This window comes from Curtobacterium sp. MEB011 (assembly GCF_030209655.1).
Classification (GTDB): domain Bacteria; phylum Actinomycetota; class Actinomycetes; order Actinomycetales; family Microbacteriaceae; genus Curtobacterium; species Curtobacterium poinsettiae.
The window spans coordinates 113729-167910 of the sequence record NZ_JARVRN010000007.1; the positions used below are offsets into that span (position 1 = coordinate 113729).

The following is a 54182-nucleotide window of genomic DNA, read 5'->3' on the forward strand; positions in this document are numbered from 1 at the left end:
AGGCCTTCTGCACGGCGTCGTCCTGGAACAGCTCCGCCAGCTCGAGGTAGGTCTTGTTGCCCTTGTCCTCGTCGCGGACGGCGAACACGTTCACGTACGGGGCAGCGGTTGCGCTCGAGGGGTCGTCCTGGTAGATCGCGTCCGAGATCGGCAGGCCGGCCGCGGTGGCGAAGTTGTTGTTCACGACGGCGGCGGCGACGGAGCCCTGCTGCAGCGCGTTCGCGGTCTGCGAGGCGTCGAGGGGCTGGACGTCGACCTTCTTCGTCTCGATGTCGTCCGCGGTGGAGAACGCCGAGCCACCGTCCTTGAGCGTGATCAGGTCCGCCGCCTGCAGGATCAGGAGCGCACGGGCCTGGTTGATCGAGTCGTTCGGGATCGCGACCTTCGCGTTCGCGGGCAGCTCGGACGGCTTGTCGTACTTCGTCGCGTAGAGCGGCAGCGGGTACACGGCGGTGGAGCCGATGGGCTGCAGGTCGTCGTCGGACGTGACGTTGTAGTCCGCCAGGTACTGGATGTGCTGGAACTGGTTGATGTCCAGCTGGCCGTCCTTGAGCGCGGGGTTCGGCAGCGAGTAGTCCGAGAAGTTCGTCAGCTTGACCGTGACGTTGAGCTTCTCCTTCGCCAGCTTCGTGTACGTGCTCCAGTAGCCGAGCGACTTGTCCGAGACACCGATCGTGACGGTCTTCGGCGCGGCGTCGCCGGCGGCACCGGCACCGTCGCTGCCGGAGCGCAGGGCTCCGACGACCACGGCGACGACGATGGCCACGACGACGATCGCGGCGGCGACGATCCAGCCGATCGGACGCTTGCCCTTCGGCTTCTCGGGCAGTGCTGGGGCTGCGGACATGCTGGTGCTCCTCGTGGGCCGTGCGTGCGGGGGAGCCGCGGTGGTCCGCGGCGTGGAGACGAGTGTGACCTGCGCCCCACCGCCGGAGCGAGTTCCGTTCCGTCGTGTTACGCAGCACTCGACCCGTGCCGCGTGCGTCGCAGGACGCGTCCCGACACGACTTGGTTGACTCGGACCGTGCGCAGCATCGAACTCGTCCTCGGCCCGGAGTCGGACGCCGCCGTGCGGTCGGCCTGGCAGGCCCTGATCGACGCCGACCTGCCGAGCCTGGGACGACACCCGTCCCCGTCGAACGCGCCGCACGTCACCCTGGCCGCCGGGGAGACGCTGCCCGTGCCCGCCGGGTTCCGCACCTCGGTCCCGACGTCGATCCGGCTGGGCGGGCTGCTGCTCTTCCCCGCGGGCGCCGGCCGTTCGGTGCTCGTGCGCGCGGTGGTCCTCGACACGGCGCTCACCACCTTCCACGACGAGGTGCACGCGGTCGCCCCCGGCGGCGTCGAGACGTCGGTGCCCGGGCACTGGTCGCCGCACGTCACGCTGGCGCGCCGGGTGCGCGACGAGGACCTGCCACGGGCGGTCGCGGCACTGCGTGCCGTGCCGCTGCCGGAGACGCTGGACGTGGGCGGTGTTCGGCACTGGGACGGTGAGACGCGGACGATCACGCCGCTCGCGTTCACGTCGATCTGACCTCCGGCGGGGCGACGGCAGCACTGCCCGGCACTGCGTGGCACTGCGCGGCACTGCGCTGCGCGGCCTGGAGGCCCGGGTCAGGTCCCGAGCACCCGCTCGCCGAATGCGGATGCGAACGTCCGACCCGGGTCGGCTCGGGCGACCAGGTCGCGGAAGTCCGCCAGCCGCGGGTACAGCGCGGCGATCGCCGCGTGGTCGAGCGAGCTCATCTTGCCCCAGTGCGGGCGGCCGTCGAAGGGCGCGAGCCGGGCCTCCAGGTCGGGCAGGAGCGCGGCGACCTCGGCCGGGTGCTTCTGCCAGGTGAACGCGATGCAGAGGACGTCCTCGCCCTGGGTCGGGCTGAGCCAGAGGTCGTCCGCGGCCATCGTCCGGAGTTCGCAGACGTGCAGGTGCGGCTGGATCCGGTCCGCCAGCTCTCGGAGCGCGTCGAGGGCTGCAGCGGCGTGCCGGAGCGGGACGAAGTGCTCGCTCTGCACCTCGGATCCGTGGCTCGGGACCGACCCGATCGGGAAGTGCGGCAGCCGGTCCCACCAAGGGCCGACCGAGCCGTCGCGCGCGGTCCGGTGGTCGTCGCCGGGGGTGCCGGGCAGGCGGGGTGCCCCGGCCAGTACGTCCGGAACCGGCACGTCCTCGGCGCCGTCGGGCACGCGCGACTTCACCAGGACCTCGGTGATCGCGTCACCGAACACCGTGTACGCGCACACCGAGTACGCGGCGGCGTGCACCTCGGCGACGTTCGCCGTGAAGGTGCCCCAGGGGATCGCGCCGTAGACGTCCTGACGCATCCGGTAGGTGGGCTCGACGTCGAGGGTCACCCGGGTCACGATGCCGAGCAGGCCGAGGTGCAGCACCGCACCGTCGAACCCCGGGTCCGTCCGGTCGATCGTCCGGGCGGAGCCGTCCGGACCGAGCACCTCGAACGCGCGCACGGCGGTGGCGAGTGACCCCAGCGCCGTGCCGGAGCCGTGGGTACCGGTCGCGACCGCGCCCCCGACGGAGATGTGCGGCAGTGATCCGGTGTTGTGCAGGGCGAACCCGGCGCGGTCGATGTCGGACGCGACGTCGCCGTACCGGGTGCCGGCACCGAGCGTCACCGAGCGGTGCTCGGCGTCGACGACCAGGTCGGTGGGGATCCCGGTCAGGTCGAGCAGGACGCCCGGGGAGTCGGCGACGTCGTTGAAGGAGTGCCGGGTGCCGAGTCCGTGCGCCCGTTCGGCGTCCGCCACGACCTGGGCGGCCTCGTCGATCGACGACGGACGGACGACCCGTTCGGCCGTGTACGTGACCGTGCCGGACCAGTTGAGCTCGCTCGTCGTCGACCGCATGGCGCCCACCCTGCCACGCAGTCCGGCGCCCGGCGCGAGCCGGGTGTGAGCCGGGCGCCGGTCCCCGTCACGGGGTCGGCGCCCGGCGGGGTCCGTCGGTCAGTGCGCGGGCGGGGGCGTCGGCGCGCCCTCGGGCACCTCGGGTCGGCGGACGAACACCGACGCCAGGATGCCGAACAGCGAGATGATCGCACCGACCATGAAGGCGGTACCGACGCCCGACGCGGTGGCCACCTGGACCCCACGGGCACCGGAGCCCTCGACGGCGGTGGCCGCACCGATCGTCAGCAGCGTGACGAACAGGGCGGTGCCCGCTGCACCGGCGAGCTGCTGCGCCGTGCCGAGCACCGCGCTGCCGTGCGAGTACAGCTTCGGGGGCAGCCCGCCGAGCGCCGCGGTGAACAGCGGCGTGAAGGTCAGGGCCAGCCCGATGCTCAGCACCACGTGCGCACCGAGGACGAACCACACGCTCGTGTCGACGCCGACGGTGGAGAGCGCCCAGAGCACGGCGCTGACGATGATCGATCCGGGGATGAGCAGCACGCGCGGGCCGCGGCGGTCGTAGATGCGACCGACGATGGGGGAGAGCAGGCCCATCAGCAGACCACCGGGGAGCAGCAGCAGGCCGACCTGCAGGACCTCGAGCCCGAGGACGCGCTCCAGGTAGATGGGCAGCAGGATGAGCGTGCCGAACATCGCCATGAAGCTCAGACCCATCGCGACGATCGGCACCGTGAAGCCGCGGGTGCGGAACGTGCGCAGGTCGAGCAGGGCGCTGTCGGTGCGCTGCAGGCGCGTCTGCCGGACGATGAACACCGCGAGGGCGACGGCGCCGACGACCAGGGCGGTCACCGGGACGAGCGGACCGGTCGCGCCGGCTTCACCGATGCTGGACAGGCCGTAGACGATGCCGCCGAACGCGAAGGCGGAGAGCACCACCGAGACGACGTCGATCGGCGCCTTGCGCGGCGTCGAGACGTTCTGCACCTTGACCATGCCGAGGATGAGCGCCGCGATCGCGATGGGCAGCACGAAGCCGAACAGCCAGCGCCACGAGAAGGCGTTGAGGATCAGGCCGGAGATCGTCGGGCCGATCGCCGGTGCGACCGAGATGACGATGGAGATGTTGCCCATGATGCGGCCACGGTGCGCGGGGTCGACGAGGGTCAGGACCGTCGTCATGAGCAGCGGCATCATGATCGCGGTGCCGCTGGCCTGCACGATGCGGCCGATGAGCAGCACCGTGAACCCGGGGGCGAGCAGGGCGATCAGCGTGCCGACCGAGAACAGGCCCATGGCCCAGACGAACACCGGGCGGGTGTTGAACCGCTGCAGCAGGAACCCGGTGATCGGGATGACGACCGCCATGGTGAGCAGGAAGCCGGTGGTCAGCCACTGACCGGTCGCGGCGCTGATGTCGAGGTCGTCCATGAGCCGGGGCAGCGCCACGCCCATGATCGTCTCGTTGAGGATGACGACGAACGCGGAGACGAGCAGCAGCCCGATCACGAGTCGGGTCTCGGCAGCGGACGGCTGCGAGACGCTTCCCGTGCGGGGGGCGGAATCGACGGCCTGGGTCATGCGGGTGCTCCTGGTGGGTCACGACGGGTGGAACGGGTGTGGCGCAGGGCGCGCAGACAGGCCAACTCCCTGAGTGGATGCGATTATTCCGCTTCGCTGGCGACGTCCGCAGGTGGACGATCGGCGCCGCCCCCGACGTGCCCGTGCGACGTCGGGCGTGTCCGCTCAGTGCAGGATCGCGAACCCGTCGGCGTCCCCGTGCGGCACGACCGACCGCAGGGAGACGTCGGTCACGGTCGCCGACGGCGGCCCGGTGCGCAGGCACGCCATCAGCGAGTCGACCGCGACCGAGGGGCCCTCGGCCTCGACCTCGACCGTGCCGTCCCAGAGGTTCCTCGCGTAGCCGACCAGGTCGAGCCCGTCGGCCTTCCGAGCGGTCCAGTACCGGAAGCCGACCCCCTGGACGGTCCCCGACACCACGGCATGCACCCTCGTCACCGTCGTCATGCCCTCCACGCTAACCGCGGCGTGCTCCCGGGAGTTTTCGGCCCCGTGACGATCTGTTTCCGGCTCGTGACGAGCGCGCACCGTCGGCAGTGATAGTGTCATCCCAACCCGAACACTTCGAGTCAGATTGACACTATCTCCCTCATGGACGAACCAGGCATCCGCGTCGCGGTCTCCACCGTGATCGTGGCGCTGCGCCCGCACCCCGACACCGGTGCGCCGGCGCTGTGGATGCCACTCGTGCGTCGCGTCGCCGAACCGTTCGAGGGATCCTGGGCGCTCCCCGGCGGCTGGGTCGGCGACGACGAGGGGCTCGAGGACTCGGCGGCCGCCCGACTGCGCGAGACGACGAACGTCCAGCCGCGCTACCTCGAGCAGCTCTACGCGTTCGGCGACGTCGGACGCTCCCCGAGCCGGGTCGTGTCGATCGTGTACTGGGCGCTCGTGCACCCGGACGAGGCGAACGTCGTGCCCGACGACTGGAACGTCCGGTGGTTCCTGGCCGATGAGCACCCGCCGCTCGCCTTCGACCACGACCGCATCGTCGAGTACGCCCTGTGGCGGCTGCGCAACAAGATGTCGTACTCGCGGATCGCGCAGGCGTTCCTCGGTGACCGGTTCACCCTCGCCGAACTCCGCGGCGTGTACGAGGCGGTGCTCGGCCGAGCACTCGACCCCGCGAACTTCCGTCGGCAGGTCGAGAAGACCGACGCGGTCCTGCCGACCGACGAGACCACGAGCGGGGGCCGGCACCGTCCGGCTCGGCTGTACCGCTCGAACCCCGACCTGGCCTACGCGGACAACGGCCCGCTGCAGACCGGGGCCGATCAGCACCAGCAGCGGAACCGATAGGAAACCCCGTGTCCATCGCCACGACGATCGAGCTCATCTCCAACGGCAAGGCCGGCGGCAGCACCTGCACGCCCGACCTCGCGATGCCGACGTGGGACTTCGACTCCCGCCCCGGGTACGGCCCGGGATCGTCGATGTCCGACGTCATCCCGACGAGTGCCCCGCGCCAGGGCGTCCTGCCCGACGAGTACAAGACGGCCCCGACCGACGAGCTCCACGAGCGCATCGAGCGGGCGAAGGCCACCCTCGGCGACCGGGTCGTCGTCCTCGGGCACTTCTACCAGCGCGACGAGGTCGTCCGGCACGCGGACTTCCTCGGTGACTCGTTCCAGCTCGCGAACGCCGCCCTGACCAAGCCCGACGCCGAGGCGATCGTGTTCTGCGGCGTGCACTTCATGGCCGAGACCGCCGACATCCTGGCGCGCGACGACCAGCGCGTGATCCTGCCGAACCTGGCCGCCGGCTGCTCGATGGCGGACATGGCCGACATCGACAGCGTCGAGGCCGCGTGGGCCGAGCTCACCGCCGTGTACGGCACCGAGCCCGACGCCGACGGCCGCGTGCCCGTGATCCCGGTCACCTACATGAACTCCGCCGCCGACCTCAAGGCCTTCTGCGGGCGCAACGGCGGCATCGTCTGCACCTCGTCGAACGCAGCGACGGTGCTCGAGTGGGCCTTCGAGCGCGGGCAGCGCGTCCTGTTCTTCCCCGACCAGCACCTCGGCCGCAACACCGCGAAGGCGATGGGCATCAGCACCGACCTGATGCCGATGTGGAACCCCCGGAAGCCCCTCGGCGGCAACGAGACGAGTGACCTCGAAGCGGCGAAGGTCATCCTCTGGCACGGCTTCTGCTCGGTGCACCGTCGCTTCACGGTCGACCAGATCGACCAGGCCCGCCGCGAGCACCCGGGCGTGCGGGTCATCGTGCACCCGGAGTGCCCGATGGCCGTCGTCGACGCCGCCGACCATGCCGGCAGCACCGACCTGATCCGGAAGACCGTCGCTGCCGCCACCGAACCGACCACCTTCGCGATCGGCACCGAGATCAACATGGTCAACCGGCTCGCCGCCGAGTACCCGCAGCACACGATCTTCTGCCTCGACCCGGTCGTCTGTCCCTGCTCGACGATGTACCGGATCCACCCGGGCTACCTCGCCTGGGTGCTCGAGGCACTCGTCCGCGGCGAGGTCCTCAACGAGATCGTCGTCCCCGCCGACGTGCAGGCCGACGCCAAGGTCGCGCTCGAGCGCATGCTCGCGGCGAAGCCCCGCGGCTGACACACGAGTCCGACCGAACGAGGGAGACCACCGTGCACGTCGTCATCGTCGGCTCCGGCATCGCCGGGCTGACCGCAGCGATCCGCGCCAGTGCCCTGCACGACGTCACACTCGTGACGAAGGGGGCGCTCGCCGACAGTGCCACCGCGTACGCCCAGGGCGGCATCGCGGTGGCGCTCGGTGCCGACGACTCCGCGGCACTGCACCAGGCAGACACCCACGTCGCCGCAGCCGGCAGCGCCGACGCGCGTGCCGTCGAGGTCCTGTGCAACGACGGCCCGGCCCGCGTCCGCGACCTGCTCGCCCTCGGGGTGCCCTTCGACCGGTCGTCGGACCCGGCGACCCTCGACCGGTACGGCGACGACCTGGCCCGCGGTCGTGAAGCCGCGCACGGCCGGTGGCGCGTCGTGCACGCCGACGGTGACGCGACCGGGGCCGCCGTCGAGCGCACCCTCATCGCGGCACTGCACCGACGGCACGTCACGATCCTGGAGCGCACCAGCCTGACCGACCTCGTCGTCCGTGACGGGGCAGTCGTCGGCGTCGACGTCCTGGACCTGCTCGGAGAACCCCGCCGGCTCGACGCGGACGCCGTCGTCATCGCGTCCGGGGGAGCGGGGCACCTGTACCGCGAGACGACGAACCCCCTGGTGGCGACGGGCGACGGGGTCGCCGCCGCCTGGCGAGCCGGCGCCGTCCTCGCCGACCTGGAGTTCGTCCAGTTCCACCCGACGCGGCTGGCGGTCCCCGGCGGCGGCCTGGTGTCCGAAGCCGTCCGCGGTGAAGGTGCCGTCCTCCGCGACGCCGCCGGACACCGCTTCATGACGGACGTGCACCCGGACGCCGAGCTCGCCCCGCGTGACGTCGTCGCCCGCGGGATCGCCGCCGCGGTGCGCGACCAGGGCGGCGCACCCGTGCTCCTCGACGCCACCGGCCTCGACGCCGGGTTCCTGGTCGCCCGGTTCCCCGGACTCACCCGGGCCACCCGCGCCGCCGGGTTCGACTGGACCCGCGAGGGCGTCCCGGTCGCACCGGCCGCGCACTACTCGATGGGCGGCATCGCCACCGACGCCGAGGGCCGCACCAGCCTGCCCGGACTCCTCGCCGTCGGTGAAGCCGCCTGCACCGGGGTCCACGGCGCCAACCGGCTCGCCTCGAACTCCCTGCTCGAGGGGCTCGTCTTCGCGGTCCGCGCAGCGGACGCGGTCACCGCACCGCGACCCGGCCTGCTCCGCCTGCGCGGGGACGCCGGTCTCCACGTCACCAGCGTGCCCCGAGCGGCCGACGCGACCCCTTCCTCCCCCCACCTGCTCGGCCGTCACGCCGCTCCGCAGGCTCCGCAGCGCGCCGGAACCGGCAGGCGTGGGCCCAGTCCGACCCGGCCTGGAGGCGCGACCCACCTCGACGACGCCGGTGCCGTCCGGCAGGCGGTCCAGTCCGTCATGACGGACCGCGTCGGCCTGCTCCGTGACGCCGTCGGGCTGGCGAGCGCGCGCCGCGACCTCGACGCGCTGACCGCGCCGACCGGCGGCGGCGGCGTGCGTGAGCACGAGGACCGTGCGCTCCTCGACCTGGCCCGACTCGTCGCGCTCGCCGCCGAGGCCCGCACCGAGTCCCGCGGGGCGCACGCCCGCACCGACCACCCCGACACCGACCCCACCGCCCCGGCCTCGTACGCCTGGGTCGCCGACCGCACCGACGCCGGTCCCGACCAGCACGCCCACGAACGCGCCGACGGCTCCGCAGTCGCCCCGCAGGAGGTACCCGCATGACCACCGACCCCGGCACCATCCCGCCGCACGCGCTCCGTCGGGTGATCGAGACCGCGCTCGAGGAGGACGCGCCCTGGGGCGACGTCACCAGCGAGACCCTGATCCCCGCGGAGGCGACCGCGACCGCCACCCTCGGCGCGCGCGAGTCCGGCGTACTGAGCGGCGGGTCGGTGTTCGTCGCCGTGATGCACGCCGTCGACCCGTCGATCCAGGCTGTGGTGCACGTCGCCGACGGCACGCGCTTCGCGGCGGGCGACGTCCTCGCGACCGTGACCGGGTCAGCGCGGGCCGTGCTGCGGGCCGAACGGGTCGCCCTCAACCTGGTGCAGCGGATGTCGGGCATCGCCACGGTCACCGCGGCCCACGTCGCCGCCGCCGCGGGCACGTCCGCGCGGATCGTCGACACCCGGAAGACGACGCCGGGCCTCCGAGCACTCGAGCGGTACGCCGTCCGGTGTGGTGGCGGACACAACCACCGCACCTCGCTCTCCGACGCCGTGCTCGCCAAGGACAACCACCTGGCGGTGCTCCTGGCCGGCGGGATCGGCATCGGCGACGCGATCGCCCAGGCCCGACAGCGGCTCGGGCACACCGTGCACGTGGAGGTCGAGGTGGACCGCATCGACCAGATCGAAGCAGTCGTCGCGGCCGGGGTCGACACGGTCATGCTCGACAACTTCACCCCCGACGACCTGGTGACCGGGGTCGGGATCGTCGCCGGGCGCGCGCTCGTCGAGGCCTCGGGAGGCGTGTCGCTCGACACCATCGCGGCGATCGCGGCCACCGGCGTCGACGTCATCTCGGTCGGGGCGCTGACCCACTCGGCGCGGGCGCTCGACCTGGGGCTCGACATCGACGTCGCGGTGCCCGAGCACGTCGCGGTGCCCGTGCAGGACTAGTCGTGTTCTACCTGGACCGCGCGGCCACCACCCCGGTCCGCCGCGAGGTGCTCGAGGCGATGTGGCCCTACCTGACGGGGGTGTTCGGCAACCCCTCGTCGACGCACGGGGTCGGGGACGAGGCCGCGCGAGGACTCACCGCCGCACGGACCGCCGTCGCCGCGGTGCTCGGGTGCCGGCCCGCCGAGGTCGTCTTCACCACCGGCGGCACCGAGGGGGCGAACACCGCGATCAAGGGGATCGCCCTCGCCGCGCCCCGCGGTCGGCACGTGGTCACGAGCGCCATCGAGCACGAGGCCGTGCTCGAGAGCTGCGCCTACCTCGCCCGCTTCCACGACTTCGACGTCACCGTGCTGCCCGTCGGGCCGGACGGCCGCGTCGACCCGGCGGTGCTGCGCGCGGCGCTCCGCCCGGACACCACACTCGTCTCGATCGCGCACGCCGACAACGAGATCGGCACCGTGCAGGACGTCCCCGTGCTCGCCGCGGTGGCGCACGAGGTCGGGGCGCGGTTCCACACCGACGCCGTGCAGTCCGCGCCCTGGCTGCCGATCGGCCTCGGGACCCTGGGCGTCGACGCGCTGTCGTTGTCCGGGCACAAGCTCGGTGCTCCGAAGGGCACCGGCGTGCTCGCCGTGGGTTCCGGCGTCCCGCTCGAGCCGCTGCTGCACGGCGGTGGTCAGGAACGGGGACGGCGGTCCGGCACCGAGGACGTGGCCGGAGCGGTGGCGGTGGCCACGGCGCTCGGGCTGGCGGCGGAGTCGGTGCGGTCGGGGGCGGGCACGGCGACCACGGTGCGCGACGCGGTGCTCGACGGCGTGCTCGCCGCCGTCCCCGGTGCGTTCGTCTCCGGGTCGCGGGAGCACCGGCTGCCCGGGCACGCGTCGTTCTGCTTCCCGGGCGTCAACGGCGAGACCGTCCTGCTCGAGCTCGAGCAGCGCGACGTCGTGTCGTCGTCGGGCAGCGCCTGCGCAGCGGGCAGCACGGAAGCCTCGCACGTGCTCACGGCGCTCGGGATCCCCGAGGACGTGGCCCGGACCGGGCTCCGTCTGACGTTCGACGCGACGCTCACGGCCGGCGATGTCCCGTTCGTCGTGGGGGCCGTGGCCGACGCCGTGGCGACCGTCCGCGCCCTCGGCTGAGGTGTACTAGACGTTCTACTCCATCTCTGGGTACGTGTCCCCTCTTCTGCGGACAACCGATCTGCGTCAGAGTGTCGTCATGGCGAACGTGATGGTGGCCCGGACACGACGGGACGACCGCTTCCGAGCGGTGCAGCTCCTGCCGGCGCCGGCCACCCTCGTCGCGCTCGCCCTGGCAGCGCAGCACGACCTCGGCACGGCCCCGCTCGGGCTCATCGCCGTGGTCGGAGCGCTCGCGACCGCCGGGAGTGCCCTGCTCCCGATGGTCCGGCCAGCCGCCGCCCACCGGTCGATGCCTGCACCGACCGAGACGGACCGGTACCGAGAGGACACCGAACACCCTTGAGGTCCACCACCGTGCGGTTCCCCTGAACCGAGCCGCGCGGTGGACCCAGACCGGATGTCGACCCCCTGATCGGCGTCCGGCGCGGGGCGCGACGTTCCCCTGTCGTCGTGTCCCGCGGTACACCGCGATCCCGCCGTGGGTCGACGTCCGCACCTCTCCAGCGGCGTCGGTTCCCCTGCAGCCCACGGCGGGTTCCGGTTCCCCGGTAGCGTCGGTGCATGCCCTCGTACCGCGTGACCCTGGCGATCGGTGCCCTCGCGTCCGGCACGGCCCCGGACGCCGTCCTGCCCGCCGCAGCATCCCTGGTGCGCGAACACGCCGTGGTCGAGGCCGAGGACGTCCGACTGCTCCGCGGTGTGCCGTGCGCCGTCGTGCGCTTCGAGGCCGAGGACGACCGGGCCGCCGCAGCCGTGCGGGACGCCACCGTCGACGGGCTGCGCGACGTCGTCGAGATCCGCTCCGACGTGGTCACCCGGCGCGAGGGCGGCCGCTGGATCCCGGTCGCCTGACGGTCTGGCGGTCGCCTGACCCTCAGACGGGGTGCGTCGCCGTCTCGGGGGTCCCCGGCCAGACGTAGTCCAGGTCGTCCGGCACGTCGGGGAACAGCTCCCGGTAGTGCTCGGGCGCCTTCTGCACGAGCTTCGAGCGGTGTGAGACGTGCAGGGCCTCGTCGTCGTTCCACGGCGGGATCGGCACGTCGCCGCGCTCGTACGCCGCCAGGTCCTCCGGGATCCGGCCCAGGTCGAGCAGGGTCTTCTCGAGACACGTGTCGGCGTACCCGCGCTCGGCCCAGACACGGCACGTGGCCTCCTGGTACGCCATCAGCGCCGGACGGTACCCACGCCACATCGCCGTCACCGGGTGGTGCTGCCAGCCGTAGTCGGGGAGCGTCAGTGCGCGCATCACCTGCAGTGTCTCGACCCGCTGCTTGCCGAGCCGCCGGTCGTCGAGGACCTCGGCGGATGCCCGGAAGTCGGCGTACGGCAGGAAGGTCTGCATGGCGCGGACGCTACCCCGACCGACTGGCACCCGACACATGTCGTCACGAACGTGCCGCCCGCCCCGGCAGCGTGTGAGCATCGACCGCATGAGCGGAGAACTGGTCGTCGGCGTCAGTGGCAGCCCATCGGACCCCTCGCGGACCTCGACCCTGGTCGCGGCGACGGTGGCCCGGTTGGCCGAGGAGATCGACGGCGCCCGGACCGAGACGATCGAGATCGGCCCGCTGCTGGCCGACCTCGGCGCGGCCTCGGGTCGCGAGACGATGTCCGACCGCACCCGCCGGGCCCTCGAGACGGTGGAGGCCGCGGACGTGCTCGTCGTCGGCAGCCCGGCCTTCCGCGCGGCCTACTCCGGCGCCTTCAAGCTGTTCTTCGACTGGGTCGGCCAGTACGACCTCGTCGACACCCCGGTGCTCCTCACTGCCACCGGTGGCAGCGACCGGCACGCCCTGCTCGTCGAGCACCAGATGCGCCCGTTGTTCGGCTTCTTCCAGTCCACGACGCTGCCGCTCGGGGTGTTCGGCAACGAGCGGGACTTCACCAAGCGCGAGGGTGGCTACGACATCGCGAGCGTCGACCTCGAGCTCCGCATCGACCAGGCCGTGCGCCGCGCCGTACCGCTGATCCGTGGCGGCTTCGCCACCGCAGGCCTCACCGACGTGCGGCGTCCCGCCGACTTCTGATCCGCGCGCGTGCGCCCCGTCCTTCCGGGCGTACCCGGTGCTTCCGGGTGTCCCTGGTCGGAAGTTCCCATCAGGGACGCCCGGAACCACCTGGCATCGCGCGTGTGATGGGAAGGAACGGGCGCGACCCGGCGTGAGCAGCAGGCGGACGGGAGGCCCGTGGCGGCGCCGCCACGGGCCTCCCGGTCTTCTGTGGGTCAGGCGAGCAGGGACGCGACGTGCGCGACCGCCAGTCGGTAGCCGTCGGCACCCGCGCCGGCGATGACCGCCGTCGCGGCGGTGGCGACGTGGTCGACGTGGCGGAACGGCTCGCGCTTCCACGTGTTCGACAGGTGCACCTCGACGACGGGGACCCACAGGGCCTCCACCGCGTCGTGCAGTGCGACCGAGGTGTGCGCGTACGCGGCGGGGTTGATCACGACCGCGGCGAAGTCGTCGAGCGCCTCGTGCAGCCACTCCACCAGCTCGCCCTCGCGGTTGGTCTGGCGGAAGTCGGCCTCGAGCCCGTGCACCGCTGCCTCGGTGTGCACGATCGCCTCGATCTCGGCGAGCGTCACGGTGCCGTACTGCTCCGGGTCGCGGCGCCCGAGGATGTCGAGGTTCGGGCCGTTGAGGACGAGGATGCGCGACGCGTCGGTCATGGGCCGAGCGTAGCGAACGGGGGGAGCGATGCGCGGCGCGGACGATGCATGCGCGGGCTATGTGAACGGTCACAAACCGGTGTAACGTCTTCGTCCGGGTCGGCAGAGTTGTCGACTGCAACACACTGACGTGGAGATGTGAATGGTTCTCGCTGCAGCGAACGAAGGGATCCGGCTCGACTTGGGCTGGGTCGACTACCTGATGATCATCGTGTACTTCGCGGTCGTCATCGGGATCGGGTTCACCGCCCGCAAGCAGGTCCGGACGAGCATGGACTTCTTCCTGTCCGGCCGCTCGATGCCGGCGTGGATCACGGGCCTGGCGTTCGTGTCCGCGAACCTCGGTGCCACCGAGATCCTCGGCATGGCGGCGAACGGTGCCCAGATCGGCATGGCCACCCTGCACTACTACCTCGTCGGCGCCGTGCCCGCGATGGTGTTCCTCGGCCTCGTGATGATGCCGTTCTACTACGGCTCGAAGGTCCGCTCGGTGCCGGAGTTCATGCTGCGCCGCTTCGGCAAGGCGCCGCACCTGGTGAACGCGATCGCGTTCGCGGTGTCGAACGTGCTCATCGCGGGCATCAACCTGTACGCGATGGCCATCGTCATCGAGGCCATGCTCGGCTGGCCGGAGTGGCTGGCGATCATCGTCTCCGCGGGCTTCGTGCTCGTCTACATCACCCTCGGCGGACTCTCGAGCGCGATCTACAACGAGGTCATGCAGTTCTTCGTGATCATCGCCGGACTCATCCCGCTGACGATCGTCGGTCTGCACCGCGTCGGCGGGTGGGACGGCCTGTCGAAGGCCATCACCGAGACCCAGGGCGTGCAGCACCTGCAGGCCTGGGCCGGCACCGGCTTCGGTGACGTCACCAACCCCATCGGCGCCAACTGGCTCGCCATCGTGCTCGGCCTGGGCTTCGTGCTCGGGTTCGGCTACTGGACCACGAACTTCACCGAGGTGCAGCGCGCCTTCTCGGCGAAGAACATGTCCGCGGCCCGCCGCACCCCGCTCATCGCCGCGATCCCGAAGCTCTTCATCCCGGCCATCGTCGTCATCCCCGGCCTCATCGCCGCGGCCGTCGTGGGCAACCAGTTCGCCGACGGCACGCTCACCTACAACGACGCGATCCCGAAGCTCATCCAGATGTACCTGCCGACCGGTGTGCTCGGCATCGCGGTGACCGGTCTGCTGGCATCGTTCATGGCCGGCATGGCGGCGAACGTCTCGTCGTTCAACACCGTCTTCACCTACGACATCTGGCAGCGCTACATCCGCCCGAACATGCCCGACCTGCACTACCTGAAGACGGGCCGCTGGGTCACCGTCGTCGGCGTCGTGGTCGGCATCGCGACCGCGTTCATCGCGGCCCAGGCGTCGAACATCATGACCTACATGCAGACGCTGTTCTCGTTCTTCAACGCACCGCTGTTCGCCGTGTTCATCCTCGGCCTGCTGTGGAAGCGCATGACGACGCAGGGTGCGCTGTGGGGCTACGTCCTCGGCATCGTGACCCCGACGATCACCTGGATCGCGTACCTGGTGAACCCCGACCTGTTCGCCACGGCCACCGCGGAGACCCTGTACGGCGCGATCATCTCGTTCGTCACCGTGATGGTCGTCGGCTTCGTCGTCTCGATGCTGACCAAGCCGAAGGACGAGAAGGAACTCGGCGGGCTCGTCTACGGCATCGGCAAGATCGACCTGCACGGCGACTCGGTCGCGACGGACACCGCCTGGTACCGCTCGCCCGCGCTGCTCGGCACCGTCGCGCTCGTGCTGTGCGTCGTCCTGTACCTCCCGTTCCTCTGATCCGCGAAGGAGACCACTGCTCATGAGTGAAACCACCACCCCCGGCGCGATGACCGAGGAGCAGAAGGCTGCCCTGGTCCGCTCCACCCGCCGGCTCGACCTGCGCCGCATCCTCGGCGGCCTGTTCGTCCTGTACGGCGTGATCACCACCATCGTCGGGATCGTGCACTGGAACACCGACCCCGAGAAGACCGGCGGGATCCACATCAACCTGTGGGTCGGGATCTCGCTGCTCGTCGGCGGCGGGCTGTTCTTCCTCTGGGACCGCCTGAACCCCGTGCCCGCCGAGGACATCATCGGCCAGGCCGAGGCCGAGGCACACCAGCGTGCCGCGGGCGAGGGGCGCGAGCTGGCCTGAGCCCGTCTGGCTCGGGCATCCCCGGCCTGACGCAGAACGACGAAGTCGCTGTCGCACGACAGCGACTTCGTCGTTTCCGCCCTCATCGTCGGACTCCCGTACCGGTTGGTTCCCCCACGAAACGGTTGCGCGCTGATCCAGCTGGGTCCAGGTTGAGCGGAACGAAAGGAACCGCCATGGAAACGATGGTCTTCATCAACCTGCCCGTCACCGACCTCGAGCGCTCGAAGACGTTCTACGAGGCGCTCGGGTACTCGATCAACCCGGCGTTCAGCGACGACACCGCAGCGTGCGTGGTGGTGAGCGACACGATCTCCGTCATGATCCTGACGACGGCGAAGTTCGCGGACTTCACCGACAAGACGATCGCCGGTCCGGACACGATCGAGGTCATCAACTCGCTCAGCGCACCGTCGAAGGAGGACGTCCACCGTGTCGTCGACGCCGCGGTGGCAGCCGGCGGCACCGAGGACCGCCCGGAGATGGACCTCGGCTTCATGTACCAGCGGAGCTTCACCGACCCGGACGGACACCGCTGGGAGTACGTGTGGATGGACGAGCAGGCGACGCAGGACGGTCCGCCCGCCGAGTGAGTCCCGGGGTGTCGGCGGCGCCCGCCAGGATGGTCGCATGAGCACCGAGCCCGTCGCCGTCCCGCCCGTGCCCGACCTCGTCACCGGTGACGACGGCCTGGCCCGGCCCGTCTGGGCGTCGTCGGACGACCTGCTTCGCGCCTACTACGACACCGAGTGGGGCATGCCCGTGCGCGATGAACGCGGGGTGTTCGAGCGGCTGTCGCTCGAGGCGTTCCAGTCCGGTCTGTCGTGGCGCACGATCCTGGCGAAGCGACCGGCGTTCCGGGCAGCCTTCGCCGACTTCGACCCCGACACCGTCGCAGCCTTCGGCGAGGACGACGTCGCACGGCTGATGGCCGACGCGGGGATCGTCCGGAACCGCGCGAAGATCCTCGCGACGATCACCAACGCGGACGCCACGACCGCCCTGCGGCAGGACGGCGGGCTCGCCGAGTTCGTGTGGTCGTTCCGGCCGACGACCACGCCCGAGCCGCGGTCCTCCGCCGAGGTCCCGACGAAGTCGGATGAGTCCCTCGCCCTGTCGAAGGCGCTGCGGAAGCGCGGCTTCGCCTTCGTCGGGCCGACGACGATGTACGCCCTGATGGAAGCGCTCGGCATCGTCGACACCCACCTGGTCGGCAGCCACCGGCGCGGAACCTCGGGCGTCTGGAACTGACGGCCGAGCCCACGAGCACGAGAACGAGAGCGCCGGGACTATGGTCACGACATGGCCGACGAGATCCGGATCGCGTTCCTGCTGTTCCCGCACCTGACCCAGCTGGACCTGACCGGTCCGGCCCAGGTGCTCAGCCGCGTGCCCGGCGCGCGCGTCGAGTACGTCGCGGCGACGCTCGACCCCGTGCCGAGCGACTGCGGCCTCGAGCTCGTCCCCACCGTGACGATCCAGGATGCAGGCGCCGCGGACGTGCTGGTCGTCCCCGGCGGTGACGGTGCCTTCGACGCGATGCTCGACCCGGACGTCGTGGCCTTCGTCCGGCGCCAGGCCGAGGACGCCACGTGGATGACGTCGGTGTGCACCGGGGCCTTCGTGCTCGGCGCCGCCGGGCTGCTCGCCGGCCGTCGCGCGACGACCCACTGGGCCTCGAAGCCGATGCTCGAGGCCTTCGGTGCGCAGCCGGTCGACGCCCGGATCGCTCGGGACGGCGCCGTCGTCACCGCCGCCGGGGTGAGCGCGGGCATCGACATGGCGCTGTGGCTCGCGGCCGAGCTCGCCGGACGCCCCGCGGCCGAGGCGATCCAGCTGCAGATCGAGTACGACCCGCAGCCACCGTTCGACCACGGATCAGCCGAGCGCGCCGACGCCGTCGTCATCGCCCGGGCCCGTGCAGCAGCCGAGGAATCGCGCGGCGACCGGGTGACCCGCGCCGCCGCAGCCGTCCTGCGCTGACGCGGACCTCCACACGGTCACGAATCCCCGCTGGTCTCCGCCGAGTGGTCACGACACGTCGTTCCGGGCGCGGCCAGCCGACACTTCGTGACCGCTCGGGGCCATGCAGGCGGGGTGTTGTGACCGGCGCCGCGCCCGCGGCCGTCCTGCGCTAGCGCAGCGGCTTCCGCATCTGCGCCGACGTCACCTGGTACCCGAGGGCCGCGTACAGCTCCTGCGCTCCCGTGTTGTAGCCGAACACGTTCAGCCCGATGCTCGTCGCACCGCGTTCGGCAGCGGCGCGGTGCCCGAGCTCGAGCGCGCGACGGGCGTGCCCGCGACGCCGGTGCGCCTCGTCGATCTCGACGTCGAACACCCACCAGTCGGTGCTGCCCGTCGTGAACGGCCCGATCCAGAGCGACCCGACGACGGTGTCGTCCTGGTCGAGGACCTCCCACACCAGGTGGCCGTCAGCGGGGGAGCCGTCCGGGAACCAGCGGTCCCGCGACTGCTGCTCGTTCGCCTCGGCCTGCTCGCGGCTCTCGCCCGCCTGCATCCGCGACTCGACGTACTCGGCCATCGTGCGGTGGAGCCAGGCCGGGAGGCGCGTGGCCGGCATCGCGACGAGCCGCGTGTCGGTCATCGGTTGCCCTTGGAACCCCGGCTCGGCTTGCCGCGCATCTTGCCGCGTCCGGGCGTGGGCCCCTTGCCGGTGTTGGACTTCTTGCCGGCGCCGGACTTGCCGCTGCCGGGTGACTTCGCCTTGGCCTTGCCGCCGGAGCCGCCGGCGCCCTTGGACCCCGACGCACCCGACCCGCCGGACCCACCCGACGCGCCCTTGGCACCCGAGCCGGCCTTGGCGCCGCCACGAGCCGGACGCGAGTCGTCGTCGCCGTCGCGATCCGGGCCTCCTGGCTGGCGCGAGCTGTTGGCGGTCCGCCCGCGCACCACGCCGATGAACTCCTCGGTGGTCTCGGTGGCGTCCTCGTCCCGCCAGACCAGCGCGATGCGCGTGCCCTCGGCGTCCATGAGCGGACGACCGACCAGGTCCTTTCGGCTGGCGGCGCGGAACAGCGACTGGGGGAGCACCACGACGCCGACGTTCGCCTCGACCAGGTCGAGCGATCCGTCGATGTCGGCGGGCACCGGGCCCGCGTCGATCACGTGGACCTCGGCGTCGGCGAGGTCGACCTCGGCGAGTTCGGCGAGGGGGGAGTCCTTGGGCATCGCGACGACGGCCGTCTCGGTCCAGAGCGGGATGGCGTTGTGCCGCTCGGACACGGGCATGCGCGCGAAGACCATGTCAGCCTCGCCCGCCAGCGTGTCGTCGACGTCGTCGGCACCGATCGGCCGCAGCCGGAGCTCGATGGAGGGGAAGCGATCCCGCCAGACACGGGCCCACTTTGCGGGGGAGACCCCCGGCACGAAGGCGATGGTGAGAGCCGCGGTCATGCAGACGAGCATAGGGGCCGTACCCTTGTCCTCATGGCGCAGGAACAGACCATGAAGCCCGAGACGGCTGCGAAGAAGCTCGGCATCTTGCTGACGGCCGCTCCGGAGTCCTTCCAGAGCGCTCCCCTCACGCGGACCGCCTTCGACGAGCTCCGGACCGAACCCCCGACCTGGCTCGAGGACCTCCGACGCGACGGCCCGCACCCGCGACCCGTCGTGGCGCAGAAGCTCGGCATCTCGATCTCGGGTCTGAGCCGCGCCGGGATTGACGACGCGCTGACGACGGCGGACATCAAGACGCTGCTCGAGCAGAAGCCCGAGTGGCTCGTCCGCGAGCGTGCGACGCAGGCCGCCGTGCACGCCGAGAACGCCCGCGTGAAGCAGGAGCGCGCCGCCAAGGCCGCTGCCCGCGCCGAGGACTGACCCCACTCCGCCGCACCGAGGACGCCCCACGTGCACGAGACCGTCGCCGACGCCATGCTGGTCGTGCCGCAGTTCGCGTCCGTGTGCTGCATCGTCGGTGACCGCTACCGGCCGCGTCCGGGCGTGATCGTGCCGGCGGGCGTGATGCTCGTCGCGATGCTCATGCCCGTCGTCGACGCCGGCGCCGTGTGGACCCTGTTCGCCGCCACCCTGCTGCTGTTGCTCGCACCGCTGCCCGTCATGCGTCGACGCCGCGCCGACGGCCGCCGTGCGGAGCCGATGGACGTGCACCGCGCGCTCTCCGCCGTCGTGATGGCGGGGATGCTGCTGATGGGCCACGCCTCGGGCGTCGCCGGTGACCACGCCGGGCACGGCATCGCGCTGTCCGCGGTGCTCGGTGCCGGCGTGATCGGCTACTGCGCCTTCAGTGGCTGGCTGCTCCGGTACGAGTGGGGGCGCGAGGACCGGCGAGCCGTCCGCAGCGGCGAGGTCTTCGCGATGACCGTCGCCGTGGTCGGCATGACCCTGGCGATGTAGCCCAGCCCAGCCCGCGCTGGCAGCAGCGGCTGCGCCGGCAGCGACGGCGGGAGCGGGGCGTCAGTCGCGCGCGGCGCTGTCCGCCGGGGCGTCCGCCGCGTGCGTCACCCGCTGCTTGGCCGCCCGGATCGTGTCCTTCGGCACCGGCGGTACCCCGCGCCGGATCCCGCGCAGGCCGACGACGAACAGGATCGCGGTGACGATCGCGAACGCCGCGAACGTGATCCCGGTCGCCGCCCACAGCGGCAGGGCCAGGGCCAACAGCGCCACCGCGAAGCCCGCCAGTGCGACCAGGGTCGTCAGGGCGAACCCGACGGCCACCCCGGTGAGCACCAGCCCGGTCTTCGCACCGCTGGCGCGCTCGCCGATCTCCCGCCGCGCCGAGGCGACCTCCTCACGTACCGCGCGCAGCACCGGCTCGAGGGCCTTCTGCACGAGTCCGGCGGTCACGGTGTCGCGGAACGACGGCCGGCCGGGTGCGGTGGTGTCGTCGTGATCGGTGCTGCTCATGAGAGTCTCCTGTCCGGGCGCGGCGGTCCGCGTCCCCTGACAGGACGCGACCGACCCGATGATCGTCACGCCGCCGCGCGTGCGTGCGGTGCGTTCCCAGGTTGTGCAACGGACGCGGAGGCCCGCCCCGCGTCGACGACGCAGGACGGGCCTGGCGGGGTGGCCGGGTCCACCGCGCTACTCGGTGACCTCCTCGAGGTCGTCGATCCCGCGGGCGGCGGCCGCTGCGCGGCGGGCACGCATCGACGGGGCGACGAGTGCTGCGAGCACGGCCACGACCGCGACCCCGGTGCACGCCCAGAACCCGATCGTGAAGGCGTCGTCGGTCGGCAGACCCTGCGGCGTGCTGTGCGAGGTGATGAGCGCGGCGATGACGGCGGTGCCGACGCTCGAGCCGATGGTGCGGACGACCGTGTTGGCGCTGATGGCCTCGCCGGTCTGGTTCGCGGGGACGCTCTCGATGATCGCGTTCGAGCAGGCGGCCAGGGCCATGCCGATGCCGATGCCGGTCAGGACGCCGGAGGCCACCACCTGCCACAGCTCGGCGTGTGCGATGGCTGGCAGCACGAACGCGGCGACGATGGCGAACCCGCCGATGAGCATCGGTGGCTTCGGGCCGACCTTGCGCACCAGGACGCCGGCGATCGGCCCGGCGACCACCATCATCACGACGGTCGGCAGCAGGAAGAGCCCGGCCTGGGTGACGTCCTTGCCGAAGCCGTAGCCGAGCGCCGTCGGGAGCTGCAGGAGCGTCGGGACGAGGACGAAGGTGCCGAACATCGCGAACCCGAAGACCAGTGCGACGACGTGGGCCGTCCAGACGCCGCGGACGGCGAAGAGCCGCACGTCGATGAGCGGCTCGGCGACCCGCAGCTCGACGAGGACGAACACGACCAGTGCGACGGCGCCGAGGACCAGCAGGCCCATCGTCTTGGCGTCGCCCCAGCCCCAGGTCTCGCCCTCGCTGACGGCGAGCAGGATCGCGACGAGCGACACCGCCAGGACGAACGTGCCGGCCATGTCGAGGCGTCCGGGCTTCCGCACCGGGGACTCCGGCATGCCGAAGACCGCCCCGAGCAGCGCGATGACGACGAGCACGGCGGGGAGCCAGAACAGCCAGTGCCAGGACAGGTGCTCGACGATCGGTCCGGCCGCGACGATGCCGACACCGGCACCGATCCCGAAGATCGCCGACAGCAGACCGATCGTGACGCTGACCTTCTCCTTCGGCAGCTCGTCCCGCACGATGCCGATCGACAGCGGCATCACGGCACCGGCGGCGCCCTGCAGTGCCCGTCCGACGATCAGCACGCCGAGGTTCGGCGCGAGCGCGGCGAGCACGGCCCCGACGAGCAGGATCGACAGCACGACGATCAGGACCTTGCGCTTGCCGATCATGTCGCCGAGGCGACCGAGGATCGGCGTGAGCACCGAGGCGGAGAGCAGGTAGGCCGTGAGCACCCAGCTCGTCGCACTGGTGGAGGCGCCGAGGTCCTGTCCGATGGTCGACAGCGCCGGGGCGACCAGCGACTGCAGGACCGCGAAGGACAGGCCGCCGAGGGACAGGGAGACGATGATCGCCGTGCTGTTCGGCCGGCGCCCGTTCGTGGTGGGGTGCGAGCCGGTCCGTGGGCTCTGCATGGTGTCGGTCATCGTGCTCCGTGTCCTCGTGGTCGATGGCGATGTAAACAACTGCTGACATCACGAGCGTACGCCGGAACGACCGCATGTCAACGCTTGCTTACATCCCTGTGAGGACCGCTAGGCTGCGCACCATGAGCAAGGACGCCGCGGCCACCCGACTCCTGCTCGTGCAGGCCGCCCGCCGACGGTTCGCCTTCGACGGGTACCGCGCGACGACCGTGCGCGAGATCGCCGGGGACGCCGGGGTCAACGTCGCCCTGATCAACCGGTACTTCGGGTCGAAGGAAGGGCTGTTCCGCGCCTGCCTCGACCGCGTCGTCCGTGACCTGGGCGCCGAGGAGACGAGCGAACAGGGGCTCGAGCGGGCGCTCACGGGGATCATCACCCACATCGTGCGGACGCCCACCGACGACGACTCGCTGCAGCTGATGCTCCTGCTCCGGTCCTCCGGCGACGACGGTGCCGACGCCATCCGCCGCGAGACGCTGCGTCGCTACGCCGAACGGCTCGCGGGCACCGTCGGCGGTGCCGGGTCCGACGCGCTGCTCGTCCGGGCCGAGATCGCGCTCGCGGTGGTGCTCGGGATGTCGATGCTCCGGCAGTCCACCGCGGTGGAACCCCTGGCATCCGCCGCCGACGCCGTCGTGTCGGCGGCGCTCGAGGACGCCCTCCGCGCCCTGCTCGCGCCGCCGCGGTAGCGTCGAGGGGTGTCCGACCGACCCGCACGTCGCCCCGACCCCGCTCCGCGCCTGGACGAGGTCGACGAGCGCATCCTCTGGACCCTCGCCGCGGACGCCCGGATCCCGAACAACCGGCTCGCGGCCGCGGTCGGCATCGCGCCCTCGACGTGCCTCGCCCGGGTCCGTGCCCTCGAGGACGCCGGGGTGATCCGCGGCTACCGGGCCGAGGTGGACGTCGCGCGCCTGGGGTTCTCGATCGAGGCGATGGTGTCCGTCCGCGTGCACGCCGCCGCTCGCCACGAACTGCGGGACTTCGCGAAGCGCCTGCTGCGGGTGCCGGTCGTGCAGGACGTGTCGTTCCTGGCCGGGGACAAGGACTTCCTCGTGCACATCGCGTGCGAGTCGACGGAGCAGCTCCGGGACTTCGTCGCCGACGAGCTCAGCGGTGACCCCTCGGTGGCGACGACGCAGACGAACATCGTGTTCGAACGCCTCGTCGCCGACCGCGCCGCCCAGGGCCGCTCGTTCGACGAACTGCGGCGCTGGCGGGCCTGAGGCACGAACCCCGCGTCAGGGGCCCCGGGGCAGTAGCTCCGGGTCAGCGCTTCCGCGTCATCGGGATGTGCGGGATGCGGTCCTCGAGGTACTCGTCCCCGGAACGCACGAATCCGAAGCGGCCGTACCACTGCTCCAGGTGGGACTGGGCGCCGAGGGCGATGCTCGGCGAGCGCGACTCGGCGATCGCCGCCTCCATGAGCTGCCCGGCGAGTCCCTGCCCGCGGGCATGCTGCGCGGTGGCGACCCGGCCGATGCGCTCGGTGCCGTCGGGCTCGCGGAGCAGACGCAGGGTCGCGTCCACCGAGCCGTTGCCGGCCCAGAACTGCACCGTCCCCGGCTCGAGGTCGCGGCCGTCGATGTCGCCGTACGCGGCCTCCTGCTCGACGACGAAGACATCCTGCCGGAGCCGCAGGATCTCGTGCAGCGTGACGATGTCCAGGTTGCGGGTCGGAGCGTTGAAGATCGAGACCACGGACGGCCCTTCCTGAGTATTTCTTCCGAAACAGGGTGTGTTCCGGACCGGATCGGCGTACATTGCCGGTCAACCACTCTACGTGCGCAGCCGAGATCAGGAGGTGAGCGCATGGACAACCCGTTGCGCGCACCCTGGCGCGCCGCACTCCGCATCGTCCTGCTGGGCGTCGGGACCCTCGCTGCCCTCGTGCTGCTGTCCCTGCTGCTCGGCGCGCGCCCGGCATCCGCCGCCACGACCGCCCCGCCTGCTGCCGAGCAGCGCGGACTCGTCGGCAACGTGGTCGAGGGCGTCGGTGGCACCGTGCAGGGGGTGACCGGCGAGGTCGGCAAGGTCGTCGGCGGCGTGACGGACCCCGTCCGCAAGGCCGTCGTGCCGGCACCCGCGGCACCGGCACCGGCACCTGCTCCCGCAGCCCCGGCACCGGCACCGGCACCGGCAGCATCGGCGCCCGCTCCCGCAGCCCCGGTGCCTGCCGCGGTCCCCGCCGCCCCTGCTCCCGCCGCTCCCGCGCCTGCCGCCCCGGCCCCGTCGAGCCCCGCTCCGGCGCCTGCCGCCCCGGCTGCCCCGGCTGCCCAGCCGACCACGACCACGACCGCCCGCGCGGCCGACCCGGCCACGCGCCCGGTGCGACAGGTCGTCGACCACGTGAGCACCGCCTCCCGTCCGGTCACCGACGCCGTCGCGAACGTCCTGCGTCCCGTCACGGGCACCGTGGAACACGTCACCGGCGCACGCCCCGTGACCGCCGTCGTCGACACCGTCGACGACGTGGTCGGCAGCGTCCCGGTGGTCGGGACGGTCCTCGGCGACGACACCCTCGGCACCGTCACCGGTCCGGTCACGGGCCTGGTCGACGACACGCTCGGCTCGGTCGGCACGACCGTCGGCACCGTCCCTGCCGTGGTCGAGGGCGTTGTCCCGTCCGTCGGCGGCGCCCTGCCAGGAGGCACGGATCCCGTCGTCGACGTCCCCGCACTCCCGGTGGGCGGCGGCTCGAACCCGCCCGCCGGGCCCGTCCCGTCGGCGCCGGTCGCCGACGTCCCCGTCCGGCCCGGAACCGCGCCCGCGCAGGGCACCGCGGTGTCCACCGCTCCGGCCCGTGTCGGCACCGGCGACGACTCGGGTGCTCGCTCCGGCGTGTTCGGCTCGCCCGACCACGCCGTTGCGGCGACCCCGGCGGCGCCGGTCGGCCCGGTGCTCGCAGCCGTCGACGTGCAGGACGCGACCCTCGGCGGCCACGCGCTGCTCCTCCCCGCGGACGGCAAGGGCCACGGGGTCCCGTTCGACGGCACCGACGCCGGCGTGCTCGGTGGCAGCGCCTCCACGAACTCCGGCGGCGCAGCTGCCGTCGGCATCGTCGGTACGACCGACGACATCGTCTCCCTCGCCGCGGGGCCTCGCGGCACGCTCTCCGACGACGCGGTGCCCGCATCGGTCGTCGGCGAGCACGACGTCGCCCCTGACTGAGATCGGTGCGCCTGCCCGGCACGGCAGGCACGCACACATCCCGGCTGCGTCCGCGGTCGGTGACGATCTCGATCAGGGAGCACGACCATGAACAAGTACGTCTCCAGAGGGCTCTGGTTCGCCCTCTTCGTCGGCGGGCTCACGCTCGGCGGCACGGCTGCGGCGAACGCGGCCACGACATCCGGTGCCGACGGCACCGTCTCGGGCACCCAGGTGGCGCCCTCCGTGGACGCTCCGGTGTCCCTCGGCGGCAACGCGATCGGCGTGCTCGGTGACGCGGTGTCCACCGTGACCGGCTCGGCCGGGGCTGCCCCGGCCCCGGCGGCTGCTCCGGCGCCCGCCGCCGTGTCCCCGAGCACCTCGGGCGAGGACGGCACGCTCTCCGGCACGCAGGTGGTGCCGGACGTCGCAGCACCGGTGACGGTCGGCGGCAACGCCGTGGCCGTCGGCGGCGATGCGGTCTCGACGAGCGCACCCGCGGCTGCCCCCGCGGCTGCTCCGGCCCCGGCTCCGGCCCCGGTTCCTGCGGCTCCGGCCCCGGCTCCGGCGGCTCCCGCTCCGGCTCCGGCGGCTCCCGCTCCGAGCACCTCGGGGCAGGACGGCACCGCCTCCGGCACCCAGGTCGCCCCGACCGTGACGGCCCCGGTGACGGTGTCCGGCAACGGCATCGGCGTCCTGGGTGACGGCACGTCGACATCGACCGCCCCCGAGGCGACGGCACCGACGACCCCGACGGCCCCGGCCGCCGAGGCCCCGGCAGCGCCGACCACCTCGGGAACCGACGGACTGCTCTCCGGCACCCAGGTGACCGGTCTGGTCGACGTCCCGGTGACGATCGGTGGCAACGGCATCGGCGTCCTCGGTGACGGCAGCTCGACGAGCACGGCTCCGGCCGCAGGCACGAGCACGGGCACCGGGACCGCCGCGGCGGCCGGTGGCTCGACCTCGGGTTCGGACGGGACGGCCTCGGGCACGCAGGTGTCCCCGGTGGTCTCGATCCCGGTCACGGTGGCGGACAACGGCATCGGACTGCTCGGGACGGGTACCTCGGCGAGCACGGCTCCGGCCGCAGGCACGACCACGGGCACCGGGACCGCTCCGGCCGCCGGTGGTTCGACCTCGGGTTCGGACGGCACAGCGTCGGGCACGCAGGTCAGCCCGGTCGTCGCCGTCCCGGTCACCATCGGTGGCAACGGGATCGGCGTCCTCGGTGACGGCACGAGCACCGGCACGACGGCTCCGGCCACCGGTACCGGCTCCACGACACCGACGACCGGCGGCACGACCTCCGGTGACGACGGTCTGCTCTCCGGCACGCAGGTGACCCCCGTGATCAGCCTGCCGATCACCATCGGTGGCAACGGGATCGGCATCGTCGGTGACGGCACCAGCACCACCCCGGGCACCGGCACCGGCACGGACCCCGGCACCGACCCGGGTACTGACCCCGGGACCGACCCGGGCACGGACCCCGGAACCGACCCGGGCACGGACCCCGGAACCGACCCGGGCACGGACCCCGGCACCGACCCCGGGACCGACCCGGGAACCGTCCCCACCGGGACGGACCCCGGAACCGGCACCGAGCCCGGCACCGTGACCACCCCCGTGGGTGTGGTCGACGTCGTCGAGCCGACCCGGGCCTCCACAGCGGGCGTGGCGACCACCACGACCGCCGCCACCAGCGGGGTCCGGACCAGCGCCGGGACCGTCGCGGCGGCCGCCGCGGCCGGTGACGGCCAGCCGGAGCTCGCGTACACGGGAGCCGGCTCGCCGGTCCTGCCGGCAGGGTTCGCGCTCCTGCTGCTCCTCGCCGGAGTCGGCACGCTCGTGCTCCGTCGCCGGCACTGACCGCCGGGTGATCGAGGGGCGTCACACCGTGGCGCCCCTCGTCACCCTGCCCGGGGAGACCTCCGGTCACGTCGGCGCATCGGATGCGTGTGCATGTTCCGACGGACCGCTCGTCGATCGACTCGTGGATCGTCGCGGTCTGGACGACGGACACCGCGGACGCCGGACCCGTCCGGGGGAGACGCCCGGTTACGACGGCGCTCACGAGCAGGGCGCGGCCGTCAGCGGCCTGGGGTATCGTTCCGACTACGCAAGCGCTCCGGGGTCGGTGGAAATCCGAGCCGGTGGTGACAGTCCACGAACTGACGACGGGTGCGAACCCGCCAGATGTTGACCCGGTGGAAATCCGGGACCGACGGTGAAAGTCCGGATGGGAGGCGCGCTGGGCGGACAGGACGACCCCACGACCCGTGGGGTGCGACCCGTTCGTCGATGCCGACGATCGTCGAACGCCCCCGGAGTCCCGTTGAGAGGACACCAGTGTTCACCGGCATCATCGAGGAACTCGGCACCGTCACCGCCGTCGAGCAGCAGGGCGACTCCGTCGCGCTCACCGTGCACGGCCCCGTCGTCGTGCAGGACGCCCGGCACGGCGACTCGATCGCCACGAGCGGTGTCTGCCTGACCGTCGTCGAACAGACCCCCGAGACCTTCACCGCCTTCGTCATGAAGCAGACCCTCGACATGAGCGCCCACGGCACACTCCGGGTGGGGGACCGCCTGAACCTCGAGCGCGCTGCGTCGGTCGGCGACCGCCTGGGCGGACACATCGTGCAGGGCCACATCGACGGCACCGCCGCGGTGCTCGAGACCTCCGACGGCGACGGCTGGCGGCGTGTGCGGTTCTCGCTCGCGCCGGCGCTCAGCCCGCTCGTGGTCGACAAGGGCTCCGTCGCGCTCGACGGCGTCTCGCTCACGGTCAGCGCCGTCTCCCCGGAGGACACCCACCCCGACGCCGCCTGGTTCGAGGTGAGCCTGATCCCCGAGACGCTCGAGGCCACGACGCTCGGGCTCCGTGTGCCGGGTGACCGGGTGAACGTGGAGACCGACGTGCTGGCCCGGCACGTCCGTCGCATGCTGCGGCTCGACGCCGCGGCGCAGTCCCTCGAGACCGCCGCGCAGCCGCTCGAGACCGCCGGATCGGAGGCCCGGTGATGGTCGCCGAGGCCGGCACCGTCCCGCAGGCGCTCGGCTCGTCGAGCATCGAGACCGCGATCGCGTCGATCGCGGCAGGCCGCCCCGTCATCGTCGTCGACGACGAGGACCGTGAGAACGAGGGCGACGTCATCCTGTCCGCCGAGCTCGCGTCGCCGGAGTGGATCGCCTGGACCGTCGCGCACTCGTCCGGGTTCATCTGCGCGCCGGTCAGCACCGAGATCGCCGATGCGCTCGACCTGCCGCCGATGGTGGCGCACAACGAGGACGTCCGCGGTACGGCCTACACGGTCACCGTCGACGCGGCCGTCGGTGTGACCACGGGCATCAGCGCCCACGACCGCGCCCGCACCCTGCGGGTCCTCGCCGACCCGGACTCGGTGCGCGACGACCTGCACCGACCCGGCCACGTGGTGCCCCTGCGCGCCCGACCGGGTGGGGTCCGCGAGCGCGCCGGGCACACCGAAGCAGCGATCGAGCTCGTCACCGCGGCCGGACTCCGTCCCGCTGCGGCGATCTGCGAGATCGTCGACGAGGACGGCAGCATGATGCGACTGCCGGCGCTCGTCGCACTCGGGGCGCGCGAAGGCGTGCCCGTCATCACCATCGCTGCGCTCGCCGAGTGGCTGGACGCGGCAGACCGGGCGGCGGCAGCGACTGCCGCGCCCACGGAAGGAACGACACGATGAGCGGAGCAGGCGCGGCGGACCGCGACCAGGTCGACGGCACCGGGATCCGGGTGGCCATCATCGCCGGACAGTGGCACGACACGATCGCTGCGGGACTGCTGGCCGGGGCGCAGCGCGAGGTCGAGCGGCTCGGGGCGACGGCCGACGTCATCCCCGTCCCCGGCAGCTTCGAGCTGCCCGTGGTCGCGAAGACCGCGCTCGGCGCCGGTTTCGACGCCGCGGTCGCGCTCGGCGTCATCATCCGCGGTGGCACCCCGCACTTCGAGTACGTCTCGGGCGCCGCGACGACCGGGCTGACGCAGGTCGCGATCGACACCGGCAAGCCCGTCGGGTTCGGTGTGCTCACCCTGGACGACGAGCAGCAGGGCCTCGACCGTGCGGGGCTGCCCGGCTCCAAGGAGGACAAGGGCGCCGAGGCCGCACACGCCGCGATCAGCACCGCGGTGACGTTGCGGTCGCTGCGCGTCCTGGCCTGAGCCGCTCTCGGCCTGACGCTCCACGCAGAACGGCCCCGCACCGGTGAGGTGCGGGGCCGTTCTGTCTGCGCTCGTCGAGCGGCTGCGCCCGCTAGCGCTTGCCGAACACGTGGATCGGCAGGAAGAAGGAGAGGCTCATCAGGAGCACACCCGCCATGAAGACGAAGGCCTGGCCCGACTCGACCTGGAAGGCGAACCCGAACAGGTACATCGACACCAGCAGCAGCAGGATCGAGAAAACAGCGGCGATGACGCGGCCCACGGGATACCTCCGGGTGTCGACGAGTGGATCGTTCCCCAGTCTATCCCCAGCAGGGGGTGTGCCGGTTCACGCGCCGGGTCGGGTCGCGATCAGACGGTCGACGACGGCGAGCAGGGTCTCCATGTCGACGCTGCCGCGCTTCGGTCGGACCTCGCTCGCGGCCCCGAGTGAGGCCTGGTGGTACAGCCCGTCGCCGAGGAGCTTGACGGCCTGCGCGGTCGGCTCGTCACCCAGGGCGTCGACGAGTGTCGTGAGCCAGGCGTTCTCGGTGTCGTCGAGGGTGCGACCCGCCTCTTCGTAGCCGGCCTGCTGCAGGCGGCTCGCGGCGAGCAGGGCGAGGTCGAGCTCGCTGCCGACGAACAGGCAGTTGCGGACGAAGTAGCGCGCGGCGCCGTCCTCGGCGTCCTGCATGCGCTCGACGTCGATCGCGGACAGGTCCGACAGCCGTTCGCAGAGCCCCTCGACCAGGGCGGCCTTCGAGCCGAAGTGGTAGAGCAGCCCACCCTTCGAGACACCGGCGCGCGCGGCGACGGCGTCGAGGGTGGCGGGGCGCTCGCCCTCTTCGCACACGATGGCGACGAAGCTGTCGAGGACACGGTCGCGGGCACTGGCCATGCCGAGAGTCTAGGAGCAGTTCCCGGGGGCGCGGACGCCAGCACGGCCGCAGTCGCCGTGAACGCTCACGAAGTGCCGCGTGCCCGTTGCCGATCGCGCCCGCAGGGGCTACGGTCGGAGCGACCGTGAAGGTTCACGAGACGACAAGGATCCGCATGTCAGCGCAGACGGCGAACACCGCCACCACCCCGACCCCGACCACCACGGACCGCCCCGGGTGGGCCGTCCTCGGCCCCGGCGGCATCGCCCGACGCTTCCTCTCGCAGCTGCCCGCCAGCGGGGGCGTCCTGGTGGCGGCCGGTAGTTCCTCGAGCGAACGCGCACAGGTCTTCGCCGACGAGGCTGCCGGGTACGGGTTCGCCGACGTGACCGCCGGCACCTACGACGAGGTCCTCGCCGACCCGCGCGTCGACGCCGTCTACGTGTCGACCGTGCACACCGGGCACGCCCGGCTCGTGCTCGCCGCACTCCAGGCCGGCAAGGCCGTGCTGTGCGAGAAGCCCCTCGCCGTGAACCACGGCACCGCGATGGCGCTGACCGATGCCGCTCGCCAGGCCGGCCTGCCGCTCGTCGAGGCGTTCATGTACCGCTTCCACCCGCAGACCGCGGCGCTGGTCGACCTGGTCCGCGACGGCGTGATCGGCGACGTGACCCACATCGACGCCTCGTTCGCGTTCCGGACGGGGGAGCGCACGGGGCGGCTGTTCGACGTCGACACCGCCGGCGGCGGGATCCTCGACGTTGGCGGCTACCCGGTGACGATGGCCGCGGCGATCGTGCAGGCCGCCACCGGGGTCGCGGTCGCCGAGCCCGTGGACCTCACCGCCACCGGCACGCTCGGACCGACCGGCGTCGACGAGTGGACGGTGGCGCAGCTCACCTACAAGGGTGGGATCACGGCGGCGGTCCGCACCGGCGTCTCCGTGCAGGACGACAACGCGGTGTCGGTGTACGGCACGCGCGGCCGCATCGTCCTCACCGACCCCTGGACGCTCGGCGACGACCCCACGATCGAGATCCGCACGGTCGACGAACCCCCTCGTTCGCTGTCCTTCGCGGGGGAGCACCCCTACGCCCGAGAGGCCGACGCCACCACCGACGCCCTGCGTGCCGGTGCGGTCGAGGCAGCGCAGATGACCATCGACGAGACCCTCGCCACCGCGCGCACGCTCGACCGGTGGCGCGCGGCGATCGGCCTGCGCTACCCGTTCGAGGCCGAGTCCGCCGACATCCCGACGGTGTCCGGCCGACCGCTCGCAGTGCAGGACGGCAACCCGATGCGGTACGGCGAGGTGCCGGGTGTCGGCAAGCGGATGTCCCGCCTGGTGATGGGTGTCGACAACCAGCCCGACCTGGCCCACGCCAGCGCGATCTTCGACCTGTTCGTCGAGCAGGGCGGCAACGTCTTCGACACCGGGTACATCTACGGCGGCGGGGTGCTCGAGGGGCGGCTCGGCAAGTGGATCCAGAACCGGGGGATCCGCGAGGACGTGGTCGTCATCACGAAGGGGGCCCACACCCCGCACTGCGACCCGGAGTCGATCACCCGGCAGCTGCTCGAGAGCCTGGACCGACAGGGCACCGACTACGCGGACATCTACATGATGCACCGGGACAACCCGGACATCCCGGTGGGGGAGTTCGTCGACGTGCTCGACGAGCACCGTCGTGCCGGCCGCATCCGCGTCTACGGCGGCTCGAACTGGACCCCCGCGCGCTTCGACGAGGCGAACGCCTACGCCCGGGCCAACGGGAAGCACGGGTTCGAGGTCCTGAGCAACCACTTCGGCCTCGCCGAGGCGTACGACGTGCCGTGGGACGGCTGCGAGCACGCGACCGACGCCGCGTCGAAGGCCTGGCTCGAGGAGCGCCAGGTCCCGCTGCTGCCGTGGTCGTCGCAGGCCCGCGGCTTCTTCACCGGCCGCGCGACGCCCGAGGACACCAGTGACGCCGAGCTCGTCCGCTGCTACTACTCGGACGACAACTTCGAGCGGCTCCGGCGTGCACGCGAACTCGGGGAGCAGTTCGGCGTCCCGGCGACGGCGATCGCCCTGGCGTACGTGCTCCACCAGCCGTTCCCGACGTTCCCGCTCTTCGGACCCCGTACGATCGCGGAGGCCCGGTCGTCCATGACCGGCCTCTCCGTCGACCTCACCCCGGAACAGGTGGCATGGCTGGACCTCCGCGCCTGACCCCGGGCGGCCGCGCGACGATCATCGACGTCGCCGCGGCCGCCGGGGTGTCCCGGCAGACCGTCACCCGCGCGATGAACGGCATGTCCGGCATCAGCGCGGCGACCAAGGACCGCGTGCTCCAGGCCGCGGCGGCGCTCGACTACCGGCCGTCGCGGTTCGGCCGCGGGCTCGTCACCGGCGGCGACCACCAGCTCGGACTCGTCGTCAACGACCTGCGGAACCCCTACGCCCCCGCGCTCGCGTCGGCGGTGCTCGGCCTGGCCGCCGCTCGCGGGTGGAACGTCATGCTCGCGGACGTCGGGCTCGCGAGCGACTCGGACCGGATGGTGGAGTCCCTCGGCGCGCAGACCGACGTCGTGATCGGCTACCTCGGGTCCCGGGCGCCGGAGTGGATCGAACGGCTCGGCTCGGTCCCCGTCGTCGAGCTCGACCCCTCGGGCCCGGTGACCCGCGCCGCGGTCCGGATCGACCCGACCGCCGCGATCGAGGACCTCGCCGACCACCTCGTCGACACCGGGGTGAAGCACCCCGTCGTGCTCGACGCCGCCGCCGACGGTGTGCCGAGCCAGCGGGGGGAGCGCATGGTCGCGGCGCTGCGGCACCGCGGGTACCTGCCCGACCTCGTCATCGCGTCCGTGCCCACCGCCGAGGCCGGTGCCGAGCAGACCGAGCGGATCCTCGCCGAGCACCGCCGTGTGGACGCGGTCCTGGCGTTCAACGACGTGCTGGCCCTCGGCGTGCTGTCGGCGTGCCGTCGTGCCGGCGTCGACGTCCCCGGTGACGTCCGCGTGGTCGGTGTCGACGGCCTGCCGCTCGGGACGCTCGTCGCGCCGACACTCACCACGCTGGCCGTCGACCTGGACGAGGTCGCCGGCCAGGCCCTCGACCTCGCGCTCGGCATGCTCGCGGGCGAGCTGCCGCGCTCCGGCGCAGCCGTGGAGCGCACGGTGCGACACCGGTTGCTGCTCCGCGAATCGGCGTAGGTCCGAGAACGCGACCAGAGGACGGCCCGACGGCAGACGGCACGACCGCCACGGGCCTCCCGGCCGTCGTCAGTTGCACTTGCAACCAAAACCGTCCGGACGGTACACTAACGGAGTCCTGACGGGGCGCGTGTCCATCCCGCGTCCCGTCTCGTCTGCCCCACGTACCACCCGCCGTCGACCTGGTCCGGCTCGAAGTCCCAGGAGTCCGCCGTGTCCGCACTGCTCACCAGCCCCGTCGCCACCCGCGTCACCGGGAGCCGCGCCCGACGGTTCCTGGCGCTCGCCGTGCTCATGCTGCCGGTGCTGCTCATCTCGGTGGACAACACCATCCTGAGCTTCGCGCTGCCGTCGATCAGCCGCGCGCTGAACCCGGACGCCACCACGCAGCTCTGGATCGTGGACGCGTACCCGCTCGTGCTCGCCGGACTGCTCGTCGTCATGGGCAGCATCGGCGACCGGATCGGCCGCAGGCGGATCCTGGTGATCGGCGCGACCGGCTTCGCCCTGTTCTCTGTGGCCGCGGCCTTCGCGACCGACGCCTGGATGCTCGTCGCGGCACGGATCGCGATGGGGGTCTTCGGCGCGATGCTCATGCCCGCCACGCTGTCGATCATCCGCAACGTGTTCGTCGACGCGGGGGAGCGGCGGATGGCGCTCGCCGTCTGGTCGACGATGTTCGCCGCCGGCAACGCGCTCGGCCCGCTCGTCGGTGGCGCCCTGCTCGCGCACTTCCACTGGGGCAGCGTGTTCCTGGTCGCGGTGCCGATCCTCGTGCTCATGCTCGTCGGTGTGCCGTTCTGCGTGCCGGAGTCCCGCGACCCGCTGCCCGGGCCGGTCGACCTGCCGAGCATGTTCCTGTCCCTCGGAGCCCTCGCACCGATCGCCTGGGCCATCAAGTCCGTCGTGCACCCCGAGGAGCGGGGGCTCGCGATCGCCATGCTCGCCGTCGGTGTCGTCTGCGGGATCGCGTTCGTCCGCCGGCAGCTGCGGTCCCGCACGCCGATGCTCGACCTGCGGCTGTTCCGCAGCACGGCCTTCACCGGCAGTGTGCTGATGAACCTGGCGGCGATGTTCTCGCTCACCGGGTTCCTGTTCTTCATCGCCCAGCACCTGCAGCTCGTGGCCGGGCTCGACCCGTTCGCGTCCGGCGTCGTGCTCATCCCGGGGTCGGTGCTGACCATCGTCGCCGGGCTCGCGGTCGTGCCGGTCGTCGCCCGGGTCGCACCGCGGTGGGTCGTGTCGGTGGCGCTGCTGTTCTCGGCGGCGGCGTACGCCCTCGTCGCAGTCCTCGGACACCACGCGTCCATCGCGGCCCTGGCGTTCGCGTTCGTGCTGCTCGGCATCGGCATCGGGGCGTCCGAGACGGTGACGAACGACCTCATCATCTCGACGGCACCGGCGGACAAGGCCGGTGCGGCATCGGCGATGTCCGAGACGGCGTACGAGATCGGTGCCGTGCTCGGCACCGCGGTCCTCGGCACGATCCTGGCGACGACCTACCGGGCGCACGTCGTGGTGCCCGACGGGTTGTCCTCGTCGGCGCACGTCGCGGCACAGGAGACCCTCGGTGGCGCGGTCGCCGCGGCCGGGCAGCTCGGTGGTGGCGCCGGGCAGGCACTGCTCGAGTCGGCACGGGCGGCGTTCGACTCCGGCGTGACGATCACCGCGGGCGTCGCGGCGGTGCTCATGGTCGTGGCGGCAGCGGGTGCGCTCGTCATGCTCAAGCGCCGCTGAGCGGGCGCGGAGTCGTCGCCACGGCGCGCCCGGCCGTCCCCGAACCTGTGAATCGTTGACCTCAACCAGGGTTCAGGTCATACGTTGGGTGACAGCCGCCGAGTGACGGCAGCCCCTCCCGAAGGAACGACCACGATCACCATGCCCGACGAAGCACCGGCCACCATCGCCGACGCGTACAAGTCCGCGTTCCGCGGGCACCCTGCCGGCGTCGCCGTCATCACGGCCGAAGGCCCGGACGGACCGACCGGCCTCACCGCCTCGAGCGTCGCGAGCGTCGCCGTCGACCCACCCGTCCTCGTCTTCTCGCTCTCCACCAACTCCGGCTCGGCCGGGGTCGTGCTCGGTGCGCCGATCTTCGTCGTGCACCTGGTCGACTCCCTCGGGGTCGCACTGGCCAAGCGCTTCGCCTCGACGGGCAGCCCGGCGGCCGACGACCCGATCTGGGGCACCCTGCCGTCCGGCGACCGCTACCTGCCGAGTGCGGCGAGTGCCCTCCGCTGCCGACCGCTGTCGACGACCCCGATCGGCAGCTCGACCGTCGTCGTCGCCGAGGTGCTCGACATCGCCGTCGGCGCCGACCGTGGCGAGCCGCTGGTCTACCACAACCGGGAATTCCACTCCCTCACCGATCGTTCCCGGCTCTCGTGAGCCGCGGAGCCGCGTCCACAACCCACTGATCGAAAGGACCTCACATGGCTGAGTACACCCTGCCGGAACTGCCGTACGACTACGCCGCGCTCGAGCCGCACATCAGCGGCAAGATCATGCAGCTGCACCACGACAAGCACCACCAGGCCTACGTCACCGGTGCCAACACCGCGCTGCAGCAGCTCGGTGAGGCCCGTGAGTCGGGCAACTTCGGTGCGATCAACAAGCTCGAGAAGGACCTCGCGTTCCACCTCGGTGGTCACGTGAACCACTCGATCTTCTGGACCAACCTCGGTCCGGACACGAAGGTCCCCGAGGGCGAGCTCGCCGCGGCGATCGACGAGTTCTTCGGTTCGTTCGAGCAGTTCCAGGCGCAGTTCGCCGCCGTCGCGAACGGCATCCAGGGCTCCGGCTGGTCCGTGCTGGCCTGGGACACCGTGGGCCAGAAGCTCACCACGTTCCAGCTCTTCGACCAGCAGGGCAACATCCCGTTCGGTCTCGTCCCGATCTTCATGCTCGACATGTGGGAGCACGCCTTTTACCTCGACTACCTCAACGTCAAGGCGGACTACGTCAAGGCCGTCTGGAACATCGTCGACTGGGAGAACGTCGCCGCTCGTTTCGAGAACGCGAAGTCGCAGCGGTTCGTCACGCTCTGATCCGCGTCGGCGGGTCACCACGGTGACCACCTGACGAACGGGAGGCACGGTGCCAGCTGGCAGCGTGCCTCCCGTTCGTGGTCAGGGGGAGGACCGGGCGCAGCCGTCGCGGATGCGACCGATTGGTCGTCGGGGGCACCGCCGCGTGCGCTCAGCGCACGGCGTCGCGGCCGGGCGCACCGGCGGCGAGGTCGTGGGCGATGCGACGCAGCGCGGCGTCGACGTCGGTCTGGGCACGGTCGACCAGCGCGCTCCACTGGGCCCCGCGTGCGGCCATCACCGTGCGTTGGGCAGCTCGTTCGGCGAGGACGGGGTCGGCACCGTGTTCGCGGCACCACGCCCGGATGGCCGCGACGTGGCAGCGGTGCGCACGGCGCTGTCGGTCGCGCCCGTCGAGGGACTCGACCGATCCGAGTTCGAAGGTGAGTCGTGCGGCCAACGCGCGGTGCGGGTCGTCGAGTCCGCCGAAGGTCGCGACCAGGTGATCGGCGAGGGCATCCACATCGGATGCCGGATCGAGCGCCGTCGCCGGGCGGTTGGCCGCGAGGTGCTCGACGACGGAGTCGATCAGGGCGTCCCGCGAGCCGAAGTGGTACACGACGGGGTAGGCGCTCGTCCCGAGCACACGGCCGAGGCCCCGGACCGTGACGTCCTCGATCTTGGTCTCGACGAAGTGGTCGACCACCTTCTCGAGGATCGCGGGTTTGCGGGTCGGGTCGGGCTTCCTGGGCATGGCATCTCCGTCGTCGTGGCGGTGGTCGCGCGACCGTTCACATACTAGCATCGGTATATCAGTTTCGGGAGCGGACCTGAAGGAGGCATATCCTTGGTGCACCCTCCGTTTCCACCGATAGAAACGGAGCAATACTCGTTTTCAAGTACACTGTTGCGGATGTCCATGCCGTTCGAGCGCGCTCTGCCGCCGTCACGGCCCGAGGGGACCCCCGCTGGACGGGTGGTCGCGGGCCGACGCCGTGGCGCCGGAAAACGCTTCCTGGTCGTCGGCGACGTCCTGGACGGCGTCCTCGTGCACACCACCGCGCACCGGATCGGGGTGCACGACCCGGCAGCGCAGATCCGCCACCGTCCGACCGGAGCCGGCGGCAACACGGCCACCTGGCTCGGCTGGCTCGGGGCCGAGGTCGACGTCGTCGCCCGGGTCGGGGTCGACGACGTCTACCGGCACGAGCGTGCGCTCGAGGACGCCGGGGTCCGAGCCCACCTGCGCTACGACGCGATGACGTCCACCGGCGTCGTCGTCTCCGTCCGCAACGACCACGGCCGCACCGCGATGTCCGATCCGGCGGCGAGCGGGAAGATCAGCGCGGCCGACGTCCCGCCCTCGTTGGTCGCACGTGCTGACATCGTGCACCTGACGGGTGCCGCCATGCTCGGCGGCGGGGTCGACCGGCTCGCCGCACTCGTCGCGTGTGCCCGGACAGGGCCGGCGCGCGTCGCGGTGGACCCCTCGTCGGTCGCGGTGATCGAGACCGTCGGCGCGGACCGGTTCCTCCAGGCGCTGCGGGGCGTCGACGTGCTCTTCCCCGACCAGCAGGAGGCGCTCGCCCTCGGCGGAGGGGACGACCTCGACGCCGCGGTGCGCCGGCTGACCGAGCACGTCCCGCTGGTCGTCGTCACGGCGGGGGCGGACGGCGCACTGATCGGGCGCCGGGGGCGGAGCGTCCAACGGGTCCCTGCGACGCCCGCGACCGTCGTCGACACCATCGGCGCCGGGGACGCCTTCGTCGCCGGGTTCGTCCGCGCCTGGGCGACCGACCCGGTGCGGGTCGGTGCGGCGGCACGCGAGGGCACCCGGGTCGCCGCTCGGGCACTCGGTTTCGTGGGCGGTCGGCCGCCGGTCTGAGCGACCTGAGCGACCTGGGTGATCTGCGTGATCTGCGTGATCTGCGCGATCTGACCGGCGGTGCTGCCTGCGGGTCAGCGCTCCGACGGCTCGGCGACCACGTTCAGGGTCTGGACGAGTCCGGCACCCACGGGTGCGAGCCGGATCTCGACGCGCAGCCGCCCGCACGCGCCGGGCATCCACCAGCGCAGGTGCGACGGTGCGGAAGAGGACTCGGCCACCGGTGTCGCAGCGAGGTCGGCGTCGACCTCGGACACGGCCTGGGCGACCGCGCGCCGTCGACGGTCGTAGGGCACGTCCATCGCCACGTTGGGCGTGCAGATCGCGTCCGCCAGGTCGTCGCGCCAGTCGGCCAGGAGGCGCATCACCGCGGCCTGCGCGGCTCGCGTCGCGCGGCTGGTCACCGCCGCCCCGGTGCTCGGTCCGGTCGCCGCGGGTGCGTCCGTCGTCAGCGCCGCCCCGAGCACGAGGTCGTGCGCCTGCTGCGCGGCAGCGGAGACCTTGGCCTGGGTGGCGTTCTCGAACGCGACGACCCCGAGGCCGTCGCGCACGGACCACCGCATGTGGGCGGAGAAGCCCGGGTAGCCGCCGGAGTGGGACACGAGTTCGCCGAAGCGGTCGTCCTGCTCGACGAACAGCCCGAAGCCGTACGCGGTTGCGCGGGGCGAACCCGGGACGACCGACGGGGGGACGACCCGCATCGCCTGCTGCATGAGCCGGCGGTCGGCGGGGGAGACCGGACCGGGTTCGGGCGCGCCGGAGAAGCCAGAGCCGAGGTGGGTCGCCCAGCGAGCCAGGTCGCGCACGGTCGAGAACAGTCCACCGATCGACGAGAACGCGCCGGGCCCGGTCATCGGCAGGGGTTCCCAGTCGCCCTCGTGCCCGCGGACACCGGTGACCACGAACCCGCTGGACTCGTCGGCGCGGAACACCGTGTCGGCCAGTCCGAGGGGACGCAACACGATCTCGCTGGCGGCCTGGGTGAAGGGCTGCCCCGTCACGACGGAGACGACCCGGCCGAGCAGTGCGTACCCCAGGTTCGAGTACGCGAAGCGGGTGCCGGGCAGGGAGTCGAACAGCAGGCCAGCACGCAGGACCTGGTCGAGCTCGGCGTCCGAGATGGACTCCTGGCGGTCGGCCCAGGGATCGTCGGTGGGGAACCCGGCCGACATCGTCAGCAGCATCCGCACCGTGGGGACGGGGAAGTCCGGGGTCGGCAGGGCGACGGCGTCGAAGGCCGGCACGAAGTCGGTGATCGGGGCGTCGAGGTCGAGCAAGCCCCGGGCGACGAGCGTCAGCAGGGTCGCGGCCGTGACGCTCTTGGTGCACGAGGCGATGCGGTACACGGTGTCCGCGTCCGGCCGCTGACCGTCACCGCGGTCGCCGTGCCCGCCGGAGGCGACGAGCCCGGAACGGTCGAACACGCCCCACACACTGCTCGGCGCGATGCCCTGTTCGACACGAGCGCGGAACAGCTCGTCGACCTGGTCGACGACCGCAGCCACCGCGGGGTGCGCATCGTTCGCGAGCGGCGCATCCTTCACGAGCGGCGCATCCGCTCGTAGGCGTCCAACGCCCGCTGGCGTGACGCCTTCAGGTCGACCATCGGCTCGGGGCGCAGCTCGTCGGCGGGAACCCAGCGGTGGACGTACTCGCGGTGCGGGTCGAACCGCTCGAGCTGCCGATCGGGGTTGAAGACACGGAAGTACGGTGCGGCGTCGAAGCCGGAACCCGCGACCCACTGCCAGTTCGCCGCGTTGTTCGCGGGGTCGGCGTCGACCAGCGTGTCCCAGAACCACTGCTCCCCGACGCGCCAGTCGACGAGCAGGTTCTTCACCAGGAAGCTCCCGGCGGCCAGCCGCACCCGGTTGTGCATCGCACCGCTGTGCCAGAGCTCGCGCATGCCGGCGTCGACCAGGTCGAAGCCGGTCAGGCCCTGTCGCCAGCGCTCGAGCTCGGCTTCCTCGGGGTCACGCCAGGGGAACGCGTCGAAGTTCCGACGGACGTTGACGGTGGCGATGTCGTCGCAGTGGAAGTACTCGTTCCAGTTGAACTCACGCCATGCCAGCTGCCGGAGGAACGCCGAGGCGTTCTGGCGCTGCGCGGGCTCGAGCCGCTCGTGCAGGCGGTGCCACACCTGGTACGGGCTGATCTCGCCCCACCGCAGGAACGGGGAGAGGCTGCTCGTGGCCTCCATCGCGGGCTCGTCCCGCTGGTCGTAGTCCTCGAGCGCGTGCTCGACGAAGTGCTCGAGCTGCTGCCGGGCGCCGTGCTCGCCCGGGGTCCAGGCGTCGCGGAGCCCACCGGCCCAGTCGGGCTCCGTCGGCAGCAGCGCCCAGTCGGACAGTGCGTCACCGGTGACGTCGGCCGCAGCGGGCAGGTCGTCCGGGTCCGGCAGGGGGTGCCGTGGCTCGGGCAGTGCCTGGACGGCGTTCCAGAACGGCGTGAACACCTTGTACGGCTCGCCCTGGCCGGTGAGCACCGTCCACGGTTCCCAGAGCAGGTTCGCGGCGAAGCTGTGCGCCTCGATGCCGCGATCGTGCAGTGCGGCCTTGATCCCGGCGTCGATGTCGCGCTCGACGGCGCCGTACCGACGGTTCCAGTACACGGCGTCCGCGCCCGTCTCGGCGACGAGCTGGTCGATGGTCTGCGCCGCGGCACCGCGTCGCAGGACCAGCCGGGAACCCCGCTCGCGCAGGTCGGCGTCGAGCGCGGTCAGGGAGTGGTGCAGCCACCAGCGGCTCGCCGCACCGATCGGACGGAGTCCGGGGGACTGCTCGTCGAGGACGACCACCACGGTGACGTCGCCGCCGTGGTCGATCGCCGCACGGAGCGCCGGGTTGTCGGACAGCCGCAGGTCGTCACGGAGCCAGACGATCGCGCCGGTCACACCGTCGCCGAATCCAGCGTGGTGACCGCTCGTGGCGTCGACCGCCGGCCCGGTGCCGTGCCGACTGCCAGCCGGAGCTTGGTGCAGAGTTCGGTGAGGGTGCGGAGCTCGGGGTCGGACAGGCCGGCGCCCACCTGCTGGGCGATGCTCGCCGCGTGCTGCACGGCGACCTGCCGGTAGACGTCGAAGCCGTGCGGGGTCAGCGCCACGATCACGCCGCGGGCATCGGTGGGGTCCGGCTGCTTCTCGACGATGCCGCGGGCGAGCAGTCGGTCGACCAGACGGCTGACGCTCGGCTGGGTGAGCAGCAGGTGCCCGGTGAGGTCGCGCATCCGGCAGCGTCGACCGGGCTGGGTCGACAGGTTGAAGCACACGTCGTACTCGTTGAACGAGATCTCGTCGCCGGGGAAGTCCGCGTTGAGACTCCGCATCACGGCGACCTGGGCGCGGAACAGCGCTTCCCAGGCGGCCACGGCGGTCGCCTTCTCACTGCGGCGTGTCTCGCTCACGTTCGCGTTCCCTCCGGTCGTCGGACTGACCACACTACCGACGGGCTCCGACAGGAGCCGGGCGACATGCACGAGGGCCGGCCACCTGTCGGCGACCGGCCCTCTCCCTAGCACCAAGAGTTTCCTGCAATCACATTCCGCAGGCGGTGCCACAGCAAACACCGTCTGCACCACCGACTGTATAACGAAGCGGTAACGGGGCGCCAGCCTCTCCGGGCCCGGTTCGCTGCGAGTTCACCAAGAGCAGTCGGAGCGTTTCAGAAGAGGTCGGGTGACGGGGTCGACGCGTACCGCACTGCGACGTCCGCGTGCCGGTCGAAGCGGTAGCCGACGCCGCGCACGGTCCGGACGATCTCCTCGAAGGCGCCGAGCTTGGAGCGGAGGCGACGGACGTGCACGTCGATGGTGCGCTCGTTCGGGGTCTCGTCCTCGCCGTCGGACCACAGGCCCTCGATGATCGCGGAGCGGTCGACGGTCTGGCCCTCGCGGAGGACCAGGAACTGCAGGAGCTCGAACTCCTTGTAGGTCAGGGGCGCGGCTTCACCGTCGAGGGTCACGCGCTTCCGGGAGATGTCGATGACGACGCCCGTCTCCTCGGGTTCGGGCTTCTCGGCCTGCTTGCGGGCGGCCACCGCGGAGCGGTCCTGCAGTGCGAGGCGGACGACGTCGACGTCGCGGCCACCGGAGTGCTCGGCGGCGACGGCGACGGCCGCGTAGGTCTCGGACGACGGGACGAGCTGGGCGGTGAGTGCCTTGAGCTGCTCGACGACCGCGGCCAGGGTCGTGCCGGCGGCCGCGGCCTTGGCTTCGTCGATGCCGACGTACAGGGCGAAGCCGCGAGCCTCGGTGCCCTCCGGCAGGGCGCGGTTCCGCTGCGGCGCGACCACCGGGCTCGTCGGCGCGGTGGCCGGTCCGCTCGCGGCCGGGGAGACGGGTCGCGGGCGGATCGGCGTCACGGTGCCGAGGTCGGTCGGGGTCGGTACTGAGCGGAGCGCGGTGCGGGGCTGGGCGATGGTGAGCGACATGGTGGTTCTCCGGGCGGTGTGGCCGGTGCGCGGGTGGGCGGTGGCCGGTGTCGAATGCGTCATCCCGGGTACGGCGGTACGCCGATGTGCCCTGCGGTCCTGCTGCGGACCGGGGCCGACCCGGGGGAACGGGAGACAGACCTCGTGACGTGGTGCGCGTCGCCGACGGTGTCCGTCACCCGGGGATCACGCTCGCGCGACGGGGGTGGTGTCGCGGGGGATCCGGCTGGAACGGGTGCCGATCAGGCACACATTCGACAACGCATGACCGACATGGTCGGCATCATCGTGCCGACGGTCCCCACTGCCCCTGCGGAGGAGCACGCCTCGGAGAGGACGCGGGTGGACACGGTTGCAGTCATGTGACGAGTATCTGCGGTATACCAACGCGGTGTCAACCGTCCGCACGGACGGTGCGGTGAGCGCGACCGCACGGACGACAGGAGGCGCGGTGCCGACCGGCACCGCGCCTCCTGTCCGTGGGGTGGTCGCTACTCGGCCAGGCCGTAGAGCCGGTCGCCGGCGTCGCCGAGACCCGGGACGATGTAGCCGTTCTCGTCGAGCTTCTCGTCCAGCGCGCCGAGGACGATCGAGACGTTGCGGTCGCCGACGGCCTGCTCGACCATCGCGAGGCCCTCTGGCGCGCCGAGGATGCACACGCACGTGACCTCCTGCGCACCGCGGGCGAAGAGGAAGTCGATCGCAGCAGCCAGGGTGCCACCGGTGGCGAGCATCGGGTCGAGCACGAAGCACTGGCGCCCGGTCAGGTCGTCGGGCAGGCGCTCGGCGTAGGTCTGCGGCTCGAGGGTCTCCTCGTTGCGGGCCATGCCGAGGAAGCCGACCTCGGCCGTCGGGACGAGCTTGACCATGCCCTCGAGCATGCCGAGTCCGGCACGGAGGATCGGGACGACGAGCGGGCGCGGCTTGGCGATCGCGACGCCCATGGTGTGCGCGACCGGTGTGTCGATCGGCGTCGCCGTGACCCGGACGCCCCGCGTGGCCTCGTACGCGAGGAGCGTGACGAGCTCCTCGGTCAGGGCGCGGAACGTGGGGGAGGGCGTCGTACGGTCGCGGAGCACCGAGAGCTTGTGGGTGATGAGCGGGTGGTCGGCGACGTGGACTCGCATAGGGTCGAGCCTAGCGTGCCGTCGACCGTCAGGAGGTCCCGTGGAGGAGCCAGCAGCCCGCCCGTTCGTCCCGGCGATGGAGCGCGCGCTCGACGAGGCTCGACGGTGCCTGGAGACCGACGACGTGCCGGTCGGCGCCGTGGTGCTCGACCGCGACGGGGCCGTGGTCGCCACCGGCCGGAACGAGCGCGAGGCGCGGCAGGACCCGACCGCCCACGCCGAGGTCCTCGCACTGCGTGCCGCCGCGGCGGTGACGGGGGACTGGCACCTCGAGCAGCACACGCTCGTGGTGACGCTCGAACCGTGCCCGATGTGCGCCGGCGCGGTCATGGCCGCGCGGGTGCCCCGGGTCGTGTTCGGCGCGTGGGACCCGAAGGCCGGTGCCAGCGGCAGCGTCTACGACATCGCCAGGGACCGCCGGCTGCCGCACCGCTCCGAGGTCATCGGCGGGGTGCTCGAGGCGGCATGCGCCGAGTTGCTCGACGCCTTCTTCAGTCCGCGGCGAGGATGACGATCGCCTCGGTCGGCGGCTGCGGACCGGTGCGCAGGACGTCCGGCTCGACGTAGATCACCCGGGCGATCGGCACGGCGCTCCGGACCCGCTGCTCGACGGTGTCGATCCCCGCGGCGACGTCACCGAGCCGGCGGTCCCCGTCGACGGCGACCTTCACGCCGACCATGAGCTCGTCCGGCCCGAGGTACAGGGTCTTCAGGTGGATGATCGCGTCGACCTCGGGGCCGTCGAGCACCGCCTGCTTGATGCGCTCGACGTCGGCGGCTGTGGCGCCCTCGCCGACGAGCAGGCTCTTCGTCTCGATGCCGAGCACCACTGCGACGGCGATGAGCAGCGCCGCGATGAGCATGGTGCCGATCGCGTCGAACACCCCGTTGCCGGTGATCGCGGTCAGGCCGACGCCGAACAGGGCGAACACCAGGCCGAACAGGGCAGCGGTGTCCTCGAGCATCACGACGGGCAGCTCCGGGGCCTTCGCGCGGCGGACGAACTGCACCCAGCTCTGCGAGCCCTTCTGCGGCCGGGCTTCCTTCAGGGCGGTGCGGAGCGAGAAGCCCTCGAGCCCGATGGCGATGACGAGCACGACGAGGGGCAGCCACCAGTTCTCGAGCGGGTGCGGGTGGGCGAGCTTCTCGATGCCCTCGTAGAGCGAGAACACACCGCCGACCGAGAACAGGATGATCGAGACGACGAACGCGGACACGTAGCGTTCACGGCCGTAGCCGAAGGGGTGCTCTTGATCCGCGGCGCGTCGGGCCTTGCGGCCACCGAGCAGCAGCAGGAGCTGGTTCGCCGAGTCGGCCAGGGAGTGCACACCCTCGGCCAGCATCGACGCGGAGCCGCTGATCGCCGCCGCGATGAACTTCACGATCGCGATGCCGATGTTGGCACCGAGTGCGGCGAAGATCGCCTTCGTGCCTCCGGAAGCGCTCACAGCTGTCCCCTTCTCGTGGTCTGCGACACGATCCTAGGCGGGTGGCGTCGGTAGGGTCGGGAGCATGACGATCGACCTGCCCCGCACCGCCCTGCTCGGGGTCGGTTCCATGTCCGGCGCGGTCCTCGACGGCCTGCTCGCCGCGGGACTCGACCCGGCCACCGTGACCCTGACCACCAAGTCCGAGGCATCCGCAGCGGCCCACCGTGAGCGCGGTCTCGACGCCACGGCGAGCGACACCGACCCGGACGCCAACCGGGCGGCGGTCCGCGGAGCCGCCCTCGTCGTGGTCGGCGTGAAGCCGTACATGATCGCGGACCTGCTCGACGAGGTCGCCGGTGCCCTGGAGCCCGGCGCCGTCCTGGTCAGCGTCGCCGTCGGCACCACCACCGCGAGCATGGAGGCACGGGTGCCCGCCGGTGTCCGGGTCGTCCGTGCCCTGCCGAACACCCCGATCGGCGTCGGCCACGGCGTCACCGGCATCAGCGCGGGTACCTCGGCCGACGCCGAGGCCGTCGCGCTTGCGTCGTCGGTGTTCACCGCCTCGGGCCAGGTCATCGAGGTGCCCGAGTCGCAGCTCGACGCACTGTCCGCGGTGTCCGGCTCCGGTCCCGCCTACGTCTTCCTGCTGGTCGAACAGTGGCAGCGTGCCGCCGAGGAGCTCGGGTTCAGCCACGAACAGGCGGCGACGATGGTGCAGGGCACGGTCCGGGGCGCCGTCGAGTTGCTCGAGCGCTCCGGCCGCGAGCCCGCCGACCTGCGCCGTGCGGTCACCAGCCCGAAGGGCACGACGGAGCGTGCCGTCGCGGTGCTGCAGGACGCCGACCTGGCGGACACGCTGCTGCGCGCGTCGCGCGCCGCGATCGCACGTGCCGAGGAGATCGCCGCGTCGTAGCGCAGCGCAGCGCCGGGGTGCGGTGCGGACGCTGCCCCTCCCTCGCAGGCTCGGTCGGCGCGGCCCGCGGTGCCGCTGGCGCGGCACCGCTGAGCGGGCCGCGCTATTCGTACGCGGCGAAGCGCTCCAGGTCGCTCTCCGAACCCGAGACGATGATGACGTCGTCCTCGCCGATGACACTGTCCGGCGTCGCCGGCACGAACGGGCTGCCGGGCGGCTTGATGCCGAGCACCGTCAGGCCGAAGCGGGTCCGGATGACCGTCGTGGCGAGGTCCTTGCCGCGGACCGCGCGCGGCGGGAACATCTTGACCACGGCGAAGTCGTCGTCGAACTCGATGAAGTCGAGCATCCGGCCGGAGACCAGGTGCGCCGTGCGCTCGCCGGCCTCACGCTCCGGGTAGACGACGTGGTTCGCGCCGATGCGGGACAAGATCGTGCCGTGCGACCGGCTGATGGCCTTCGCCCAGATCTGCGGGACGCCGAGGTCGACCAGGTTCGCCGTGATCAGGACGCTCGACTCCAGGTCACTGCCGGTGCCGACGACGGCGATGGCGAAGTCCTGTGCGCCGATCTGGCGGAGCGCGTCGATGTCGGTGGCGTCCGCCTGCACCGCGTGGGTGACCCGGTCGGACCACTTCTGCACCAGCCCGGCGTCGGTGTCGACGACCAGCACCTCGCGGTCCTGGCGTTCGAGCTGGCCGGCGGTGGCGGCACCGAAGCGACCGAGCCCGATGACCAGGACGGGAGCGTCGTGACTGATGGCACCGTGCTGGTGCGACGAACGGGTGCGGTCAGCCAACGATCGGCCTCTCCTCGGGACGGCGGAACAGTTGCCGGCTCTGGCTGGCGGCCAGGGCAGCGGCGATGGTCACTGTACCGACCCGGCCGAGGAACATGGTGGCGGCGAGGACGTACTTGCCCGGTTCGGGCAGGTCCGCGGACACACCGGAGGACAGGCCACTGGTCGAGAACGCCGAGATCACCTCGAAGAGCACGCGGTCGAGCGAGTCGTCGGTGATCTGCAGGAGCACCACCGTCGCGACCGCCACGATCGTCGCGCCCCAGAGCACGATGGCCACCGCGACCCGCAGGACGTCGCTCGGGATCCGGCGGCCGAAGGCCTCCATGCTCTGACGACCGCGGGCCTCGGCGACGGCGGCCAGGAACAGCACCGCGAGGGTCGTGACCTTGATGCCACCGGCGGTCGAGGCGGACCCGCCGCCGATGAACATGAGCATGTCGGTGACGAGCAGGCTCGAGCCGTTGAGCTGGTCGAAGTCGACGAGCGAGAAGCCACCCGACCGGGTCATGGTCGACAGGAAGAGTGCCTGGAACGCGGTGCGCCCGGCGCCTTCCTCGCCGAAGGTCGTCGGGTTCGACGCCTCGAGCGCGATGTAGACGGCCGCGCCGCCGAGGAGCAGGACCGCGCTCGTCGCCAGGGTGAGCTTGACGTGGATCGGCCAGCGGCGCGGGGTGCGCAACTGCTTCGTCAGGGCACGGATCACCGGGAACCCGATGGACCCCGCCACGACCCCCACCATCAGGAGCGACAGGAACCAGTAGTCGTGGGCGAACGGGTCCAGGCCGTCGGCGTTGGGCGAGAACCCGGTGTTCGTGAAGGCCATGGCCGCGTAGTAGAAGGAGTCGCCGACCGCGGTCCAGAACGGGATGCCGGCGATGAGCACCGACGGCAGGAGCAGCAGCCCGAGGACGATCTCGATCGACAGCGTGCTCACCGCCACGGTCGCGAGCAGGGTGCCGACCTCGCCGAGCCGGACGGCCTGGCCCTCGGGCACGGCGCCGTGGTGGGTGCGGAGCGGGTTCGAGTCGCCGGCTGCCATCAGCTTGGCGCGCAGGCCGAGCTTGCGGGTGACGAACAAGCCGAGGATCGACGCGAAGGTCAGCACGCCGACGGCGCCGATCTGGGTGCCGATGACCACCAGGACCTTGCCGAACACCGACCAGTGCGTCGCCATGTCGACCGTGGACAACCCCGTCACGCAGACCACCGACGCGGCGGTGAACAGGGCGTCCGCGAAGTGGGTGCTGCTGCGGTCCGCCGTGGCCCACGGCGTCATGAAGAGCACCGTGAACAGGAAGATCAGCGCGATGAACACGACGATCGCCAGCCGGGACGGTGACGAGCGGAGCACCGTCGCGATCCGGCTCGCCCGTCGTCGGCCGACACCCACGTGGTGCGGGATCGGCTCGGTTCGGTCGAGCATGCGTATGCCTCCGAGGACATGGGCCGGGACGGTTCGTCATGGTACATCCGTGGTGCCCCGGCTAGCCTTGCCACCATGGCCGACATCTTCTCCGTCGTGGCGGACCCGACCCGGCGCGAGCTGCTCGGCACCCTGCTGTCCGCCTACGGTTCGGACGTCACCGGCGGGGAGCTCAGCGTCGGCCAGCTCGTCGAACGCCTCGGGGTCAGCCAGCCCACGGTGTCGAAGCACCTGCGTGTCCTGCGTGACATCGGTCTCGTCACCAGCCGTGAAGAAGGGCAGCACCGCTACTACCGACTCGACCCGGAGCCGCTCGTGCGCTTGGAGGAGTGGGTCCTGCCGTTCACGGGGGCGGTCGACGCCGACGGCACCCCGGCCACCACGGCGTGGACGCCGGACGGCCAGCCCGTGTCGATCCGCCGGAACGGTGCGGCCGGCAAGGCGACGGTGGAGGTCGGCACCGAACTCGGTCGCGTCATGGCGGAGGCGTCGTACCGGGCGACCGCCGCGATCTCCGGCGCGCAGCAGGGCTGGGAGCGCGTCGTCGACCGCAGCCGCAAGCGCTTCACCCGTCGGGGCGACGAGGACTGAGTCCCGTCACACCCGCCGGCGAGCACCTGGCGAGGGTCGGTGCGCGCTGCTCGGACTGATCCTGGACACCGGGTCGCACGCGCCTCTACAGTTGCCACTGACCACACAGGTCACACCACTGGCGTGCGCAGCGCGTGCGAGCCCCGAAGGCGGACCATGACCGGCAGTTTCGACGATGTGCGCTTCCTCACCGTCGCTGAGGTCGCCGAGATGATGCGCGTCTCGAAGATGACCGTCTACCGGATGGTGCACGCCGGGGAGCTCCCCGCGATCCGCTTCGGCCGCTCCTTCCGCGTCCCCGAGTCAGCCGTCGCCGACGTGCTGCGCGGTGGTGTGGCGGACGTCGGCTGAGCGCGCGTTCGACATCACAGCGGGCAGCCGGTAGACTCGGGCAGGTTGATTTTCCGCGGTCTCTTCGGCCCGGTGTCCGTACATCAGCATCAGTCCGAGCGAGGTCCACATGGGTTCTGTCATCAAGAAGCGTCGTAAGCGCATGGCGAAAAAGAAGCACCGCAAGCTCCTTCGCAAGACGCGTCACCAGCGACGCAACAAGAAGTAGATCCTCAACAGGTCTGCGCAGGTCGAAGGACCTGCACGAGAAGCCCCGGTTCGCCGGGGCTTTTGCGTTCCCGGGCTACGCTGGGACCATGCCCGCAGTGACGTTCCTGACGAAGCCCGGATGCCACCTGTGCGACGACGCCCGGCCCGTGGTCGAACGCGTCGTCGCCGACCACCCGGGGGTCACCCTGCAGGAACGCTCGATCCTCGACGACGACGCCCTCCGCCAGGAGTACGCGGAGGACATCCCCGTGGTGCTCATCGACGGGCGCGTCCACAGCAACTGGCACGTCGACGCCGACCGGCTCGCACGTGCCCTCGAGAAGGCCGGTTCCCCCGCATGATCTCCCACGTCGTCGCCTGGACCCTGCGCGAGGACCTCGACCGCGCCGCGTCCATCGCCCGGATCCGTGAGCTCCTGACCGGCCTCACCGGCACCATCGGGTCGATCCGTTCGCTCGAGGTCGTCGAGAACGTCGCCTACCCGGAGAAGAACAGCGACGTCGCGGTCGTCGCCACCTTCGACGACCTCGCCGGACTCGACGAGTACCAGGTGCATCCGGCGCACCAGGCCGCGGCAGCCGAGATCCGCGACCTGGTCACCGCGCGGGCCGCCATCGACTGGCAGAGCTGAGCCGGGCCTCCCGTCCCGCCCCGGCGCTGCGTGCGTTGCGTGCGTCCAGTGAGCAGAAGAGGTCGCCTCCGATTTCCGGAGGCGACCTCTTCTGCTCACTCGCTGGTGACTACGGGGTCAGGCGCGTCGGGCCACGGAACAGGTACGTGACCTCGCGGATCGACGGCTCACCGAGCATGAGCATCAGCACGCGCGCGAGGCCCATGCCGAAGCCGCCGTGCGGCGGGACGCCGTAGCGGAAGAAGTCGAGGTACCAGCCGAGCTCCTCCGGGTCGAGACCCTTCTCGACGGCCTGCGCCTCGAGCACGTCGACACGGTGCTCGCGCTGGGCACCTGTGGAGATCTCGGCGCCGTTGAAGATGAGGTCGTAGCTGTTGGTGACCGACGGGTCGCCGGGCTTCCGCATGTGGTAGTACGGCCGGATCGAGGCGTCGTACTCCGTGACGAAGACGAACTCGGAGCCGTGGTGCTCCTTCGCCCAGGCGGCGACGCGGCGCTCGCCCTCGGGGTCCAGGTCGCCGTCGGCGCGGACGACGTCGTAGCCGCTGTCGGCGACGATCTTGCGCGCGTCGGCCAGGGTCACGCGGGGGAACGGCGTCGCGGGGACCTGCAGCTCGAAGCCGAAGACCTCTTCGATGTCCTTGCCGTACTTCTCCTTGACGGCGGTGATGCCGGCGACCAGGACCGCTTCGTGCATCGCCATGACGTCCTCGTGGGACTCGATCCACGAGAACTCGGCGTCGACGCTGGTGAACTCGGTGGCGTGACGGCTCGTGAACGAGGGGTCGGCGCGGAAGGCGTCGGCGATCTCGAACACGGCACCGAAGCCGGCCGGCTGCGCCATCTGCTTGAAGTTCTGCGGCGACTGGGCCAGGTAGGCGGTGGTCTCGAAGTACTCGAGCTGGAACAGTTCGGCGCGCGACTCGGACGCCGACGCCATCAGCTTCGGGGTGTGGATCTCGATGTAGTCGCGGTCGACCCAGTACGTGCGGAACGCGTGCTCGAGCGTCGTCTGGATGCGGAAGATCAGGTTCTGCTTGCGGTTGCGCAGGTCGAGGAAGCGCCAGTCGAGACGCTTGTCGAGCGACGAGTCGTCGGCGATCGGGGTCTCCGGGATCGCGGCGCTCACCACCTGCAGCGCACCGATCTTGACCTCGAGCCCGCCGAGCTTCACGCGCTCGTCGTGCTTCAGCGTGCCGGTGACGTGCACGAAGGTGCCGTGCGCCAGGCCGGAGATCTCGTTGGTGGTCGCGAGCGCGGACTGTGCGGCGTCGTCGCCGTCCTCGGCCTCGCGCGTCGCCGGGTTCACGAGCTGGACGGCGCCGGTCTCGTCGCGCAGCACGACGAACTGCACCTTCTTCTGGTCTCGGACGGTCTCGACCCATCCGGCCACGGAGACGGGACCGTCGGGGAGGGCTGCCAGGTCGGCGATGCGGGTGCGTTCGATCACGGTGGTCGAGTCTAACCGCCTGCGTCTGGGGGCGTGGGCGGCAGCGCTCCTCCCTCAACAGGGCCGCCCGCGTCCGGCGTTCTCCACCGATGGCCGGGAGGCCCGTGGCGGCGTGCGAGGACTCCCTAGCGTTGTCGACGTGGCCGGGTCGCGGGACGAGAGGGGACCGGGTGGGGACGGGGACGGGGGAGCTCGCGACCTGGCCGCCTGCGGCGGTCGCGGTGGTGGTGGCGGCGCTGTGCACTGCGGCGTTCACACTGCTCGCGGCGTTCGTCGGTGGGCTGTGGGCGGTCATCCGGTGGCGGCGGGACGTCGGGCGGGAGCAACGGGACCGCTGCTGGGCGCGGTTGACCGTGGTGTTCGACCTGATCACCGCGGCCGAGGTCGGGCGTCGCGAGATCGGCCGGAATCTGGCGCAGGCGATGTACGACATGCAGAAAGTCCCCACCGGAGAAGAACCCGCTGCAAGGGTGTTGGCGGAACTGTTCATCGAGAAGAGGAGACAGTGATGACGACTCGTCTGCGCCGTGCCTGGCGAGAGCTGGTGCGGAAGGAGGACACGGTTCCCGTGGAGCGGCCGTACATCGGTCCTGCGCCGGGCGAGAGCCCGTGGGACTGGGCGCAACGCGGGGCGATCGACTGGCAGCTCCATGTCGAAGAAGGGGAGCTGAAGCTCGAACTCGAGCGGCAGCGCATGCGTGCCAGGGTGCTCGCCGAAGACGGCGCGACGTCAGGGGAGCGAAGCGCGGAGTGACCCGAGGGTGCCGATGAACTCCTCGGCCATGCCGGCGCGCTCGACGAGCTTCGCGTGGCGGGTGCGGGCGTCGTCCAGGTACGCATCGAGACGTGCAGCCAGCGCGGGTTCGTCCTCGGGGTCCTTCGCCGCGAGGGCATCGACCACACGGAGCAGCTCGGCCATCTCGTCGAGCGTGAACCCGAGCGGCTTCATCCGGCGGATCACGAGCAGCCGTTCCAGGTCCTGCGCGGTGTACACCCGGAACCCGCCGGTGGTGCGGCCGCTCGGCACGAGCAGCCCGACCTCGTCGTAGTGCCGGATCGTACGCAGGGACATGCCGGCGCGGTCGGCGAGTTCGCCGATGTGCATCGTGTCGGGGACGTCGCTGGTGCTCACGGAGCGCGACTCTACCCTCACGTGAAGGTAGAGTTCCGAACGATGTCCGTGATCACACACGCGCCGACGGCCCCGAGCGTCCTCGCCGCCCTCCGCTCGCCCCGCATGCTCACCCGGGAGGTCCTGGCCGGCATCGTCACCGCGCTTGCCCTCATCCCCGAGGCGATCTCGTTCTCCGTCGTCGCCGGCGTCGATCCCGCGGTCGGCCTCTTCTCGAGCGTCATCATCGCGATCGTGATCTCGATCGTGGGCGGTCGACCCGCCATGGTGTCCGCCGCCGCCGGTTCGGTGGCGCTCGTCATCGCGCCGCTCGTCCGACAGCACGGGATCGAGTACCTGGTGCCCGCGATCGTCCTGGGCGGGGTGTTCCAGCTCCTGCTCGGGTTCCTCGGGGTGGCGCGGCTGATGCGCTTCATCCCGCGCAGCGTCAACGTCGCGTTCGTGAACGCCCTGGCCATCCTCATCTTCACCGCCCAGCTGCCGAACCTGCTCGGCGACGACGTCCCGTTCATCGTCTGGCCGCTGACGGCACTCGGCATCGCGATCATCGTCGGGTTCCCGTTCCTGACGAAGGCGATCCCCGCGCCGCTCATCGCGGTGGTCGTCATCACCGGCATCACGATGGTGTTCAGCGTGGCCGTGCCGACGGTCGGCGACGAGGGGGCACTGCCGACGGCACTCCCCGGCTTCAACGGCATCGTGACGCCGTTCAGCTTCGAGACCCTGCAGATCATCGCGCCCTACGCGTTCGGCGTCGCGATCGTCGGCCTGATCGAGACGCTGCTCACCGCGCAGCTCGTCGACTCCATCACCGAGACCGGGTCGAGCAAGTGGCGCGAGTCGTGGGGCCAGGGCGTCGCGAACATCGCGTCGGCGTTCTTCGGGGGGACCGGTGGGTGCGCGATGATCGGCCAGACGGTGATCAACGTGAAGACCGCGGGCGCCCGGACGCGCATCTCGACCTTCACTGCCGGCGTCTCGGTGCTCGTCCTGACGATCGTGCTCCACGACCTCGTCGCCCAGATCCCGATGGCGGCCCTGACGGCGGTCATGCTCATGGTCTGCGTCGCGACCTTCGACTGGCACAGCATCCGGCCGCGCACCCTGCGGCGGATGCCGCTCGGTGAGACCGCGGTCATGCTCATCACCGTCGTGGTGGTCGTCGTGACCGAGAAC

At 71.8% G+C, this 54182-nt stretch carries 62 protein-coding genes, 1 pseudogene and 1 riboswitch (2 of these 64 running past the window's edge); of the genes and pseudogenes, 39 read left to right on the forward strand and 24 right to left on the reverse strand.

Annotation, left to right across the window (positions count from 1 at the left end; all coding sequences use genetic code 11):
* Nucleotides 1-847, reverse strand: partial view of a MetQ/NlpA family ABC transporter substrate-binding protein gene (locus QRN30_RS09930; protein WP_017888527.1) — the 5' portion only. The gene continues 104 nt to the left of window position 1, outside the view; 847 of the gene's 951 nt are visible here — the first part of the coding sequence; its start codon is at nt 845-847; its stop codon lies beyond the left edge, outside the window.
* A gap of 177 nt (nt 848-1024) precedes the next feature.
* Between QRN30_RS09930 and QRN30_RS09935 the strand changes: the two genes are divergently transcribed.
* Nucleotides 1025-1534 (forward strand): 2'-5' RNA ligase family protein, encoded by a 510-nt coding sequence (locus tag QRN30_RS09935; protein ID WP_194589799.1) that lies wholly within the window; start codon nt 1025-1027, stop codon nt 1532-1534.
* 80 nt (nt 1535-1614) lie between these two features.
* Here the strand turns inward: QRN30_RS09935 and QRN30_RS09940 are convergent, their stop codons facing one another.
* The 3 genes from QRN30_RS09940 to QRN30_RS09950 all read right to left on the reverse strand — a co-directional run bounded on the left by QRN30_RS09940 (nt 1615) and on the right by QRN30_RS09950 (nt 4890).
* Nucleotides 1615-2862 carry a D-arabinono-1,4-lactone oxidase gene (locus tag QRN30_RS09940; RefSeq protein WP_284761023.1) on the reverse strand — a complete coding sequence of 416 codons (1248 nt, stop codon included), beginning with the start codon at nt 2860-2862 and terminating at the stop codon, nt 1615-1617.
* Nucleotides 2863-2961: 99 nt separating this feature from the next.
* A complete protein-coding gene (locus tag QRN30_RS09945) occupies nt 2962-4443 on the reverse strand; it encodes an MDR family MFS transporter (protein WP_140449020.1) in 1482 nt (493 codons plus the stop codon).
* A gap of 165 nt (nt 4444-4608) precedes the next feature.
* Nucleotides 4609-4890, reverse strand: a complete 282-nt coding sequence (locus tag QRN30_RS09950; protein WP_052481700.1) for an acylphosphatase — start codon at nt 4888-4890, stop codon at nt 4609-4611.
* A gap of 144 nt (nt 4891-5034) precedes the next feature.
* Here QRN30_RS09950 and QRN30_RS09955 point away from each other — a divergent pair, with 144 nt between their 5' ends.
* The 7 genes from QRN30_RS09955 (at nt 5035) to QRN30_RS09985 (ending at nt 11690) form a co-directional block, all read left to right on the forward strand.
* The gene (locus QRN30_RS09955; RefSeq protein WP_017888532.1) at nt 5035-5742 is read left to right on the forward strand and encodes an NUDIX hydrolase; all 708 of its coding nucleotides are present in this window, start codon (nt 5035-5037) and stop codon (nt 5740-5742) included.
* 8 nt (nt 5743-5750) lie between these two features.
* The gene (gene nadA / locus QRN30_RS09960) at nt 5751-7022 is read left to right on the forward strand and encodes a quinolinate synthase NadA (protein WP_056070561.1); all 1272 of its coding nucleotides are present in this window, start codon (nt 5751-5753) and stop codon (nt 7020-7022) included.
* 32 nt (nt 7023-7054) lie between these two features.
* A complete protein-coding gene (locus tag QRN30_RS09965; protein WP_284761026.1) occupies nt 7055-8794 on the forward strand; it encodes an L-aspartate oxidase in 1740 nt (579 codons plus the stop codon).
* A complete protein-coding gene (gene nadC / locus QRN30_RS09970; protein WP_284761027.1) occupies nt 8791-9693 on the forward strand; it encodes a carboxylating nicotinate-nucleotide diphosphorylase in 903 nt (300 codons plus the stop codon). The genes QRN30_RS09965 and nadC overlap by 4 nt, the downstream gene beginning before the upstream one ends.
* 2 nt (nt 9694-9695) lie before the next feature.
* Nucleotides 9696-10835 (forward strand): cysteine desulfurase family protein, encoded by a 1140-nt coding sequence (locus tag QRN30_RS09975; protein ID WP_284761029.1) that lies wholly within the window; start codon nt 9696-9698, stop codon nt 10833-10835.
* A gap of 79 nt (nt 10836-10914) precedes the next feature.
* Nucleotides 10915-11181, forward strand: coding sequence for a hypothetical protein (locus QRN30_RS09980; protein WP_017888537.1), 267 nt, complete (start codon nt 10915-10917; stop codon nt 11179-11181).
* 218 nt (nt 11182-11399) lie between these two features.
* Nucleotides 11400-11690, forward strand: a complete 291-nt coding sequence (locus QRN30_RS09985; RefSeq protein WP_214532910.1) for a hypothetical protein — start codon at nt 11400-11402, stop codon at nt 11688-11690.
* A 22-nt stretch (nt 11691-11712) separates the two neighbouring features.
* On the opposite strand, the gene QRN30_RS09990 is transcribed toward QRN30_RS09985, so the two are convergent.
* The gene (locus QRN30_RS09990; protein WP_284761031.1) at nt 11713-12180 is read right to left on the reverse strand and encodes an MSMEG_6728 family protein; all 468 of its coding nucleotides are present in this window, start codon (nt 12178-12180) and stop codon (nt 11713-11715) included.
* Between the two features lie 88 nt (nt 12181-12268).
* Between QRN30_RS09990 and QRN30_RS09995 the strand changes: the two genes are divergently transcribed.
* Nucleotides 12269-12865 (forward strand): NAD(P)H-dependent oxidoreductase, encoded by a 597-nt coding sequence (locus QRN30_RS09995; protein ID WP_056071056.1) that lies wholly within the window; start codon nt 12269-12271, stop codon nt 12863-12865.
* Nucleotides 12866-13062: 197 nt separating this feature from the next.
* Here QRN30_RS09995 and aroQ read toward each other — a convergent pair whose 3' ends face one another.
* Entirely contained in the window at nt 13063-13506 is a 444-nt protein-coding gene (aroQ, locus tag QRN30_RS10000) for a type II 3-dehydroquinate dehydratase (protein WP_017888541.1), read from the reverse strand.
* Between the two features lie 142 nt (nt 13507-13648).
* On the opposite strand from aroQ, the gene QRN30_RS10005 reads away from it, so the two are divergent.
* The 5 genes from QRN30_RS10005 to QRN30_RS10025 all read left to right on the forward strand — a co-directional run bounded on the left by QRN30_RS10005 (nt 13649) and on the right by QRN30_RS10025 (nt 17660).
* Nucleotides 13649-15319, forward strand: coding sequence for a sodium:solute symporter family protein (locus tag QRN30_RS10005; protein WP_284761033.1), 1671 nt, complete (start codon nt 13649-13651; stop codon nt 15317-15319).
* Between the two features lie 22 nt (nt 15320-15341).
* The gene (locus QRN30_RS10010; protein ID WP_284761034.1) at nt 15342-15677 is read left to right on the forward strand and encodes a hypothetical protein; all 336 of its coding nucleotides are present in this window, start codon (nt 15342-15344) and stop codon (nt 15675-15677) included.
* Between the two features lie 176 nt (nt 15678-15853).
* Nucleotides 15854-16270 carry a VOC family protein gene (locus QRN30_RS10015; protein ID WP_284761035.1) on the forward strand — a complete coding sequence of 139 codons (417 nt, stop codon included), beginning with the start codon at nt 15854-15856 and terminating at the stop codon, nt 16268-16270.
* A 37-nt stretch (nt 16271-16307) separates the two neighbouring features.
* Nucleotides 16308-16928: a DNA-3-methyladenine glycosylase I gene (locus QRN30_RS10020; RefSeq protein WP_284761036.1), complete on the forward strand. Its 621-nt coding sequence runs from the start codon at nt 16308-16310 to the stop codon at nt 16926-16928.
* Between the two features lie 51 nt (nt 16929-16979).
* Nucleotides 16980-17660, forward strand: coding sequence for a DJ-1/PfpI family protein (locus QRN30_RS10025; protein ID WP_274006572.1), 681 nt, complete (start codon nt 16980-16982; stop codon nt 17658-17660).
* 151 nt (nt 17661-17811) lie between these two features.
* On the opposite strand, the gene QRN30_RS10030 is transcribed toward QRN30_RS10025, so the two are convergent.
* A complete protein-coding gene (locus tag QRN30_RS10030) occupies nt 17812-18282 on the reverse strand; it encodes a GNAT family N-acetyltransferase (protein ID WP_017888547.1) in 471 nt (156 codons plus the stop codon).
* Entirely contained in the window at nt 18279-19091 is an 813-nt protein-coding gene (locus tag QRN30_RS10035; protein ID WP_159556791.1) for a LysR family transcriptional regulator substrate-binding protein, read from the reverse strand. Before QRN30_RS10035 ends, QRN30_RS10030 begins: the two co-directional genes overlap by 4 nt.
* Before the next feature lie 33 nt (nt 19092-19124).
* Here QRN30_RS10035 and QRN30_RS10040 point away from each other — a divergent pair, with 33 nt between their 5' ends.
* Both QRN30_RS10040 and QRN30_RS10045 read left to right on the forward strand, forming a co-directional pair.
* The gene (locus QRN30_RS10040; protein ID WP_017888549.1) at nt 19125-19514 is read left to right on the forward strand and encodes a DUF5997 family protein; all 390 of its coding nucleotides are present in this window, start codon (nt 19125-19127) and stop codon (nt 19512-19514) included.
* Nucleotides 19515-19544: 30 nt separating this feature from the next.
* The gene (locus tag QRN30_RS10045) at nt 19545-20051 is read left to right on the forward strand and encodes a hypothetical protein (RefSeq protein WP_017888550.1); all 507 of its coding nucleotides are present in this window, start codon (nt 19545-19547) and stop codon (nt 20049-20051) included.
* 60 nt (nt 20052-20111) lie between these two features.
* Here the strand turns inward: QRN30_RS10045 and QRN30_RS10050 are convergent, their stop codons facing one another.
* Both QRN30_RS10050 and QRN30_RS10055 read right to left on the reverse strand, forming a co-directional pair.
* A complete protein-coding gene (locus QRN30_RS10050) occupies nt 20112-20561 on the reverse strand; it encodes a phage holin family protein (RefSeq protein WP_194589791.1) in 450 nt (149 codons plus the stop codon).
* 177 nt (nt 20562-20738) lie between these two features.
* The gene (locus QRN30_RS10055) at nt 20739-22214 is read right to left on the reverse strand and encodes an MFS transporter (RefSeq protein WP_284761038.1); all 1476 of its coding nucleotides are present in this window, start codon (nt 22212-22214) and stop codon (nt 20739-20741) included.
* Between the two features lie 122 nt (nt 22215-22336).
* On the opposite strand from QRN30_RS10055, the gene QRN30_RS10060 reads away from it, so the two are divergent.
* Both QRN30_RS10060 and QRN30_RS10065 read left to right on the forward strand, forming a co-directional pair.
* Entirely contained in the window at nt 22337-22903 is a 567-nt protein-coding gene (locus QRN30_RS10060) for a TetR/AcrR family transcriptional regulator (protein WP_042538093.1), read from the forward strand.
* A gap of 9 nt (nt 22904-22912) precedes the next feature.
* Nucleotides 22913-23440, forward strand: coding sequence for an Lrp/AsnC family transcriptional regulator (locus QRN30_RS10065; RefSeq protein WP_017888554.1), 528 nt, complete (start codon nt 22913-22915; stop codon nt 23438-23440).
* A gap of 43 nt (nt 23441-23483) precedes the next feature.
* On the opposite strand, the gene QRN30_RS10070 is transcribed toward QRN30_RS10065, so the two are convergent.
* On the reverse strand, nt 23484-23915 hold the full coding sequence (locus tag QRN30_RS10070) for a GNAT family N-acetyltransferase (RefSeq protein WP_017888555.1): 432 nt from the start codon (nt 23913-23915) through the stop codon (nt 23484-23486).
* Nucleotides 23916-24026: 111 nt separating this feature from the next.
* On the opposite strand from QRN30_RS10070, the gene QRN30_RS10075 reads away from it, so the two are divergent.
* The 5 genes and pseudogenes from QRN30_RS10075 to ribH all read left to right on the forward strand — a co-directional run bounded on the left by QRN30_RS10075 (nt 24027) and on the right by ribH (nt 29556).
* Nucleotides 24027-25385, forward strand: coding sequence for a hypothetical protein (locus QRN30_RS10075; RefSeq protein WP_284761040.1), 1359 nt, complete (start codon nt 24027-24029; stop codon nt 25383-25385).
* Nucleotides 25386-25472: 87 nt separating this feature from the next.
* Nucleotides 25473-27236 carry an LAVTG motif-containing sortase-dependent surface protein gene (locus QRN30_RS10080; RefSeq protein WP_284761042.1) on the forward strand — a complete coding sequence of 588 codons (1764 nt, stop codon included), beginning with the start codon at nt 25473-25475 and terminating at the stop codon, nt 27234-27236.
* A gap of 251 nt (nt 27237-27487) precedes the next feature.
* A riboswitch (FMN riboswitch) is annotated at nt 27488-27622 on the forward strand.
* 94 nt (nt 27623-27716) lie between these two features.
* Nucleotides 27717-28391: a riboflavin synthase gene (locus tag QRN30_RS10085; protein ID WP_056070606.1), complete on the forward strand. Its 675-nt coding sequence runs from the start codon at nt 27717-27719 to the stop codon at nt 28389-28391.
* Nucleotides 28391-29053, forward strand: a pseudogene (ribB, locus tag QRN30_RS10090) (3,4-dihydroxy-2-butanone-4-phosphate synthase); the annotation flags it as partial. The gene QRN30_RS10085 and the pseudogene ribB, both read left to right, overlap by 1 nt.
* Before the next feature lie 23 nt (nt 29054-29076).
* Nucleotides 29077-29556 carry a 6,7-dimethyl-8-ribityllumazine synthase gene (gene ribH / locus QRN30_RS10095; protein ID WP_017888558.1) on the forward strand — a complete coding sequence of 160 codons (480 nt, stop codon included), beginning with the start codon at nt 29077-29079 and terminating at the stop codon, nt 29554-29556.
* A gap of 91 nt (nt 29557-29647) precedes the next feature.
* Here ribH and QRN30_RS10100 read toward each other — a convergent pair whose 3' ends face one another.
* A complete protein-coding gene (locus tag QRN30_RS10100) occupies nt 29648-29818 on the reverse strand; it encodes a hypothetical protein (RefSeq protein ID WP_017888559.1) in 171 nt (56 codons plus the stop codon).
* A gap of 66 nt (nt 29819-29884) precedes the next feature.
* Nucleotides 29885-30433, reverse strand: a complete 549-nt coding sequence (locus QRN30_RS10105; protein ID WP_017888560.1) for a TetR/AcrR family transcriptional regulator — start codon at nt 30431-30433, stop codon at nt 29885-29887.
* A 155-nt stretch (nt 30434-30588) separates the two neighbouring features.
* Here QRN30_RS10105 and QRN30_RS10110 point away from each other — a divergent pair, with 155 nt between their 5' ends.
* The 5 genes from QRN30_RS10110 to QRN30_RS10130 all read left to right on the forward strand — a co-directional run bounded on the left by QRN30_RS10110 (nt 30589) and on the right by QRN30_RS10130 (nt 36658).
* Nucleotides 30589-32625 carry an aldo/keto reductase gene (locus QRN30_RS10110; protein WP_259575929.1) on the forward strand — a complete coding sequence of 679 codons (2037 nt, stop codon included), beginning with the start codon at nt 30589-30591 and terminating at the stop codon, nt 32623-32625.
* Nucleotides 32604-33611, forward strand: a complete 1008-nt coding sequence (locus tag QRN30_RS10115) for a LacI family DNA-binding transcriptional regulator (RefSeq protein ID WP_042538087.1) — start codon at nt 32604-32606, stop codon at nt 33609-33611. The genes QRN30_RS10110 and QRN30_RS10115 overlap by 22 nt, the downstream gene beginning before the upstream one ends.
* A 213-nt stretch (nt 33612-33824) precedes the next feature.
* A complete protein-coding gene (locus tag QRN30_RS10120) occupies nt 33825-35348 on the forward strand; it encodes an MFS transporter (RefSeq protein WP_017888563.1) in 1524 nt (507 codons plus the stop codon).
* Nucleotides 35349-35489: 141 nt separating this feature from the next.
* Nucleotides 35490-35999, forward strand: coding sequence for a flavin reductase family protein (locus QRN30_RS10125; RefSeq protein ID WP_284761043.1), 510 nt, complete (start codon nt 35490-35492; stop codon nt 35997-35999).
* 44 nt (nt 36000-36043) lie between these two features.
* A complete protein-coding gene (locus tag QRN30_RS10130; protein WP_017888565.1) occupies nt 36044-36658 on the forward strand; it encodes a superoxide dismutase in 615 nt (204 codons plus the stop codon).
* 151 nt (nt 36659-36809) lie between these two features.
* On the opposite strand, the gene QRN30_RS10135 is transcribed toward QRN30_RS10130, so the two are convergent.
* Nucleotides 36810-37391, reverse strand: a complete 582-nt coding sequence (locus QRN30_RS10135) for a TetR/AcrR family transcriptional regulator (RefSeq protein ID WP_017888566.1) — start codon at nt 37389-37391, stop codon at nt 36810-36812.
* A 159-nt stretch (nt 37392-37550) separates the two neighbouring features.
* Between QRN30_RS10135 and QRN30_RS10140 the strand changes: the two genes are divergently transcribed.
* The gene (locus QRN30_RS10140) at nt 37551-38522 is read left to right on the forward strand and encodes a carbohydrate kinase family protein (RefSeq protein WP_159556777.1); all 972 of its coding nucleotides are present in this window, start codon (nt 37551-37553) and stop codon (nt 38520-38522) included.
* A gap of 74 nt (nt 38523-38596) precedes the next feature.
* Here QRN30_RS10140 and QRN30_RS10145 read toward each other — a convergent pair whose 3' ends face one another.
* From QRN30_RS10145 to upp, 5 genes are all read right to left on the reverse strand, one after another.
* Nucleotides 38597-40066, reverse strand: a complete 1470-nt coding sequence (locus QRN30_RS10145; RefSeq protein WP_284761044.1) for a serine hydrolase domain-containing protein — start codon at nt 40064-40066, stop codon at nt 38597-38599.
* On the reverse strand, nt 40063-41412 hold the full coding sequence (locus tag QRN30_RS10150; RefSeq protein ID WP_214532926.1) for a cryptochrome/photolyase family protein: 1350 nt from the start codon (nt 41410-41412) through the stop codon (nt 40063-40065). Before QRN30_RS10150 ends, QRN30_RS10145 begins: the two co-directional genes overlap by 4 nt.
* Nucleotides 41409-41921: a MarR family winged helix-turn-helix transcriptional regulator gene (locus tag QRN30_RS10155; protein WP_235045702.1), complete on the reverse strand. Its 513-nt coding sequence runs from the start codon at nt 41919-41921 to the stop codon at nt 41409-41411. The genes QRN30_RS10150 and QRN30_RS10155 overlap by 4 nt, the downstream gene beginning before the upstream one ends.
* A 257-nt stretch (nt 41922-42178) precedes the next feature.
* Entirely contained in the window at nt 42179-42946 is a 768-nt protein-coding gene (locus tag QRN30_RS10160; RefSeq protein ID WP_017888571.1) for a winged helix-turn-helix domain-containing protein, read from the reverse strand.
* 491 nt (nt 42947-43437) lie between these two features.
* The gene (upp, locus tag QRN30_RS10165; protein WP_017888572.1) at nt 43438-44073 is read right to left on the reverse strand and encodes a uracil phosphoribosyltransferase; all 636 of its coding nucleotides are present in this window, start codon (nt 44071-44073) and stop codon (nt 43438-43440) included.
* Nucleotides 44074-44149: 76 nt separating this feature from the next.
* Here upp and QRN30_RS10170 point away from each other — a divergent pair, with 76 nt between their 5' ends.
* Nucleotides 44150-44584 (forward strand): nucleoside deaminase, encoded by a 435-nt coding sequence (locus tag QRN30_RS10170; protein ID WP_042538238.1) that lies wholly within the window; start codon nt 44150-44152, stop codon nt 44582-44584.
* On the opposite strand, the gene QRN30_RS10175 is transcribed toward QRN30_RS10170, so the two are convergent.
* Nucleotides 44565-45521 carry a cation diffusion facilitator family transporter gene (locus tag QRN30_RS10175; protein ID WP_274006551.1) on the reverse strand — a complete coding sequence of 319 codons (957 nt, stop codon included), beginning with the start codon at nt 45519-45521 and terminating at the stop codon, nt 44565-44567. The genes QRN30_RS10170 and QRN30_RS10175 overlap by 20 nt on opposite strands.
* 64 nt (nt 45522-45585) lie before the next feature.
* Here QRN30_RS10175 and proC point away from each other — a divergent pair, with 64 nt between their 5' ends.
* Nucleotides 45586-46416: a pyrroline-5-carboxylate reductase gene (gene proC / locus QRN30_RS10180; RefSeq protein WP_284761045.1), complete on the forward strand. Its 831-nt coding sequence runs from the start codon at nt 45586-45588 to the stop codon at nt 46414-46416.
* Between the two features lie 103 nt (nt 46417-46519).
* Here the strand turns inward: proC and QRN30_RS10185 are convergent, their stop codons facing one another.
* On the reverse strand, nt 46520-47215 hold the full coding sequence (locus tag QRN30_RS10185; RefSeq protein ID WP_017888576.1) for a potassium channel family protein: 696 nt from the start codon (nt 47213-47215) through the stop codon (nt 46520-46522).
* Nucleotides 47208-48641, reverse strand: a complete 1434-nt coding sequence (locus QRN30_RS10190; RefSeq protein WP_017888577.1) for a TrkH family potassium uptake protein — start codon at nt 48639-48641, stop codon at nt 47208-47210. The genes QRN30_RS10185 and QRN30_RS10190 overlap by 8 nt, the downstream gene beginning before the upstream one ends.
* 75 nt (nt 48642-48716) lie before the next feature.
* On the opposite strand from QRN30_RS10190, the gene QRN30_RS10195 reads away from it, so the two are divergent.
* The 5 genes from QRN30_RS10195 (at nt 48717) to QRN30_RS10215 (ending at nt 50424) form a co-directional block, all read left to right on the forward strand.
* The gene (locus tag QRN30_RS10195; protein ID WP_017888578.1) at nt 48717-49232 is read left to right on the forward strand and encodes an ArsR/SmtB family transcription factor; all 516 of its coding nucleotides are present in this window, start codon (nt 48717-48719) and stop codon (nt 49230-49232) included.
* Between the two features lie 156 nt (nt 49233-49388).
* Complete coding sequence (locus QRN30_RS10200) at nt 49389-49583, forward strand: helix-turn-helix domain-containing protein (protein WP_017888579.1); 195 nt, start codon at nt 49389-49391, stop codon at nt 49581-49583.
* A gap of 109 nt (nt 49584-49692) precedes the next feature.
* A complete protein-coding gene (locus QRN30_RS10205; RefSeq protein WP_003792170.1) occupies nt 49693-49791 on the forward strand; it encodes a 30S ribosomal protein bS22 in 99 nt (32 codons plus the stop codon).
* Between the two features lie 88 nt (nt 49792-49879).
* A complete protein-coding gene (locus QRN30_RS10210) occupies nt 49880-50134 on the forward strand; it encodes a glutaredoxin family protein (protein WP_042538082.1) in 255 nt (84 codons plus the stop codon).
* On the forward strand, nt 50131-50424 hold the full coding sequence (locus QRN30_RS10215; protein ID WP_017888581.1) for a Dabb family protein: 294 nt from the start codon (nt 50131-50133) through the stop codon (nt 50422-50424). Before QRN30_RS10210 ends, QRN30_RS10215 begins: the two co-directional genes overlap by 4 nt.
* 109 nt (nt 50425-50533) lie before the next feature.
* Here QRN30_RS10215 and aspS read toward each other — a convergent pair whose 3' ends face one another.
* Nucleotides 50534-51874, reverse strand: coding sequence for an aspartate--tRNA(Asn) ligase (gene aspS, locus QRN30_RS10220; protein ID WP_017888582.1), 1341 nt, complete (start codon nt 51872-51874; stop codon nt 50534-50536).
* 170 nt (nt 51875-52044) lie between these two features.
* Here aspS and QRN30_RS10225 point away from each other — a divergent pair, with 170 nt between their 5' ends.
* Nucleotides 52045-52383 (forward strand): hypothetical protein, encoded by a 339-nt coding sequence (locus QRN30_RS10225; protein ID WP_284761046.1) that lies wholly within the window; start codon nt 52045-52047, stop codon nt 52381-52383.
* Complete coding sequence (locus QRN30_RS10230; protein WP_139179824.1) at nt 52383-52628, forward strand: hypothetical protein; 246 nt, start codon at nt 52383-52385, stop codon at nt 52626-52628. The genes QRN30_RS10225 and QRN30_RS10230 overlap by 1 nt, the downstream gene beginning before the upstream one ends.
* Here QRN30_RS10230 and QRN30_RS10235 read toward each other — a convergent pair.
* Nucleotides 52605-53006, reverse strand: a complete 402-nt coding sequence (locus QRN30_RS10235) for a MerR family transcriptional regulator (protein WP_371830321.1) — start codon at nt 53004-53006, stop codon at nt 52605-52607. The genes QRN30_RS10230 and QRN30_RS10235 overlap by 24 nt on opposite strands.
* A 42-nt stretch (nt 53007-53048) precedes the next feature.
* On the opposite strand from QRN30_RS10235, the gene QRN30_RS10240 reads away from it, so the two are divergent.
* Nucleotides 53049-54182: the 5' portion of a SulP family inorganic anion transporter gene (locus tag QRN30_RS10240; protein ID WP_017888586.1), read on the forward strand. The gene runs 360 nt beyond the window's last position; the window shows 1134 of its 1494 coding nt (coding positions 1-1134); it begins with the start codon at nt 53049-53051; its stop codon lies off the right edge, out of view.

Excerpts from the sequence above, each read along its gene's own strand:
- QRN30_RS10025 (WP_274006572.1), top strand. The coding sequence starts at position 16,980 with ATGGCCGACGAGATCCGGATCGCGTTCCTGCTGTTCCCGCACCTGACC.
- QRN30_RS10005 (WP_284761033.1), top strand. The coding sequence starts at position 13,649 with ATGGTTCTCGCTGCAGCGAACGAAGGGATCCGGCTCGACTTGGGCTGG.
- QRN30_RS10015 (WP_284761035.1), top strand. The coding sequence starts at position 15,854 with ATGGAAACGATGGTCTTCATCAACCTGCCCGTCACCGACCTCGAGCGC.
- QRN30_RS09945 (WP_140449020.1), bottom strand. The coding sequence starts at position 4,443 with ATGACCCAGGCCGTCGATTCCGCCCCCCGCACGGGAAGCGTCTCGCAG.
- QRN30_RS10135 (WP_017888566.1), bottom strand. The coding sequence starts at position 37,391 with ATGCCCAGGAAGCCCGACCCGACCCGCAAACCCGCGATCCTCGAGAAG.
- QRN30_RS10140 (WP_159556777.1), top strand. The coding sequence starts at position 37,551 with ATGTCCATGCCGTTCGAGCGCGCTCTGCCGCCGTCACGGCCCGAGGGG.
- QRN30_RS10195 (WP_017888578.1), top strand. The coding sequence starts at position 48,717 with ATGGCCGACATCTTCTCCGTCGTGGCGGACCCGACCCGGCGCGAGCTG.
- QRN30_RS09955 (WP_017888532.1), top strand. The coding sequence starts at position 5,035 with ATGGACGAACCAGGCATCCGCGTCGCGGTCTCCACCGTGATCGTGGCG.
- QRN30_RS10055 (WP_284761038.1), bottom strand. The coding sequence starts at position 22,214 with ATGACCGACACCATGCAGAGCCCACGGACCGGCTCGCACCCCACCACG.
- QRN30_RS10050 (WP_194589791.1), bottom strand. The coding sequence starts at position 20,561 with ATGAGCAGCACCGATCACGACGACACCACCGCACCCGGCCGGCCGTCG.
- proC (WP_284761045.1), top strand. The coding sequence starts at position 45,586 with ATGACGATCGACCTGCCCCGCACCGCCCTGCTCGGGGTCGGTTCCATG.
- QRN30_RS09990 (WP_284761031.1), bottom strand. The coding sequence starts at position 12,180 with ATGCAGACCTTCCTGCCGTACGCCGACTTCCGGGCATCCGCCGAGGTC.
- QRN30_RS10160 (WP_017888571.1), bottom strand. The coding sequence starts at position 42,946 with ATGTCGCTCACCATCGCCCAGCCCCGCACCGCGCTCCGCTCAGTACCG.
- QRN30_RS10170 (WP_042538238.1), top strand. The coding sequence starts at position 44,150 with ATGGAGCGCGCGCTCGACGAGGCTCGACGGTGCCTGGAGACCGACGAC.
- QRN30_RS10210 (WP_042538082.1), top strand. The coding sequence starts at position 49,880 with ATGCCCGCAGTGACGTTCCTGACGAAGCCCGGATGCCACCTGTGCGAC.
- QRN30_RS09950 (WP_052481700.1), bottom strand. The coding sequence starts at position 4,890 with ATGACGACGGTGACGAGGGTGCATGCCGTGGTGTCGGGGACCGTCCAG.
- QRN30_RS10035 (WP_159556791.1), bottom strand. The coding sequence starts at position 19,091 with ATGACCGCGGCTCTCACCATCGCCTTCGTGCCGGGGGTCTCCCCCGCA.
- QRN30_RS10230 (WP_139179824.1), top strand. The coding sequence starts at position 52,383 with ATGACGACTCGTCTGCGCCGTGCCTGGCGAGAGCTGGTGCGGAAGGAG.
- QRN30_RS10010 (WP_284761034.1), top strand. The coding sequence starts at position 15,342 with ATGAGTGAAACCACCACCCCCGGCGCGATGACCGAGGAGCAGAAGGCT.
- QRN30_RS10200 (WP_017888579.1), top strand. The coding sequence starts at position 49,389 with ATGACCGGCAGTTTCGACGATGTGCGCTTCCTCACCGTCGCTGAGGTC.
- QRN30_RS10190 (WP_017888577.1), bottom strand. The coding sequence starts at position 48,641 with ATGCTCGACCGAACCGAGCCGATCCCGCACCACGTGGGTGTCGGCCGA.
- nadC (WP_284761027.1), top strand. The coding sequence starts at position 8,791 with ATGACCACCGACCCCGGCACCATCCCGCCGCACGCGCTCCGTCGGGTG.
- QRN30_RS09995 (WP_056071056.1), top strand. The coding sequence starts at position 12,269 with ATGAGCGGAGAACTGGTCGTCGGCGTCAGTGGCAGCCCATCGGACCCC.
- ribH (WP_017888558.1), top strand. The coding sequence starts at position 29,077 with ATGAGCGGAGCAGGCGCGGCGGACCGCGACCAGGTCGACGGCACCGGG.
- QRN30_RS10105 (WP_017888560.1), bottom strand. The coding sequence starts at position 30,433 with ATGGCCAGTGCCCGCGACCGTGTCCTCGACAGCTTCGTCGCCATCGTG.
- QRN30_RS10205 (WP_003792170.1), top strand. The coding sequence starts at position 49,693 with ATGGGTTCTGTCATCAAGAAGCGTCGTAAGCGCATGGCGAAAAAGAAG.
- QRN30_RS10130 (WP_017888565.1), top strand. The coding sequence starts at position 36,044 with ATGGCTGAGTACACCCTGCCGGAACTGCCGTACGACTACGCCGCGCTC.
- QRN30_RS10115 (WP_042538087.1), top strand. The coding sequence starts at position 32,604 with ATGGCTGGACCTCCGCGCCTGACCCCGGGCGGCCGCGCGACGATCATC.
- QRN30_RS10030 (WP_017888547.1), bottom strand. The coding sequence starts at position 18,282 with ATGACCGACACGCGGCTCGTCGCGATGCCGGCCACGCGCCTCCCGGCC.
- QRN30_RS09980 (WP_017888537.1), top strand. The coding sequence starts at position 10,915 with ATGGCGAACGTGATGGTGGCCCGGACACGACGGGACGACCGCTTCCGA.
- QRN30_RS09985 (WP_214532910.1), top strand. The coding sequence starts at position 11,400 with ATGCCCTCGTACCGCGTGACCCTGGCGATCGGTGCCCTCGCGTCCGGC.
- upp (WP_017888572.1), bottom strand. The coding sequence starts at position 44,073 with ATGCGAGTCCACGTCGCCGACCACCCGCTCATCACCCACAAGCTCTCG.
- aroQ (WP_017888541.1), bottom strand. The coding sequence starts at position 13,506 with ATGACCGACGCGTCGCGCATCCTCGTCCTCAACGGCCCGAACCTCGAC.
- QRN30_RS09940 (WP_284761023.1), bottom strand. The coding sequence starts at position 2,862 with ATGCGGTCGACGACGAGCGAGCTCAACTGGTCCGGCACGGTCACGTAC.
- QRN30_RS10215 (WP_017888581.1), top strand. The coding sequence starts at position 50,131 with ATGATCTCCCACGTCGTCGCCTGGACCCTGCGCGAGGACCTCGACCGC.
- QRN30_RS10060 (WP_042538093.1), top strand. The coding sequence starts at position 22,337 with ATGAGCAAGGACGCCGCGGCCACCCGACTCCTGCTCGTGCAGGCCGCC.
- QRN30_RS10110 (WP_259575929.1), top strand. The coding sequence starts at position 30,589 with ATGTCAGCGCAGACGGCGAACACCGCCACCACCCCGACCCCGACCACC.
- QRN30_RS10040 (WP_017888549.1), top strand. The coding sequence starts at position 19,125 with ATGGCGCAGGAACAGACCATGAAGCCCGAGACGGCTGCGAAGAAGCTC.
- QRN30_RS10075 (WP_284761040.1), top strand. The coding sequence starts at position 24,027 with ATGGACAACCCGTTGCGCGCACCCTGGCGCGCCGCACTCCGCATCGTC.
- QRN30_RS10080 (WP_284761042.1), top strand. The coding sequence starts at position 25,473 with ATGAACAAGTACGTCTCCAGAGGGCTCTGGTTCGCCCTCTTCGTCGGC.
- QRN30_RS10125 (WP_284761043.1), top strand. The coding sequence starts at position 35,490 with ATGCCCGACGAAGCACCGGCCACCATCGCCGACGCGTACAAGTCCGCG.
- QRN30_RS10020 (WP_284761036.1), top strand. The coding sequence starts at position 16,308 with ATGAGCACCGAGCCCGTCGCCGTCCCGCCCGTGCCCGACCTCGTCACC.